Annotated in this window: 51 protein-coding genes, 1 pseudogene and 1 riboswitch (1 of these 53 running past the window's edge); of the genes and pseudogenes, 12 read left to right on the top strand and 40 right to left on the bottom strand. The window is 42.7% G+C overall.

Features of this window, described 5'->3' with window-relative positions; all coding sequences use genetic code 11:
- The 23 genes from Q0L00_RS13505 to Q0L00_RS13395 form a co-directional block, all read right to left on the bottom strand.
- Positions 1–576: the beginning of a hypothetical protein gene (locus Q0L00_RS13505; protein ID WP_297337412.1), read on the bottom strand. It extends 891 nt beyond the left edge of the window; only the first 576 of its 1467 coding nucleotides appear in the window; it begins with the start codon at positions 574–576; its stop codon lies off the left edge, out of view.
- 12 nt (positions 577–588) lie between these two features.
- Positions 589–3477 carry a carboxypeptidase-like regulatory domain-containing protein gene (locus tag Q0L00_RS13500; RefSeq protein ID WP_297337411.1) on the bottom strand — a complete coding sequence of 963 codons (2889 nt, stop codon included), beginning with the start codon at positions 3475–3477 and terminating at the stop codon, positions 589–591.
- A 318-nt stretch (positions 3478–3795) separates the two neighbouring features.
- The gene (gldC, locus tag Q0L00_RS13495) at positions 3796–4134 is read right to left on the bottom strand and encodes a gliding motility protein GldC (protein ID WP_297337410.1); all 339 of its coding nucleotides are present in this window, start codon (positions 4132–4134) and stop codon (positions 3796–3798) included.
- A 59-nt stretch (positions 4135–4193) separates the two neighbouring features.
- Complete coding sequence (locus Q0L00_RS13490) at positions 4194–4853, bottom strand: 3-oxoacid CoA-transferase subunit B (RefSeq protein WP_297337409.1); 660 nt, start codon at positions 4851–4853, stop codon at positions 4194–4196.
- A 24-nt stretch (positions 4854–4877) separates the two neighbouring features.
- Entirely contained in the window at positions 4878–5573 is a 696-nt protein-coding gene (locus Q0L00_RS13485; protein WP_297337408.1) for a CoA transferase subunit A, read from the bottom strand.
- A 10-nt stretch (positions 5574–5583) separates the two neighbouring features.
- Positions 5584–6507, bottom strand: a complete 924-nt coding sequence (locus Q0L00_RS13480) for a bifunctional riboflavin kinase/FAD synthetase (protein ID WP_297337407.1) — start codon at positions 6505–6507, stop codon at positions 5584–5586.
- Complete coding sequence (truB, locus tag Q0L00_RS13475; protein ID WP_297337406.1) at positions 6494–7183, bottom strand: tRNA pseudouridine(55) synthase TruB; 690 nt, start codon at positions 7181–7183, stop codon at positions 6494–6496. Before truB ends, Q0L00_RS13480 begins: the two co-directional genes overlap by 14 nt.
- Before the next feature lie 14 nt (positions 7184–7197).
- Positions 7198–7410 carry a DUF3098 domain-containing protein gene (locus Q0L00_RS13470; RefSeq protein WP_297337405.1) on the bottom strand — a complete coding sequence of 71 codons (213 nt, stop codon included), beginning with the start codon at positions 7408–7410 and terminating at the stop codon, positions 7198–7200.
- Positions 7411–7412: 2 nt separating this feature from the next.
- On the bottom strand, positions 7413–8303 hold the full coding sequence (locus Q0L00_RS13465; protein ID WP_297337404.1) for a permease-like cell division protein FtsX: 891 nt from the start codon (positions 8301–8303) through the stop codon (positions 7413–7415).
- A gap of 51 nt (positions 8304–8354) precedes the next feature.
- Positions 8355–9014, bottom strand: a complete 660-nt coding sequence (gene pdeM, locus Q0L00_RS13460) for a ligase-associated DNA damage response endonuclease PdeM (protein WP_297337403.1) — start codon at positions 9012–9014, stop codon at positions 8355–8357.
- 144 nt (positions 9015–9158) lie between these two features.
- Positions 9159–10211 (bottom strand): homoserine O-acetyltransferase, encoded by a 1053-nt coding sequence (metX, locus tag Q0L00_RS13455; protein WP_297337402.1) that lies wholly within the window; start codon positions 10209–10211, stop codon positions 9159–9161.
- Between the two features lie 7 nt (positions 10212–10218).
- Positions 10219–11526 carry an O-acetylhomoserine aminocarboxypropyltransferase/cysteine synthase gene (locus Q0L00_RS13450; RefSeq protein ID WP_297337401.1) on the bottom strand — a complete coding sequence of 436 codons (1308 nt, stop codon included), beginning with the start codon at positions 11524–11526 and terminating at the stop codon, positions 10219–10221.
- Positions 11527–11686: 160 nt separating this feature from the next.
- A riboswitch (SAM riboswitch) is annotated at positions 11687–11795 on the bottom strand.
- A gap of 83 nt (positions 11796–11878) precedes the next feature.
- Positions 11879–12532: a carbonate dehydratase gene (gene can / locus Q0L00_RS13445; RefSeq protein WP_297337400.1), complete on the bottom strand. Its 654-nt coding sequence runs from the start codon at positions 12530–12532 to the stop codon at positions 11879–11881.
- A complete protein-coding gene (locus Q0L00_RS13440) occupies positions 12529–14073 on the bottom strand; it encodes a SulP family inorganic anion transporter (protein WP_297337399.1) in 1545 nt (514 codons plus the stop codon). Before Q0L00_RS13440 ends, can begins: the two co-directional genes overlap by 4 nt.
- A 99-nt stretch (positions 14074–14172) precedes the next feature.
- Entirely contained in the window at positions 14173–15507 is a 1335-nt protein-coding gene (gene argH / locus Q0L00_RS13435; RefSeq protein WP_297337398.1) for an argininosuccinate lyase, read from the bottom strand.
- Entirely contained in the window at positions 15504–16592 is a 1089-nt protein-coding gene (locus tag Q0L00_RS13430) for a M20 family metallo-hydrolase (protein ID WP_297337397.1), read from the bottom strand. The genes argH and Q0L00_RS13430 overlap by 4 nt, the downstream gene beginning before the upstream one ends.
- On the bottom strand, positions 16592–17392 hold the full coding sequence (gene argB / locus Q0L00_RS13425) for an acetylglutamate kinase (RefSeq protein ID WP_297337396.1): 801 nt from the start codon (positions 17390–17392) through the stop codon (positions 16592–16594). The genes Q0L00_RS13430 and argB overlap by 1 nt, the downstream gene beginning before the upstream one ends.
- A 17-nt stretch (positions 17393–17409) precedes the next feature.
- The gene (locus Q0L00_RS13420; RefSeq protein ID WP_297337395.1) at positions 17410–18357 is read right to left on the bottom strand and encodes an acetylornithine carbamoyltransferase; all 948 of its coding nucleotides are present in this window, start codon (positions 18355–18357) and stop codon (positions 17410–17412) included.
- A 19-nt stretch (positions 18358–18376) separates the two neighbouring features.
- Positions 18377–19510, bottom strand: a complete 1134-nt coding sequence (locus Q0L00_RS13415) for an aminotransferase class III-fold pyridoxal phosphate-dependent enzyme (protein WP_297337394.1) — start codon at positions 19508–19510, stop codon at positions 18377–18379.
- Positions 19511–19610: 100 nt separating this feature from the next.
- Positions 19611–20579 carry an N-acetyl-gamma-glutamyl-phosphate reductase gene (gene argC / locus Q0L00_RS13410; RefSeq protein ID WP_297337393.1) on the bottom strand — a complete coding sequence of 323 codons (969 nt, stop codon included), beginning with the start codon at positions 20577–20579 and terminating at the stop codon, positions 19611–19613.
- The gene (locus Q0L00_RS13405) at positions 20572–21768 is read right to left on the bottom strand and encodes an argininosuccinate synthase domain-containing protein (RefSeq protein ID WP_297337392.1); all 1197 of its coding nucleotides are present in this window, start codon (positions 21766–21768) and stop codon (positions 20572–20574) included. The genes argC and Q0L00_RS13405 overlap by 8 nt, the downstream gene beginning before the upstream one ends.
- 19 nt (positions 21769–21787) lie before the next feature.
- Entirely contained in the window at positions 21788–22471 is a 684-nt protein-coding gene (locus Q0L00_RS13400; RefSeq protein ID WP_297337391.1) for a GNAT family N-acetyltransferase, read from the bottom strand.
- A 381-nt stretch (positions 22472–22852) separates the two neighbouring features.
- Complete coding sequence (locus Q0L00_RS13395; protein WP_297337390.1) at positions 22853–24106, bottom strand: aminotransferase class V-fold PLP-dependent enzyme; 1254 nt, start codon at positions 24104–24106, stop codon at positions 22853–22855.
- 224 nt (positions 24107–24330) lie between these two features.
- Between Q0L00_RS13395 and Q0L00_RS13390 the strand changes: the two genes are divergently transcribed.
- Complete coding sequence (locus Q0L00_RS13390) at positions 24331–25038, top strand: DsbA family oxidoreductase (protein WP_297337389.1); 708 nt, start codon at positions 24331–24333, stop codon at positions 25036–25038.
- A gap of 69 nt (positions 25039–25107) precedes the next feature.
- Here the strand turns inward: Q0L00_RS13390 and Q0L00_RS13385 are convergent, their stop codons facing one another.
- Both Q0L00_RS13385 and Q0L00_RS13380 read right to left on the bottom strand, forming a co-directional pair.
- Positions 25108–26019, bottom strand: a complete 912-nt coding sequence (locus Q0L00_RS13385) for an SMP-30/gluconolactonase/LRE family protein (protein WP_297337388.1) — start codon at positions 26017–26019, stop codon at positions 25108–25110.
- A 5-nt stretch (positions 26020–26024) separates the two neighbouring features.
- Complete coding sequence (locus Q0L00_RS13380; RefSeq protein WP_297337387.1) at positions 26025–26924, bottom strand: hypothetical protein; 900 nt, start codon at positions 26922–26924, stop codon at positions 26025–26027.
- Positions 26925–26974: 50 nt separating this feature from the next.
- Here Q0L00_RS13380 and Q0L00_RS13375 point away from each other — a divergent pair, with 50 nt between their 5' ends.
- The 3 genes from Q0L00_RS13375 to Q0L00_RS13365 all read left to right on the top strand — a co-directional run bounded on the left by Q0L00_RS13375 (position 26975) and on the right by Q0L00_RS13365 (position 28848).
- On the top strand, positions 26975–28057 hold the full coding sequence (locus Q0L00_RS13375) for an oxygenase MpaB family protein (RefSeq protein ID WP_297337386.1): 1083 nt from the start codon (positions 26975–26977) through the stop codon (positions 28055–28057).
- Between the two features lie 109 nt (positions 28058–28166).
- A complete protein-coding gene (locus tag Q0L00_RS13370) occupies positions 28167–28472 on the top strand; it encodes a DUF2752 domain-containing protein (protein WP_297337385.1) in 306 nt (101 codons plus the stop codon).
- Positions 28465–28848 carry a TM2 domain-containing protein gene (locus Q0L00_RS13365; RefSeq protein ID WP_297337384.1) on the top strand — a complete coding sequence of 128 codons (384 nt, stop codon included), beginning with the start codon at positions 28465–28467 and terminating at the stop codon, positions 28846–28848. The genes Q0L00_RS13370 and Q0L00_RS13365 overlap by 8 nt, the downstream gene beginning before the upstream one ends.
- Positions 28849–28898: 50 nt before the next feature.
- Here the strand turns inward: Q0L00_RS13365 and Q0L00_RS13360 are convergent, their stop codons facing one another.
- On the bottom strand, positions 28899–29609 hold the full coding sequence (locus Q0L00_RS13360; protein ID WP_297337383.1) for a hypothetical protein: 711 nt from the start codon (positions 29607–29609) through the stop codon (positions 28899–28901).
- A gap of 49 nt (positions 29610–29658) precedes the next feature.
- Here Q0L00_RS13360 and Q0L00_RS13355 point away from each other — a divergent pair, with 49 nt between their 5' ends.
- Positions 29659–30183, top strand: coding sequence for a HEAT repeat domain-containing protein (locus Q0L00_RS13355; RefSeq protein WP_297337382.1), 525 nt, complete (start codon positions 29659–29661; stop codon positions 30181–30183).
- Between the two features lie 47 nt (positions 30184–30230).
- Positions 30231–30851: a hypothetical protein gene (locus tag Q0L00_RS13350; protein WP_297337381.1), complete on the top strand. Its 621-nt coding sequence runs from the start codon at positions 30231–30233 to the stop codon at positions 30849–30851.
- Here the strand turns inward: Q0L00_RS13350 and hrpB are convergent.
- The 3 genes from hrpB to Q0L00_RS13335 form a co-directional block, all read right to left on the bottom strand.
- Positions 30848–33337 carry an ATP-dependent helicase HrpB gene (hrpB, locus tag Q0L00_RS13345; RefSeq protein WP_297337380.1) on the bottom strand — a complete coding sequence of 830 codons (2490 nt, stop codon included), beginning with the start codon at positions 33335–33337 and terminating at the stop codon, positions 30848–30850. The two genes, Q0L00_RS13350 and hrpB, sit on opposite strands and share 4 nt — an antisense overlap.
- Positions 33338–33453: 116 nt before the next feature.
- Positions 33454–33966 carry a DUF2911 domain-containing protein gene (locus Q0L00_RS13340; protein WP_297337379.1) on the bottom strand — a complete coding sequence of 171 codons (513 nt, stop codon included), beginning with the start codon at positions 33964–33966 and terminating at the stop codon, positions 33454–33456.
- A gap of 76 nt (positions 33967–34042) precedes the next feature.
- On the bottom strand, positions 34043–35188 hold the full coding sequence (locus Q0L00_RS13335) for a Gfo/Idh/MocA family oxidoreductase (protein ID WP_297337378.1): 1146 nt from the start codon (positions 35186–35188) through the stop codon (positions 34043–34045).
- 201 nt (positions 35189–35389) lie between these two features.
- On the opposite strand from Q0L00_RS13335, the gene Q0L00_RS13330 reads away from it, so the two are divergent.
- Positions 35390–35848 carry a (2Fe-2S)-binding protein gene (locus tag Q0L00_RS13330; RefSeq protein WP_297337377.1) on the top strand — a complete coding sequence of 153 codons (459 nt, stop codon included), beginning with the start codon at positions 35390–35392 and terminating at the stop codon, positions 35846–35848.
- Positions 35849–35850: 2 nt separating this feature from the next.
- Positions 35851–38013 (top strand): molybdopterin cofactor-binding domain-containing protein, encoded by a 2163-nt coding sequence (locus Q0L00_RS13325; RefSeq protein ID WP_297337376.1) that lies wholly within the window; start codon positions 35851–35853, stop codon positions 38011–38013.
- Positions 38014–38088: 75 nt separating this feature from the next.
- Here the strand turns inward: Q0L00_RS13325 and Q0L00_RS13320 are convergent, their stop codons facing one another.
- Together Q0L00_RS13320 and Q0L00_RS13315 are read right to left on the bottom strand one after the other, a co-directional pair.
- A complete protein-coding gene (locus tag Q0L00_RS13320; protein ID WP_297337375.1) occupies positions 38089–40119 on the bottom strand; it encodes a glutamine--tRNA ligase/YqeY domain fusion protein in 2031 nt (676 codons plus the stop codon).
- Positions 40120–40248: 129 nt separating this feature from the next.
- Entirely contained in the window at positions 40249–40596 is a 348-nt protein-coding gene (locus tag Q0L00_RS13315; RefSeq protein WP_297337374.1) for a hypothetical protein, read from the bottom strand.
- Between the two features lie 85 nt (positions 40597–40681).
- On the opposite strand from Q0L00_RS13315, the gene Q0L00_RS13310 reads away from it, so the two are divergent.
- On the top strand, positions 40682–41830 hold the full coding sequence (locus Q0L00_RS13310; RefSeq protein ID WP_297337373.1) for a cysteine desulfurase family protein: 1149 nt from the start codon (positions 40682–40684) through the stop codon (positions 41828–41830).
- A 367-nt stretch (positions 41831–42197) separates the two neighbouring features.
- On the opposite strand, the gene Q0L00_RS13305 is transcribed toward Q0L00_RS13310, so the two are convergent.
- From Q0L00_RS13305 to Q0L00_RS13295, 3 genes are all read right to left on the bottom strand, one after another.
- Positions 42198–42788, bottom strand: a complete 591-nt coding sequence (locus tag Q0L00_RS13305) for a nucleotidyltransferase family protein (protein ID WP_297337372.1) — start codon at positions 42786–42788, stop codon at positions 42198–42200.
- 73 nt (positions 42789–42861) lie between these two features.
- Entirely contained in the window at positions 42862–43986 is a 1125-nt protein-coding gene (locus tag Q0L00_RS13300; protein WP_297337371.1) for an XdhC/CoxI family protein, read from the bottom strand.
- Between the two features lie 16 nt (positions 43987–44002).
- Complete coding sequence (locus Q0L00_RS13295; RefSeq protein ID WP_297337370.1) at positions 44003–45262, bottom strand: sterol desaturase family protein; 1260 nt, start codon at positions 45260–45262, stop codon at positions 44003–44005.
- A gap of 189 nt (positions 45263–45451) precedes the next feature.
- On the opposite strand from Q0L00_RS13295, the gene Q0L00_RS13290 reads away from it, so the two are divergent.
- On the top strand, positions 45452–45934 hold the full coding sequence (locus Q0L00_RS13290) for a hypothetical protein (RefSeq protein ID WP_297337369.1): 483 nt from the start codon (positions 45452–45454) through the stop codon (positions 45932–45934).
- Between the two features lie 66 nt (positions 45935–46000).
- On the opposite strand, the gene Q0L00_RS13285 is transcribed toward Q0L00_RS13290, so the two are convergent.
- The gene (locus Q0L00_RS13285; RefSeq protein WP_297337368.1) at positions 46001–47584 is read right to left on the bottom strand and encodes a CHRD domain-containing protein; all 1584 of its coding nucleotides are present in this window, start codon (positions 47582–47584) and stop codon (positions 46001–46003) included.
- Positions 47585–47790: 206 nt separating this feature from the next.
- Here Q0L00_RS13285 and Q0L00_RS13280 point away from each other — a divergent pair, with 206 nt between their 5' ends.
- Together Q0L00_RS13280 and Q0L00_RS13275 are read left to right on the top strand one after the other, a co-directional pair.
- Positions 47791–48249, top strand: a complete 459-nt coding sequence (locus Q0L00_RS13280) for a hypothetical protein (RefSeq protein WP_297337367.1) — start codon at positions 47791–47793, stop codon at positions 48247–48249.
- A gap of 41 nt (positions 48250–48290) precedes the next feature.
- Positions 48291–50102 (top strand): adenylate/guanylate cyclase domain-containing protein, encoded by a 1812-nt coding sequence (locus Q0L00_RS13275; protein WP_297337366.1) that lies wholly within the window; start codon positions 48291–48293, stop codon positions 50100–50102.
- 136 nt (positions 50103–50238) lie between these two features.
- On the opposite strand, the gene Q0L00_RS13270 is transcribed toward Q0L00_RS13275, so the two are convergent.
- The 5 genes and pseudogenes from Q0L00_RS13270 to Q0L00_RS13250 all read right to left on the bottom strand — a co-directional run.
- The gene (locus tag Q0L00_RS13270; protein WP_297337365.1) at positions 50239–51126 is read right to left on the bottom strand and encodes a glycosyl hydrolase family 17 protein; all 888 of its coding nucleotides are present in this window, start codon (positions 51124–51126) and stop codon (positions 50239–50241) included.
- 5 nt (positions 51127–51131) lie between these two features.
- Positions 51132–53477: an MFS transporter gene (locus Q0L00_RS13265; RefSeq protein ID WP_297337364.1), complete on the bottom strand. Its 2346-nt coding sequence runs from the start codon at positions 53475–53477 to the stop codon at positions 51132–51134.
- A gap of 62 nt (positions 53478–53539) precedes the next feature.
- Positions 53540–54802: a glycosyl hydrolase family 17 protein gene (locus tag Q0L00_RS13260; protein WP_297337363.1), complete on the bottom strand. Its 1263-nt coding sequence runs from the start codon at positions 54800–54802 to the stop codon at positions 53540–53542.
- 35 nt (positions 54803–54837) lie between these two features.
- Positions 54838–56583, bottom strand: a complete 1746-nt coding sequence (locus Q0L00_RS13255; RefSeq protein ID WP_297337362.1) for a glycoside hydrolase family 3 N-terminal domain-containing protein — start codon at positions 56581–56583, stop codon at positions 54838–54840.
- 21 nt (positions 56584–56604) lie between these two features.
- Positions 56605–57671, bottom strand: a pseudogene (locus Q0L00_RS13250) (hypothetical protein); the annotation flags it as partial.

Below are 57671 nucleotides of genomic sequence, written 5' to 3'. Positions count from 1 at the left end.
ATTAGCCAAAGCTGCTGCCGCATCACCAAGCGGGGTAGAGGTTCCTGGGTTTGAAGCAAATCGTGCATAAAGAGGATTATAAGCAAGGTTTTGAGGCACATTAGGACCTCCTGTTTGAGGAATCAAGGCCAATCCCAAAGTTAAATTGGGTACAGAGAAATTGTTCAAAACGGTCTTATCACCCGTAAATGGAGCGGGTAGCTCCCCGGATCCAATAGGGGCTGGAGCAGTAGTGCCATTGGAGGTTCGAAGGATTAATCTTCCCAATGGGATATTATTGGGACCAAAACCGAAGAACCCATTTTCAGAATTGATATCAGGAATAGTAAATTCTCCCCCGTTGATTGCTTTCATTTGTTCGGCGAGTTGGACGGCAAAGGAATTGCGTTGCCCCCTGTTGTATAAAGCTCCGTCCATAAATCCAGCTGCGATTCCGTCGCCTAATACGATCATTTTACTGAAGTCAGCAGTTCCTGAGGTGGGTTCTACCAGGGGAGTTTCAGGGAATTCATAGGTACAGGCGGTAGCCACGGTGAATAGGGCAATCCGTGAGATATAATTTTTGAGATTTTTCATAGGTTGGAAATTTTATCTAAACAACTCATCAAACGTGATCGATAAGTAATAAATAGATCCAATGGTAGGACCTCCGAAATTGAGGAAGTATCGATTATTGAGGATATTTGATCCCCCCAATTTAAAGATTGACTTCATTGAAGAAACTCGATAGCTGATCTGAGCATCTACCGTAGTCACTGCAGGCACATCTCCTCTTGCAAAAGAGGATTCCCATCGGAATGCCGATTGGGTTCGCAGCGCTACATTAAAGCCCAAATTATCGGTAACCTTTCGATTGCCAAAAGTGAGGTTTCCTTTATGTTCAGGCGTATTGAAATCATTCAAAAAACCTTCGGAAGGTGCGGTCAGCAGTTTGTTGAAATTGTAATTTCCCGAAAGGACAAAGTTTTTTGGAAGGTTGAACGTAAGTCCCAATGCTGCCCCATGGGCTCTCACGTTTGATCCGGTAAAATTGGTATAGGTTTGAAAGGTGTTCTCATTCCCCGGTGTCGTAATTGGGGTAAGTAGGGAAGGAGCATTGACCGCATTGATTGCCAGTTGGTCTCCGTTAGCAGGAACTGGGAATATGGGTCCAGGAGCCTTTCTTACTGCATTTTGGGTGATAAAATCACTGTAGATATTGTAGTAATAGGCAAAATCAACCAAAATATTGTTAGAGTTGAGCAAACTCTTATAGCCGATTTCAATGGATCGGACTTGCTCAGGTCTTAAAGCCGGAAAATCTTCTTCACTGGCTGGCTTTAATGCTGAAGTAGCCGCTGGATCAACCGGGCTCAATCCCGAACCTACTCGGGCCACATATTCTTCGACCGAGGCAAGCGTAAAGGCATTGGTGAAGATGTCGTATTTCTCTCTGTAAAAGGGTAAACCGCCGATGAGCCGTGCAGAAACCACATTCAAATCAATGTGCTGTCCTTGCGTAGTGGGCATTCGAAAACCGGTTTGATAGGATAACCTGAAATTGTGATTGTTCTGAGTGAACACACCAGAAATCCGGGGACTGAATTGCCCCTCAAAGTTTTCATTTTTATCGTATCGAAGCGAACCAGTTAATTTCAACTGCTCATTGAGTACCTTTTTTCCTGCCTGAGCAAAAGCTCCATATTCTGAGATCGTGATATCATTTCCCTCTACATCGGCGAATATGGTCCCATTGGACCGCAATTCATAGACTCGGTAGGATCCACCGACCTGAAGGTCAATAAAATCAATTTCATTTTTGAAATCATACTGACCTTCTGACATATACATTCTGGATTGATCATTGAACAGTGATCCGGCAGGAATGAACCCAGCTCTGACCTCTCTCGACGCCTGTTCAAATTCAGGGGTACCGGGCATAATCCGACCCGTATCAGCTGCGCCTCTGGCAAAACCGTGCGCATTGGCTTGCTGCTGTGGAGATCCGAATGCTCCGGGAGCCACTCCCTGTTGGGCCAGCGCAGCCATGTAAGCGATGGTATATTCCCCAAACCAATTGGTGTTACTCTTCCATTTTTCGTTGATATTCACGCCGGTCAAATCTGCGATGTAGGAGTCACCAGAATTTTCTCGGGTAGTGTATGCTCTCAAAAAGTAATTATCCCCGCGCAACTCAAGTTTATGCTGGCTAATTTCAAAATTTCTCAACGAATACCGTTGGGCTCCGGTATAGACAGAGGTTCCGGATCCATAGTTTAGCGTATAGGATAATTCGGAGCGATCGTTGATGCGATAGTGGAATCCAGTATTGAACTTATAGTTTTTAGCACCGTAGTCCACTAAATGACGTTCGTCATAGCCTGTTCTAGAAACAATCTGATCAGGAATGCTATTAATATATCCTCCTAAGCCCAATTGGTTGGCGGCAGCTTGAATTGCTCCTACATTTCTTAGTAATCCAATGTTATTGGCTACTTCGTCACCGAAGACATGAACTCGGTTAGCGCCGGGATTGAAGGGGAGTTCTCCTTGTAAGCTTGGATTTAAATCAGTCTGATCGGTGCCGTACCAATCGGTTGCTTCCATAAATGAAGCATTCAGCTTAAAAGCAAATTTATTATTAAACGCTTTGGCATATCGGATGGAACCTTCAAACATCGGCTGAGGACTGCTGGGTTCTCCATTCTGCCCTCCAAAGTGGTTGAAGCCCTGCTTATAAAAAGCACTGAATCCTTGATACTCAAACGGACTTTTGCTGTTCACGAGCAGAATTCCGTTAAATGCATTTGGGCCATAGAGTGCCGATGCGGAACCGGGGATAAATTCCACGCTTTCCACATCCAATTCAGAGGGGCCATTGAGATTACCAATCGGGAAGTTCAAGGCGGGAGCTTGGGTATCCATTCCATCTGTCAATTGGACGAAGCGGGTATTACCGGTGGAATTAAATCCCCGAGCATTCACAATTTGGAAATTGATAGAGGAGCTGGTGACATCTACTCCTTTGAGGTTAGCGATGGCTTTATAATAGGTATCTGAAGGGGTTTCCCTGATGGCCAGTACGTCCATCTTTTCGATAGAAACCGGGGACTGAAGAATGTTTTCCTCCACCCGTGAGGCAGAGATGACTACTTCCTGTCCTAGCATGGTTTGCTCGCTGAGTTCGAGGTTAAGTCCAGTGGTGTTTGGGTTTGTGATCTCCACTTCTTTGGCGGCATATCCGACCATGGAAAAAACCAAGATAAAGGGTGGAGCCTGATTGACTTTTAGGGAGAAATTTCCGTCCAGGTCCGTAATTGTTCCAATTACTTTTCCCTTCACGATAATATTCACTCCGACTAATGTTTCTTTGTTATCCGCATCGATGACTTTACCTGAGATGGTGGTAGTTTGGGCGAAAACTCCACACCATCCCAAGGAAACCAACAGCGTCAGCGTTGCTACTGTACTCCTGATTTTTTGAGTAAATGTGCTCATAGGCTAATTGAGGGTTTATAAAATTTACGTTACAGAAACTAGGGTGATCCTGTATATCCGCCGAAATTTATGCGAAAAACTGAATAAACAAGGCACTTAAAGTATTTTAAATTGGTAGAAAACGGGGATACTTTTGGTGGGACGAAGGAAACTTACCCAAGCTTCTGAAAACAATTAAAAAATCAGTAATAATTATTGATGAAAATTGATTTGGAATTAGGATTTATTAAAAAATCCTAAAAAAGATAGGTTAAATATGGTCATAAAAAAAAGGATATGATTGAGGTCATATCCTTCCCTTTTTTGTTTTAGATCAAGTCAAGATTTTGCATTTTCTTCATTGACATGCCTGACCAATCGATCGCAGAGATCTTTCATTTCTTCGGACATGTATTCATCACCTGTACTGGTCAAAATCGTTTGTGCCATTCCCCCGATCACATCAATGTAAAATCGCTTCATTTCTGCCACCGACATTTCCTCTGTCCAAAGGTCAATGCGTAGGGTACTTTGATTGAGATTATCCCAAACATTTAGACTGATGCTTTTTGTGCTTTCAAGTCCTTCACCTTCTTTGTCTGTGGCACTCCAGGTAATATTTTTGGGAAGGTTGTTTTGGTCAACCTGGACTTTAAATTGAATTTCAGATTCTTTCATTTTTGAAAATTTTCAGTGTAACCTGCGGAACTTCATCTCAGTTCCCCAAATCGAATTCTTTAGAGGGTCATTTCAGGGATTTCTCCTTCGATTAGCAATTTACCTGCGGTTTTATCGCGGATTTCTTCCACACTTACTCCCGGAGCCCGTTCTTTTAATACAAAACCCCCTCCGGATGGATTAATTTCCAACACTGCCAAATCAGTCACAATTTTTTTCACACAGCGAATTCCGGTTATCGGCAGGGTGCATTCAGGCAAAAGTTTGGAAGAACCATCTCGGGATACATGCTGCATGGCCACAATGATATTTTCGGCAGATGCCACCAAATCCATTGCACCTCCCATTCCTTTGACCATTTTTCCAGGAATTTTCCAGTTGGCAATATCTCCATTCTCGGAAACCTCCATCGCTCCCAGGATTGTTAAGTGAATATGACCGCCTCGAATCATTGCAAATGATTCCGCTGAACTGAAAAGGGCAGAGCCCTTCACTAGGGTAATGGTTTGTTTTCCAGCATTAATCAAGTCAGGGTCGATCGTTTCTTCTGTTGGAAATGGACCAATCCCCAGCAGTCCATTTTCAGATTGCAAAACAATATCCAAGTCATCTGGAATATAATTGGCAACCAAAGTGGGAATTCCAATTCCCAGATTAATGTATTGTCCGTTCTTGACTTCTTTGGCTATTCGTTGGGCTATTTGTTCCTTAGTGAGCATTTTACTTTAGTTTGGGTGAAAAAATCATGGAGTTATTGTACGCTGTTCAATCCGCTTTTGGTAATCTTTCCCCTGGAAAATCCGTTGCACATAGATGCCGGGGGTATGGATTTGATTGGGGTCCAACTCGCCAGCAGGAACTAATTCCTCTACTTCGGCGATACAAATCTTTCCGGCCGCTGCCATCATCGGGTTGAAATTTCTGGCCGTACCTTTGTAAATCAAATTCCCCGCAGTGTCACCCTTCCAAGCCTTGACCAAGGAGAAATCAGCTCTTAGCCAAGATTCCAACAAGTACTTTTTTCCTTCAAATTCCCTAACCTCTTTGCCTTCTGCCACTTCAGTACCTACTCCTGCCGGAGTAAAAAATGCGGGAATTCCGGCCCCACCTGCACGGACACGCTCAGCCAGGGTACCCTGAGGAATGAGATCAACCTCCAATTCTCCGCTAAGCAATTGACGCTCGAATTCTGCATTTTCCCCAACATAGCTGGAAATCATTTTTTTGACCATTTTCTTTTTCAAAAGTAATCCGATCCCAAAATCATCTACTCCCGCATTATTGGAGACAATGGTAAGATTATCAATGGGTTTTTCGAGTAGGGCTGTGATGCAATTTTCCGGTATTCCCGAAAGTCCAAATCCTCCCATCATTAAAAATGCACCACTGGGAATATCCAACACGGCTTGGCGAGCATCTTTTACAGTTTTATTGATCATTTTTTTGGGTTTATAGTCGTGATTTTGCTTCCTCCTGATCGATAAGCAATTGTGCTTTAAGACCAGCTAAGTTCTCAAATTTTCGCTCTTCTCTCAAATAAAATTCTAGGTAAATGGTAATCTGCTGATCATAGAGGTTTCCTTGAAAGTCAAATAAATGTGCCTCAACTGTTTTTTTACTTCCATCTACCGTTGGACGGTTTCCAATATTGAGCATCGCATTATACAATTTTCCTAAGACCAGGGCTCGGACGGCATACACTCCGTCTTTGGGAATCAATTTATAATCATTAGGGATGTGGATGTTGGCTGTAGGAAAACCAATGGACCGACCTATTTGCTGCCCTTTGATGACCAAGCCGTTTAATTCATAGGGTCGACCTAAGTATTGATTGGCTGTACTGACCTCACCCGACTCCAAAGCGCGACGGATTTTGGTACTCGAAACCCCAATTGCATCAACGTCTTGCCGGCTGATTTCTTCCAGCTCAAATCCAAACGCGGAACTGTTCTCTTGAAGGTACTCAAAGCTACCTTCCCGATTTTTACCAAAGCGATGATCATAACCGATCACCAATTTCTTGGTTCCGATTTTTTTCTTGATAACCTCTTGGATAAACTGATGAGAAGTCATTTGCGAAAATTCCTTGGTAAACGGAATGGATATCAAATGATCAATTCCAAAATCCCGAAGCAATTTTGCTTTTTCCTCAAAGGTGGACAATAGCCTTAAATTATGCTCTTTTGGGTAAAGGACAAGTCTGGGATGAGGCCAAAAAGTAAGAAGAACCGTTTCTCCGCCAATGGATTTGGCGATTTCTTTTAAGCGAAGAAGTATTTTTTGATGCCCTAAATGAACTCCATCAAAGGTTCCACTGGTCACTACCGGATTGGAGACCGAACCAAACTCCTGAAGTCCTTCATATATTTTCATGGGTATTTCTGGCTTTTAGTTCCTCGATAAGATCAGGGAGTTCTTTTGCATTGGAAAGTAAATGTTCTCCTATCCGCGTACGGCAGAGACTACTCATATAGGCACCTACTCCAAGCAGCTCTCCTAAATCCCGAGCTAGACTTCGAATGTAAGTTCCCTTCGAACAAGAAATTCGAAAGCTGATTTCATCATTTTCAAATTTCAGTAATTCAAATTCCCTTACAAAAACAGATCGCGCCTCCATTTTTACTGTTTTTCCAGCTCTTGCTGATTCATAAACCCGCTTGCCGTCCACTTTGATGGCCGAGTGCATCGGGGGAATTTGCTGAATTTGACCCGTTAGTTTTTCGATGGCTTTTTCAACTTGTTCTTGCGTAATGTGGCTGGGATCGGCGACAAATTGCACTGGTTTTTCCAAATCAAAGGATTCGGTCGTCTCGCCAATTTTAAAGGTTCCGGTATATTCTTTTTCAAGCCCCATAAAGGCATCGATTTGCTTGGTCATCCGACCGGCACAAATAATCAGAAGACCAGTAGCCAAAGGATCCAAGGTCCCTGCATGGCCTACTTTTTTTACTTTTAGTGCATTTCGAATTTTTTTAACCGCATCAAAGGAGGTCCATTCGAATGGCTTATTGACTAAAAAGAATTCACCGTAGGGTTCTTCCTGCATCATACATTAAAAACGCCTTAGGCGTTATCTTCCGTTTTAGCGAAAATCGCATAAAATTCAAAAATAAATCCGGCAAGGGTAACAATCGGTCCGATAGTAAGTCCTAATATCCCTCTGCCATGGGGTTCTGAATCTAACCAGATTAAGGTAAAGCCCAGCAAAATCAAGCCAATACCGATAAACATCAATTTGTAATTTTTTCTAGAAAATGGAAAAGAAGCTTTGCTCATGATTAGTAAAGTTCGTCAAGTGACATGTTCAAATATTTATTGACAGCACGCAAGGTACTAAGGAGTGAAAGAAATCCTCCTACAACAATCAATGAACCGAATAAAAGCAGGAGAAGTTCTTGATTTTGCAACAGCGCAAAGCCCTCAATGGCAGATTGGGTATAGGAAATCAGAATAAATAACACTCCAGAAGCAATCAGTCCAGCAAGCATTCCAAAAATCCAGGAACGAAGCAGAAATGGCTTCCGAATAAATCCTCGGGTAGCGCCAACCAACTGCATCGATCGAATTAAGAAACGTTGGGAAAACAAGGCTAAGCGGATGGTATTGTTAATCAGCATGATGACCGTGATGATCAAAATCAAAATAAAACCGCCCATGACCAAACTTACCTTCAGTAGATTCTTGTTAATTGAATCTACCAGATCTGTCATATACGATACCTCAAATACACCCGGAATAGCTTCCAATTCAAGGGCGATTTCTTCCAGTTGCTCAGCGGTCTGAAACTCTTCCGAAATGGTAATTACAAAACTATCGCGAAGGGGGTTATCCTCCAGAAATTTGGTAAAATCCTCTCCTGTACTCTCTATAAAAGTTTCTGCGGCTTCTGCATTGCTGATAAACCGAAGATTCAAGCTGTCTGCTTTCCGGAGAATGAACGATCGGCTCGACAAATTACTTTCGATCTGATCGATTTGATCCTCACTTAAATTTTTGTCCAGGAAAAGTTGAACCTCAACATTTTCACGAATCATCGAGGTCAGGGTTTTGGCCTGAATCAATATGACTCCAAAAAGCCCTACTATAAACAAGGAAAGGGTGGTACTAAAAAGTACACTTCCAAATTTAAAATGCCCCAGCCGTTTTTTCTTTCGAGGGTAGTTTGCCATAGTCTATCAAAATTCTCATCAAAGCTAACCATCCCCAAGGATTTTGCCAATCTAAAATTCGGAAAGGATTGGGATCACTTTTTTTTCCGTGATTCCGAATATCTGAGCAGTAGGTGTTCTTTCCATTAAGGCCAACCCCGTGAAATTTCCAAAGGCCGGCAAAATCAACTGATTCTTGTCCAAATAAAAACAGGGTATACGTAGGGACTGTCGGGCCAGGCCTTTTAATCCCACGCCGGGATGTAGGTGTCCACATATATTCAATTGATGGGTTGGAATGGACTCCAGCGGCTCATGGGAAAGGGAAAAATTTTTTAAATGCAGGGGCTGTTTGTGAAAAATGATGGGGGAGGAGGCATACACAGATTTGGGTAAAATATCATGATTCCCTTGGATCAAATGAAAGCGAACCGAAGAAAATTGCTGTAAAAATTCCGTTAATAATACCCATTGATCATTCCAGTCACTATGAAATAAATCCCCCAAAAAATAAAAATCTGAAGGGTTGTAGGTTTGGATCAGGTAGGCAAGTTTTTGGAGATCTCGGTGGTGAATCGGTTCGGGAATCGGAATTCCGGATTTTCTAAAATGAGCTGCTTTTCCAAAATGTAAATCAGAAATAAAAAGGCTGTTCAACTCCGAAATCCAAAGTGCCTTTTCGGTTAATAGGGTTAATTCTGTCTGTTGATGAAGAAGTTGAATACGGTTCAATTGTTTGAATAGTTTTACTTGATAACCAGTCCAAAACTAATCAGAATTATAGAATCAATAAGCTACAAGGGATGAATCTACGACACGTTGCTTCTAGCTTTGGGGTTTTATTGGGTCTACCACGGAAGGAACCTGAACGGCTCGCTAAGATTGCTCCAAATAGAAGGATTGAATTAAATAACTAAGTTGCTCAAATTCAATTAAAAAGGCATCGTGTCCGGCAGTGGAACGAATTTCTTTGTAAGTGCCCCTAGGTACTTTTGCGCTGATCATTTGGGATTCTTCCGGCAAGAATAAGAGATCGGTATTTACTCCTACAGCCAAAACTTTAGCTTGAATTTTGCCCAGTACAGATTCCAATCCACCTCTGCCACGACCCAAATCATGGCTATCCATAGCTTTGGAAAGGGTCCAATAAGACAGGGCATTGAATCGCTTTCCTAGTTTTTGGCCTTGGTACCTGAGGTAAGAAGAAGCTTTGAATCCGTCCAATTTTTCTTCCGATTCTGCCTGTTTTCGCTTTAAGTCTTCAGGATGACGGTAGCTAAGCATAGCGATCGCTCGAGCCGTTTCCAACCCTTTCAGCCCGGCATCTTTGGATTTTTCCCCCCAGGTGCAATCCGCCTCGATAGCCATTCGTTGGGTTTCGTTAAACCCAATAGTCCAGGGAGACGTCTTGGCCGTTGAAGCTAAAACAATGGCATTTTTAAGTTTTTTCCCCAGCGTAAAACTCCATTCCAAGGCCACTTGGCCTCCCAATGATCCTCCGATCAAGGTATGGATATTTTCCACCTTTAAATGCTTTCGTAAGAGCTCTAAACTAGCGGCTAAATCCCGTGGAGTGAGGTGGGGGAAATCATAAAAATAAGGTTCTCCGGTTGCTGGATTCTCAGAAAGCGGACTCGTGGAACCATAACATGATCCCGGCAGATTAGCACAAATGATGAAATAATCCGCCGGGTCATAAAACTTATCTTCTCCAATCAATCCACCCCACCATTCTGTGACTTTGGCATCCCCAGTTAAGGCATGAATTACCCAAATCACATTGCTCCGCTCACCATTTAAGTTTCCAATTGTGGTATAGGCCAATTCGAGTTGAGGAAGGGTTTCTCCTGATTCTAATGGAAGGGGATCAGGAGAAAGGAAAACTTGTTCAGACATGGAAATCGTTGCAAATTGACTTTGGAGATTCATTTAAAGATTAAGAAATATGTTGAAAAGCCTGTTCAAAATCCCCTTTGATGTCCTCGATATGCTCAATGCCAAGAGAAACACGGAGTAAGGTGGGAGTCACGCCCGCTGCCACTTGCTCAGCATCGCTCAATTGCTGATGGGTAGTTGCTGCAGGTTGAATGATCAAGGTTTTAGCATCCCCAACATTAGCCAGGTGAGAGACGAGCTTTAAGCTATTGATAAAGGCCGAGGTTTTCGCCTTATCTCCCGTTAACTCAAAACTCAAGACGCCCCCAAAACCGTTTTTAAGGTATTTTTTGGCTAGGGTGTGATACGGTGAACTAGCAAGGCCAGGATAATTTACTTTTTGTACCTGGGGATGAGTCTCTAGCCAATGGGCTAATTGAAGTGCATTGTCAACGGTTCGTTGAACGCGAAGAGAAAGTGTTTCAACTCCTTGAAGCAGCAAGAATGAATTGAAAGGACTGATTGCAGGTCCGAAATCCCGCAATCCCTCGACCCTGGCTCGAATGGCAAAAGCGATATTGGGTAGCCCTAGCGGATTTCCCTCACCGAAAACTTCCCAGAACTTTAGTCCATGATACCCTTCTGATGGTTCTGAAAACTGTGGGTATTTTCCATTACCCCAATTAAAATTACCCCCATCCACAATGATGCCACCGACCGAGGTTCCATGACCACCGATCCATTTGGTGGCAGAAGAAGTTACGATTGCCGCACCATGCTCGATGGGTCTAAATAAGTATCCGCCGGCTCCAAAGGTATTGTCAACCACTAAGGGCAAATTATATTTTTTCGCCAAAGCGGCCAAGGCATCAAAATCAGGAATATTAAACTCTGGGTTTCCGATCGTCTCCAGGTAAATTGCCTTGGTTTTTTCATCAATCAACTTTTCAAAATCTTCGGGATGGTTTCCCTTTGCAAATCGAGCGTGAATGCCGATCCGCTTAAAGGCAACTTTAAACTGATTGTAAGTCCCGCCATAGAGGTAGGGAGTGCTCACAAAATTTTCACCAGCCTGTAGGATATTATTTAAAGCCAAAAATTGAGCGGATTGACCCGATGCAGTCGCAACAGCTGCTACCCCACCTTCAAGGGCAGCGATCCGCTTTTCGAAAACATCCGTGGTCGGATTCATGATCCGGGTGTAGATGTTGCCAAACTCTTTTAATGCAAAAAGATTGGCCCCATGCTCCGCTGAGTTAAAGGTGTATGAGGTCGTCTGATAAATTGGGACTGCACGGGAATTGGTGGCCGTATCCGGTTCTTGTCCGGCGTGGAGTTGGAGGGTTTCAAATCTCAAGTTAGTTGACATAGAAATATTGGTTAAAGGGTTTGAGAAATTAATTTAAATCAATGGCAGAAGAATTCTTTTGGCAACATCTGAAAAGCATAGCAGGATATTCCGGGGATAAAATCAACCAGATATCAGATGGAGGCCAGAAAGGGGAAGGATAAATTTTCATATAGCGAAGAATTTATAGTTCCAAATAAGAAAAGCTTATTTGGCAGGAATTGGCACCTTAGATTTTCTAGGTTGCCAGAGGGTCATCGAGCCTGTCTCTCACCTCTTCTATATAAACCTCGCACTCAAAAAGTGTAAGGATGATGCAAATAACGTAAAGGTGTGCGAATTTTCAAAGCTAATTCACACACCTTATGATGAACTAGGTTAATTTTTTCAATTGTTCTTCATCATATCTGAAAATTGGATTGATATTTTCGATATCAGGCTCAATGGTCAATAGTTCTTTGACCAGCCCATTGTCCAATCCATAAACCCATCCATGAACATGGGGGCCCTTTCGCTCCAGCCAAGCTTTTTGGACTATGGAGGTTTTAAGCAAGTCCGCGCATTGCTCCTGGATGTTTAATTCTACCAATCGATTTACTTTTTCTGTATGATTCTCGATTTGATTTAATTCCTGCTCATAAGTCAAATAGACTTCTTTGATATTTCTGAGCCATTTATTGATCAAGCCTAGGTTATTGTGAGAAATTGCTGCCTCGACCCCTCCACAGCCATAATGACCACAGACAATGATATGCTCCACTTTTAGTACTTCTACTGCATACTGCAGCACGGAAAGTAAATTAAGATCCGTGTGTACAACCATGTTGGCAATATTTCGATGGACAAAAATTTCTCCTGGATCCGTTCCAGTAATTTCATTGGCTGGTACTCGACTGTCAGAGCATCCAATCCATAAAAATTTTGGCTTTTGTTGATGGGCCAATCGGGTAAAAAAATTCTTGTCTTGTTCGGACATTTCCTCCGACCAACTTTTATTCTGTAATAAGAGCTTTTCGTACTGGTTCATAGTGTTTCTTTTATTTTATAATTAAATCCTTCGACCTCGACACTGATATCTCTATCCGAGGAGGTAGCGATGAAATCGTTGAGTAATTCATGGATGTCATGATCGATAAACTTTGCTTTACTGGCATTTAAGATGACCGCACTACCATTGGGAATTTGTCTCAATTGCCGCATCAAAGGAGCCTTGTTTAGAAAAGATACGTCTTTTTGAAGCTTGACCAAATATCGACCGTTTAATTCAGTCACTAAGACCGATTTTTGATAGTTGGTTTTTATCACAAAGAAAACTCCTACCACAATCCCGATTCCTATTCCAGTCAGTAAATCGGTAAACAAAATGGCTACTACCGTCACCAAAAAAGGGATAAATTGATTCTTACCTTTTTGAAATTCATTGATGAAAATCTTCGGTTTAGCCAATTTAAATCCTACCACAAATAGGACAGCTGCCAGGCAACTCAACGGAATGAGGTTTAGAATATTGGCTATGCCCACCACTAGGACCAAAAGCAAAACACCATGCATCACTGCTGATAATTTGGTTTTGGCGCCGGATCCGACATTGGCTGTGGTCCGTACGATAACTGCGGTTACGGGAAGTCCTCCGATTAATCCCGAAATCGTATTTCCGGTTCCTTGAGCCAGAAGTTCTCGTGAAGCTGGTGAAATCCGCTTATAGGGATCCATTTTATCCCCAGCCTCTAGGCTAAGTAAGGTTTCTATACTGGCAATGATAGCAATGGTCACCGCTACTACCCAAAAGTCAGGTGTCCCTACCAAACCAAAGTCCGGGAAGGTGACCAATTTGCCCAAGCCAGAAATGGATTCAACTTCTGGGATGGATACCAAATGCTCACCGCTCAGTTTCCATTCAGGCTTGATTATTCCATATAGTTGATTGATTAAAATGCCTGAAATCACCGCCCAAAGTGCTCCGGGAACCAAACCTAGGATTCGATGATTTTTGATTTTGGGTCGTTCAAAAAAAAGAATCAATGCTAAAGCGATCAAAACTATGGGAATGGCCCCTGGACTGAAGTATTGGATCGCATACCAAATCTCTGAAAAGGTGTTTTGATTGTCCATTTGATTAAATGCCATGTCCCCCATTTGGTCTTTATCCCATCCCAAAGCATGAGGAATCTGCTTGAGGATAAGAATCAATCCAATGGCAGTCAGCATTCCTTTAATTACCGAGTTTGGGAAATAGTAACCCAGGACTCCAGCTTTCAAATACCCAAGAATAAGCTGAATTATACCCGCTGCTACAACTGCGGCAAGAAATAATTCAAAAGTCCCTAAGGTAGAAATGGCATCCAAGACAATTACGGTCAAACCTGCTGCCGGTCCACTCACACTCACATGTGAACCGGAAAGTGAGCCTACCACGATGCCGCCAATTATACCCGCAATTAAGCCTGACATCGGCGGAGCACCACTGGCCACTGCTATTCCTAGGCATAAAGGCAAGGCGACTAAAAATACTACTAAACTCGCTTTGAGGTCATATTTGATATTGTCTCCGAGAAGGGTGGTTTTCATAGATTAGCTTTGGGTTTGATCAAGTATAATAAAACACTTTATCAAAAATAAGCTATTCTTATGAAAGGAAACCAATTATCCTGTAAATGGTGAAAGTATCTATTCGAGCAAGCGCTCAACTGCCTCATTCATGGGTTGAAATTCGAATTGATGCATAAGGGATGTAAACTTTTTCTGGATTTCCTCCAAGCAAAGATTTCCAATGCTTCCTTCATGAACGTGGTGAAGGCTGTTCTGATCGGGGTTGAACGCACCATTTTCAATGGCAAAGCCCACTTTTTTATAGGCATCCCTAAACGGCATTCCTTCGATGACCAGTTTATTTACCTCTTCAACGGAGAAAAGATGCTTGTAAAACGGATCGGATAAAATTCCTTTTTTCACTCGAATGGATTGGAGCATAAACCCACTCATGGTAAGACAATCGCTTAAGCTTTCTATGGCAGGAAAAATTTCTTCTTTCAGCAGTTGTAAATCCCGATGATATCCCGTACTGCTGTTGGTCAGTAGCAAGGTGACTGTCGTGGGAACTGCTTGAATCTGATTACTCTTGGCACGAATCAACTCAAAAACATCAGGATTTTTTTTGTGCGGCATGATGCTTGACCCTGTGGTCAATTCGTCCGGAAAGCTAATAAAACCAAAATGTTGATTCATAAATTGAATACAATCAGTCGACAAACGATTAAGTGTGGCGGCTAAACCAGCCATTGCAAATGCCACTGTTCGTTCTGTTTTTCCTCGACTATTTTGAGCATTGATCACATTGTGGTGCAAATCTCCAAAACCCAATAATTTCGTGGTCAAGGTTCGATCCAAGGGAAAACTCGAACCATAACCGGCTGCCGAACCCAATGGGTTTTTATTGCTGAGGTCAAATGCAACCTTAAGCAAAGCCAAATCTTCTGCTAATCCCTCGGCAATCGATCCAAACCACAAACCAAAACTTGAAGGCATGGCTAATTGAGTGTGGGTATATCCGGGCATCAAGTCGTTTTTGTGCCGCTCAGCCAAATCAATCAGTAACTCAAAAAGCGCCTGGGTTTGATGGACCAATTCCCGAATTGCTGTCCGATAATACAACTTTAAATCCACTAAGACTTGATCATTTCGGCTGCGGCCAGAATGTAATTTCTTTCCTACCTCTCCATATCGCTGGGTGAGCAGAAACTCGACTTGAGAATGCACATCCTCTACGCCAGGCTGTATCTGGAATTGACCTTTTTCGATTTCCAAATAGATTTCTTTCAAGCCTTTTTGGAGCAGTTCATTTTCCTTTTGGGTTAACAGACCGATTTGAACCAGCATTTTGGCATGTGCCATCGAACCCAACACATCAAAAGGAGCTAGGATCTGATCAAATTCGGGGTCTTTTCCAATCGTGAATTTTTCTACTTCCTGACTGCTGTCAGTTGCTTTTTGCCAGATTTTCATAGGGTGTTTGTGTGGGTGAATTGTTTGGAATAAGCTTCCAAAATTGAAATATATCCATGGATTCCGGCTTTAATTTCTTCCAGGTATATAAACTCATCTGCACTATGAGATCGACCCGAAAAACCAGGACCGATTTTTACGGATGGATAGGGGATCAAAGCTTGATCGGAAAGGGTAGGGCTGCCAAAAGTTTCAATCCCCAACTCCTTTGAAACCCATAAAATGGGATGGTTTTGGGGAAGATGCGAAGGCTGCAGACGCATGGACCGAGGAATCAGGTTTGCCGAAAGTTGAGAGGAAAGCTCCTCAAAAGCTTCTTCTAAGGTATAGGCATCGGTTATTCTTACGTCCAGGGTAAATTCACATAAATCCGGAATCACATTATGCTGATTACCCGCACGGATGACCGTGACACTTACTTTGCTTTCCCCTAGAAAAGCAGATTTTTTCTTAAAATTGAAGTTTTTAAGGATTTCCAGATCCTGCAAGGACTGATAGATGGCATTGACTCCTTCCTCACGGGCAGCGTGTCCAGCCACTCCTTTGACCTTCGCATCAATGACCATAAGGCCTTTTTCAGCGACTGCCAGTCGCATTTGGGTAGGTTCCCCTACTATGGCCAAATCAGCCTTGGGAAGCAGGTCAATCAGAGAGCTGATGCCCTGAGCCCCTGATATTTCTTCTTCAGCCGAGACAATCAAAAGAAGATTAAAAGGAAGATCGTGGTCCTTAACAGATAAAAAAGCTGCAATCAAGCTTACCAGACAGCCTCCGGCATCGTTGGAACCTAACCCAAACAATTTTCCATCTTCGAGAATCGGAGCAAAAGGGTCTTTGGTATAGCCGGAATTTGGTTTTACCGTGTCGTGATGGGAGTTGAGCCATACAGTCGGTTTGTTTGCATCGAATGGCTGAGCAAAAGCCCAAATATTATGGTGTTTCCGCTGAAATTCGATGTTGTTTTCCCTAAAAAACTGCGCCAATAAAGCCGCGGTACCTTCTTCCTGTCTGGAAAAAGAAGGAATGGCAATCAAGCTTTTTAAGAGATGAATAGCCGTTTCGGTAAGTGATTCTAGGTGCGACATTAGAATAGATCGTATCGATTCCTCTCCAGGATGGTTCCGGAAAGTTTTCCTTTTATAGAAAGCAAAAGATTTTCTGCCTTTCCAATCCATACGTGGTTGACGCCTTTTTGCAAGGCTTCAAAGGCATTGTCCAGTTTGGGAATCATGCCCGAATGGATTACATTTTCTTGTTTGAGTTCGGCATAAATGTCTTCGTTGATCAAGGGAATGATCGATTGTTCGTTTTTCTCGTCCAACAACACGCCACTTTTATTAAAGCAGTAATACAGATTGACTTGGTGTTCTTTTGCCAAACTAGTGGCTAGGGCCGAGGCGATGCTGTCGGCATTGGTGTTGAGTAACTGCCCTTGTTGATCATGCGTGATCGCACTCAAGACAGGGACCAAATCAAAGCTTAATAAATGCTTAATTAATTGGGTGTCTACCTCCTCAATATCACCTACATAACCATAATCAATACCCTTGACTGGGCGCTTGATAGAGCGAATGATATTGCCATCTGCTCCAGTCATTCCAATTGCATTCACGCGAAGCGCTTGAAGTTTGGCTACCATATTTTTATTGATCAGCCCAGCATAAACCATCGTCACTACATCTAGTGTGTCTTTGTCCGTAATCCTGCGACCATCGATCATTTCAGGCATCACACCCAGTGACTCACCAAAGCGGGAAGCCATAATTCCTCCGCCATGAACCAAGATTTTCTTTCCAGGAAATTTGGAAAATTGATCCAAAAATTCTTCCAGTTTATCTGGAAAGTCAATGACGTTTCCCCCAATTTTAATGATGTTGATTTTCATAGGTTTGAGCGTTAAAATCAAGAATCAAGAAAATGACTGATTACGGATTGGGCTGCATAAATTCGGTTTTCAGCTTGTTTTTGGACCAGGGCCCGGTCTCCATCCAAAATTTCATCGGATAGTTCCAGATTTCTTCTGACCGGTAGACAGTGCATCACTTTGGCATGGGGAGCTTTAGAAAGGCTCTGCTCGGTCAGCATCCAGGAGGGATCTGTCGAAAGGATTTTTCCATAATCATTGAAGGATGACCAGTTTTTGACATACACAAAATCCGCATCTTCAAGTGCTTTGGACTGATTGGTTTCAATTGTTGCCCCTTTGGTAAATAGGGGGTCCAGTTCATAGCCTTCCGGATGGGTGATCGTCAGGGAATGGCCCATTCCCAGTGTCCATTCGGCAAAGCTGTTGGCTACTGCATGGGGAATAGCTTTGATATGTGGTGCCCAGGTCAATACCACTTTCGGGTTTTCATTCTTCTTACAATACTCTTGAATGGTAATTTGGTCGGCAAGACTTTGAAGCGGATGCCGTATGGCTGACTCCAAACTGATTACAGGCTTACCCGAATACCTCACAAATTGGCCAAAAACAAAATCGTTGATATCTTCCTCCCGGTTGGTGAGGGAAGGAAAAGCCCGAATGGCAAGGATATCAAAGTAAGAACCCAAAACTGCGGCGGCATCTTTGATGTGTTCAACGGTTCCCTTGTTCATGATTTCTCCCTCGCGCATTTCCAAGGCCCAGCCTTCTTTATCCATATTCAGGACGATGGGTTCTACTCCAAGATTTGATGCGGCAAGTTGGGTACTGACACGGGTTCGGAGGGAGGGATTCAAAAAAATGCAGCCAATCCGTTTTCCATCTCCTTTATGCTGATCTTTTCGTGGCTCTTTTTTGTACGCCAATGCCAAATCAATCAGCTTTTGACTCAGTTCTTTATTTTCAAATTTGGTGAAATGATTCATGCTACGATTAAGAATAGAATTAGGTCTTTAAAATTTCTTTCAATGCTGATATGAACGAATTTAATTGATTCCAGTCGACACACAAGGGAGGTAAAAGTCGAATAGTCTCCTTTTTGGAGGCGGATCCAGTGAAAATATGGTATTTTTTCACCAATTCAGCTCGAACCGGTCCCGCTTCCCGGTCCAAATCAAGCCCAATCATCAAACCTTTTCCTCGAATTTGGGTGATTTGAGGGATTTTTGACAACTCTTCGATTAACTGATCTCCCAATTCTGCCGCTTTTTGTTGAAGTTTTTCAGCTTCCAAAACTTCCAACACCGCCAGTCCGGCGGCACAAGCCAGGTGATTTCCACCAAAAGTCGTTCCCAGTAAGCCATAACTGGCCTCAAAATCCGGGCAAATCAAAATCCCTCCCATGGGAAAACCATTGCCCATTCCTTTGGCCATGGAAATGATATCAGGCCGAAGTCCATCTACCCATTGATGGGCAAAAAATCTTCCTGTTCGACCAAATCCGGATTGAACCTCATCCAAAATCAACTTGGCATGATAGCGTTTGGCCAATTTTTCCAATCCTAGTAGAAATTCCGCACTGGGAACCTGAATTCCACCGACTCCCTGAATTCCTTCGATGATGATCCCTCCAATTTCCTGAGTTTCCAAAACAGTTTCGACTGCTTCCAAATCTCCAAAAGGAAGTATATGAAAATCAGTTCGTGCATTACAGGGAGCTACGATCTTGGGATTGTCCGTTAGGGCTACCGCAGCGGATGTCCGTCCGTGAAAAGCTCCTGAAAAAGCAATCATTCCTGATTTTCCTGTTGCAAACGAGGCTAATTTGATGGCATTTTCATTTGCTTCTGCCCCCGAATTGCATAGAAACAATTGATAATCATGAAGACAGGAAAGTTCGCCTAACTTCGCGGCAAATGCGTGTTGAATGGGGATTCGAACCGAATTGGAATAAAAAGCGATTTGATCCAATTGTTCTTTGATTCGTTGCACATAATGCGGATGGGTATGGCCGATCGAAATAACCGCATGACCTCCATAGAGATCCAAATATTTCTCTCCCTGTTCATCCCAAAGTGTACAAGCCTCAGCCCGGGTGATGGTCACCGGAATAAGGGGGTAAACGTCAAATAATTTCATGCGTCTATCATTGATTTAAAGGTCAGATGGAATCTTGCAGGTTGATCATCCCACCGGGGTGTGATGTCCACCTCATGCTCGATTTCAATTTTTGAATCGGTTAAAATGCAATAGATTTAAGATTTAATCCTGTCTTTTCATCCAGTCCAAAAGCCAAGTTAAAGTTTTGGACGGCTTGTCCCGATGCCCCTTTCAAAAGATTGTCAATCGCCGAATAAATGATCAGTTGACCGGCTTGCTTTTGGAGAAAGATTACGCATTTATTGGTATTGACTACTTGTTTCAAATCTATGTCCTGAGTGGAAACCCAAGTGAATGGTGAATCTTGATAAAATTCTTGGTAAACCTGTATTGCCTCCTCCAATTCCCCCTGGAATGGAAAATAGCTGGTGATCCATATTCCCCGAGGAAAATTTCCCCGATAGGGCACAAAGAGGATTTGGGAATCAAAGTTCGGTTTCAGTTGAACCAAGGTCTGGTTGATTTCTGTAAGGTGCTGATGGGTAAATAGCTTGTATACGGAGAGATTATTGTTCCGATAGCTGAAATGAGCCGTTTCTGCTAATTTTTTACCGGCACCTGTACTTCCTGTAATTCCGGTGACATGAATGGATTCGTTCACATAGCCTTTGGCAACCGCAGGAGCTAATCCCAGCTGAATAGCTGTAGCAAAACAACCTGGATTGGCGATTCGCTTGGCGGTTTTGATTTTTTGGGAATTGACCTCTGGAAGCCCATACACAAATCCATGGGATTCATCGCGAAAATCGGTAGACAAATCAATAATCACGCAATCCTCAGAAAAATGATTGGTCGTTAAAAACCCTTTGGTTTCACCATGTGGTAATCCCAAAAAAACTGCGTCTATTCCCTCTGTTTCCACCTCATCGGTAAACTCAAGATCGCAATCTCCAATTAAATCCGGGTGAACTTCCCAAATTTTCTTTCCTTTTTGACTGTTGGAATGAATGTAAACCAACTCCACTTGAGGATGGAAAACCAACAGCCTAGCCAATTCTCCTCCCGTATAGCCTGCGCCTCCGATGATCGCTGTTCGGATTTTATGCATCGTCACTGTGGTTTACTTGGTGAAAAATAGCCGTTTGATTTCCCAAAATTCGGGTAAACCCTTTAACATCTTCCCCGGTGTAACCTTTGTTCATTTCTCCATAGCTTCCAAATTTGTTGGACATCAAATCATGGGTAGAATGAATTCCTAAAAGGCTAAATCGATAGGGGTGAAGCATCACGCGCACCTGACCAGAAACAAATTCCTGGGTGCTTTCCATAAAAGATTCCAGGTTTCGCATGACCGGATCCAAATAATGGCCCTCATGAAGGTGGTTTCCATAGAATTCTGCTAGCTGGTTTTTCCAGAATAACTGCCACTTAGTCAAGGTATGCTTCTCCAAAAGCTGATGGGCTTTAATGATAATCAAGGGAGCTGCAGCTTCAAATCCTACACGGCCCTTGATCCCGATGATGGTGTCTCCAACGTGAATATCCCGTCCGATTCCATACGGTGCGGCAATTTTTTGCACCTCCAAAATGGCGTCAACTGGGTTTGAAAATTCTTGGTCATTCACTCCTTTCAGCTCCCCTTGAACGAAAGTCAACTGAAGTTCTGTGGGCTGAGATGCTGAAACTTGAGTTGGCCAAGCTTCTTCAGGTAGGTATTCGGATGAAGTCAGCGTTTCTTTTCCTCCCACCGAGGTTCCCCAAATTCCTTTGTTGATGGAATAAGCTGCTTTTTCAAAATTCATGGATACTCCATGTTTTTTCAAATAATCGATTTCTTCTTGACGAGAAAGTTTCAGGTCTCGGATGGGGGTTATAATTTCAATATCCGGAATGATGGTCTGAAAAATCATATCGAAGCGGACTTGATCATTTCCAGCACCTGTCGAACCATGAGCAACAGCTTTCGCTCCGATCGATTTGGCATAATCGGCCAGTGATTTGGCTTGCAGGATCCGCTCGGCAGAAACAGAAAGGGGATAGGTTTGATTTTTCAATACATTTCCAAAAACCAAGAATTTAATGACTTCCTGATAGTAGGTATCCACCACCTGTAAAATTTTGAACGAAGCAATCCCTAGACTCATTGCCCGATTCTCTACCTCCTTTAATTCCTGCTGTGAAAATCCACCGGTATTTACCAAAACGGCGTGAACCTCATAATTCAAGTCCTTGGAAAGGTGCAAGGCACAAAATGTGGTATCCAATCCGCCGCTATAGGCCAAAACAACTTTTTTCATCTTTACTGGTTTTTATCGGTTAAAAGAAAATACTGGAAATCGAGTCTTTCGATTTATTCAATTTAAGCATGACGTATTTTTTGAGTCTGACCCAGCGGTCAAACAGCTTGATTTCTTTTTTGAAATCCTCCCGCAAAGCCAAATCTTCAATTTGTTTCTTTTTGGCATGAGGATCATATAGCATGGCCGTGCATAGGCAGTTTTGCCTATTTTTAGCCATTAAAATTTCAAAATTCACGCAGCTTTGGCAGCCTTTCCAGAATTCATTGTCATCGGTGAGGTCTGAATAAGAAACAGGGATATAACCCAATTCGGAATTGATTTTCATGACAGCAGCTCCAGTGGTGAGCCCGAAGATTTTGGAATCCGGATATTTGAGTCGGCTGAGCTTGAAAATCTCACGTTTGATTTTTCTGGCCAATCCGTACTTTCGGAATTGAGGAGCCACGATCAATCCTGAATTGGCAACATACTTTCCATGTCCCCATGCTTCGATGTAGCAAAATCCAGCCCACTCTCCCGATTCAGTGAGGGCAATCACTGCTTTGCCTTCTTGCATTTTGGTCTCCACGTAAGCAGGCGAACGCTTGGCTATACCCGTACCTCGGGCTTTGGCAGAATTGGCCATTTCCTCGGTAATAATTTCTGCGTATGAGGTATGAGAGGAGTTGGCAACAAGAATTTTAAAGGAAATATCTTCCATCTATGGTGAAAGTATTTTTACCCTAGTAAGGGTAGGATTAGAAACTGATTAAATTGGGAATTATTTCGAAACAGTCTTCTGCGAAGGAAAACATTAAAGCATACAGGGTCAAACCCTGAAAAAGAACATCTGCCTCCTCAATGGAGAAAAAAGTGGCATAGCTACTGTCGACAGGACGACTGCATTCTGAGAATAGAATTTTGGCGCTATGGTTTTATTGTTTTTCATTTTGCACTACAAAGTTGAATCCTTTGAAAAGGAATTGCAAGAAAATTTTTCAAAAAATTAAAAATTATTGAAATTCCTTAAAGTTAAATCAATAATTCAGCCTTAAATTCCCATTAATACATTAAAACCAAAGAAAATTTGGTAAAAAATCAATCAACTTTTATTCCCCGAAAGGATTTTAAGCGCATGAACCAATTGATCGAGTTCTGTGGTGTGGGTATATAGGTTGGGAGTTATCCGACAGCCTTTTACTCCCGCACCATCAATGGCAACGGTGAAAATTTGGTATTCTTTAACTAATCTTTGGGCCAAATCAGCTGGTGAACTGGACTCTATGCCAACATTGGCAATAGCACAGGACCGGCTGGGATCTTTTGGGGTATTTAAAACGATTCCGGGAAGGTCTCTGAGTTGATCGGACCAATATTTTTGTAAAAAACGAAGTCGGTCTTCTTTTCGTTTTCCCCCGATTTTTTCATGAAAATCAAGTGCATGCATTACCGCAAGATCGGTTGCAACGGGATGTGTTCCGGTATGATTGAGATTGTAAATCCCCTTTTTGTCTAATTCATAAGGTGCTAAGAGCGGTTTGATTTGATCTGCTTTTCCTTCCTTGACAAACAATAATCCAGCACCCAGCGGGACGCTCAGCCATTTATGTAAACTTGAGCCGTAATAATCACAATTGAGATCCGATATCGAAAATTGAAAATGCCCGACCGCATGCGCGCCATCCACCATGACCTCGACCCCGTGGCGATGCGCCATGTCTGAGATTTTACCAACAGGAAGGATTTGTCCGGTAATATTAACGACATGGGGAACCATCAACAGTTTGGTTTTTTCAGTGATGGCATTTTCATAAACAGAAACAATTTCCTGGTCATTTTCAGGATGAAGTGGAATATCGATTCGGACTTGCTTTACTCCATGCCTTCTGCTAATCAACTCAAACATAGTGAGCATGCTCCCATAATCTTGGTTTGCCATGATTGCCTGGTCTCCTTTTTTCCAAGGGAATCCTGAAATAATCAAATCCAATGACTCGGTGGTATTGCGGGTAATGGCAATTTCTTCAGGTTTGGCTCCCACTAGTTTTGCCAAGGCATGTGCACTTTTTTCTTTGTTTTCCCACTGCACGGTTCGCATGTAATATGAACCCTGATAATTAACCCTTCGGATATCTTCCAGGTATTTCTCTAACGTTTCTTCCGGAAGAAAACAGTAATAGCCATTTTCCAAATTAATGTAGTCCGGCTTCAGTTTGTAGCCGGCACGAATTTGATCCCAACTATCGGTGGAATTGAAATCCAACTCAGCGCTACTTTTTGCCTCGGATGTCCCGATTATGGAACTCGAAGAAAATCCCAGTGCGGTCAGCGTTTTTAAAAATGTGCGCTTATTCATTGGAATCTCATTTACAAAATGTAAGAAATTAGCCAAACCACGAGTAAAAAAAGGGCTAGGTAGGTAATCCAAGGGGAACGTTTCGGGAACTCGAATTGGCAAATGGGACAGATTTCTGCCTTTTGATCAATTTCCATGGCGCAGGAGGGACATTCTTTAGTTTTCAATTAAGCTGAACTCTTTTGGTGAAAATCTGATTGGTGTCATAAGTAAATCAAAAGTCTATGAAAATCGAAATTTGGTCCGATGTAGTTTGTCCTTTTTGTTACATCGGAAAGCGAAAATTGGAAAAAGCCCTTGACAAATTCCCCAACAAATCTCAGGTTGAAATCGAATGGAAGAGCTTTCAGCTTAACCCTGACCTAAAAACAAATCCCGATATCAGTACCCTAGAGCATCTCTCTCAATCCAAGGGCTGGTCATTGGAACAAACTCGCCAAATCTCATCTCAGGTCAGTGAAATGGCTAAGGAGCAAGGATTACATTTTGATTTTGAGCGTGCTGTTGTCGCCAATACCAAAAATGCCCACCGGCTTATTCATTTTGCAAAAACCGTGGAAAAAGCAGGAGCGATGAAGGAGCGTTTGTTGAGCGCGTATTTTTCAGAAGGCAAAAATGTAGATGATTTGGATACCTTGCTTCAATTGGCTGATGAAGTGGGTTTAGTGCCAGATCAAGTGAAAGTCATGCTTCAAGGTAACCAGTATGAAGATGCTGTAGATCAGGATATTTATGAATCTAGATTGATTGGAGTGAAAGGAGTTCCTTTTTTTGTACTAGATCGAAAATATGGAATTTCTGGTGCGCAACCGGATGAAGTTTTTGACCAAACGCTGGCAAAAGCATGGGCTGAGTTTGAGACAAAAACACCCTCCTTGGACATTTCCACCAACTCAGACGGGGAAAGCTGTGAAGTGGGAGGAAATTGTTGATGCTACATTTGAAGCGAAAAGACCGAAGAATTGAGAAAGGAACTTCCTCTGACTTCGGTCTTTTTGGTTTTACCAAACTCCTCTAGTTCTCATTTTTATCGTATAAACGGCATCCATGGCCGTAATGAATAAAGTTTTTCGATCCAATGCCCCGAAAGTCACATTAGCTGTCCAGTCTGCAGGTACTGGAATATGGGCAATTTTATCCCCACGAGAATTAAAGACAGTCACCCCATCTCCGGTCAGATAGACATTTCCACGATTATCAATGGTCATTCCATCTGATCCCATTGGGCAGAACAGCTCTTTATTGATCAAATAGCCATCTTCGCGGATTTCATATTTATACGTTTTCCCTGCCCCGATATCGGCTACATACAGGTATTTACCGTCAGGTGTACCGATGATGCCATTGGGCTTTTCCAGATCTTCTGCTACTCGAAAAAGCTCCGTTCGATTTTCCGATAAGAAATAGACATGCTCCCCATCTTGTTCCAATTCCTTACTTCGAATCCCTTCCCAGTACGGTCTGGGATACAAGGGATCTGTAAAGTACATGCCACCTTTAGGCCTCACCCACACGTCATTAGGTCCATTGAGTTTTTTTCCTTTAAAACCTGAGACCAACACTTCCTCTTCTCCATTCTGATCAATAGCCCAAAGCTGATTTTGTTCATCGGCACAGGAAATGAGTGTCCCATCGAGCATGAAAAACATGCCATTGGATCGTCCTGCATTTTCTTTAAAAACTGTCACTTCATTGGAGATGGCATTCCATTTATGAATTCGATTGGAGGGTTGATCAGTAAAATAAACGTCTCCAACCCGACTGACTGCTGGTCCTTCGGTAAATTTAAAACCCTCTTGGACTTTGATTAATTCAGCTCCTTTTTCGATGATTTTCTTTTTGTCTTCAATTTGTGCCATAAGTAAGAAGGGGCTAGTTGCCAACAGCAGGGCAAGCGAGATTTTGAGTTTCATAAAGGTTAGTTTTTTCTTTCCATTGCAAAAACCAGCACCTGCTGATCTTTGCTATACGTGATTCTACTGATATTCTGATGAGTTTCTGAAGAAATACTGCCCATCAATTCCCAGGTTTTTTCATTGTATTTCCGAAGGTAAAAAGAATTTCCACGTGCCATCAGGAGTGTCTTTTTATCCAACCAAATGAAATCTTGTGATCCGGGTAAGCCCAAACCTAAGGTGTAATTTTCATTTTGGACGAAATCATACGATTTCAGTTCAAAGGCATCCCCATCGGGAAATTCAAGTGCTGTATCCTGATCAAAATAAGTGATTTGATCAGTTTTTGGCCGTTTTTGAATTGATCGACCCACATGTTGATCCAAGGTCAACAAATCATTTCTTCCTTTGGCATAAACCAATGTATTGGGTTGGCCCAGTACAAACATCGCCGCTTTATTCTCATACCAATCATAATAGCCTACCGGCTCGATATCATCATAAAGTAGCTCCGGTTCTCCAAAATTGGTAGGGTAAAGCCAAAGTCTTTGTTTTCCATCTGGTTCCATGACCACCGCAGAAATATATTGCCCGCAATCGGTAATAGTTGGGGAAAATTCACTTCGATCGGAAGTTTTACTCAGATTGGTGAATTTCCCGTTTTTAAAATTGTAAACAATGATATCGTGATTTCCATTGGTATCTGCTGCTGAGAAAACTAGTTGACTCTCATTGATGAAAGAAGGTTGATTGTCATATTCGGCACGGTTAGTCAATGCTTTTTCAGAACCTTTGACCAACTGCATCCGAGAACCTTTTCCTTGAACCTCAACGGTCCACAAATCATAGGTAGTTTGAGCCAGAAGCAGGGAATGGGAAATAAAATAGGCAAGGAGTGAAAGGGTAATTCTATTCTTTTGCATACAAATCTTAAGCTTCGGCAACCAAATTACAAAATGCAAGTTAGAATGCTGTGGATAAATTAAGGCTTTATACAAATTCGACCTTTAATCGGTTGAGAAATCAGGTGGACCCCCTGGCAGATGAGGCGGTCTTGTCCTTACTGGCGTACAAAACGGGCATTGAAGTCATCAATAATTGGGAGAAAATTCCGGATTCTTTGCCAGCGGATTTTCCGCCCGCTCTTTTGGCTTATTTTCAGTTTTACCTCCACTGCTATGGAAATGTACCTGAGGGAACCCTAAAATTTGGGCAGGAATTCTTTTCAAAGGAAGGAGATATTTACCTGGGTTTATTGGGGTTTTATTCGCTTCCCTATTGTTATGCTTTTGGGGATGGGGCAGAGGTGCTGGTGCGATCAGAACGGATCGTGAATCAAATCGGACAGCGGCTTTCTGAAACCGGGACTTTTGTGCTGGATATTTTCAAACCGGAAGGATTTACCAACGATCGAAGTCCTTTTTTAACTTGTGCTAAAGTGAGGCTAATTCATGCTTTCAGCCGCTATTTTATTCAACGGTTTGCCAAAGACTGGAATCCTGATTTTGGAAAGCCCATCAATCAGGAAGACCTAATTGGGACGAATTTGGCCTTTAGTTTTATCGTTTTAAGAGGAATGATCAAACTCGGGAAAGCCATCAATTCAGAACAAATGAAGCAGTTATTGGCCTATTGGAAATGGATAGGAACCCTTTTGGGTGTCTCTACTGAGTACTGGCCCCAAACCGCTAAAGAAGCGTTTGAATTAGATCGTTTAATTCGTAGCAGGCACCTTCGAAAATCACAGGCAGGTATCCGGCTAATTTCAGCTTTAAAAGATTATTATCAGCGGATGATTCCTGAGCCGCTCCTCAGTAATCAAATTGATGATATTTTTTACTTCTTTATGGGCAAAGACGTCGCAGTTGCTTTGGATATTCCACTGACCAGAGCGATCCCCAGGGAAATCCTGAATCTGATTTTTAAATTTTCGGGTTGGAAAACTTATGGAAATTCAAAAAGCCATCAATCCATCCAAAAAATGATGGAAAATCAGCAACTCGAACAATTTGGAACTCGAATGAAAATAAATTTACCTAGCCTTGACCGTTCATAAACGGACATTATTTTGTTCGTTAACTTAACAGGCCTAAAACCCGAATTGGCATTTAAAGCAAAATTTCGCACTATTTGACTGCTGGCATCCTTTTCGTACTTTTCCCGGCATGAAAGCAATCAAGACCTGGATCGGTAAGCTGCCACTCGAACTTCTCTTTTGGATAGGAAGCCTCATCGGCGTTTTACTGATTGATCCAGAGTCTGAATCACACCTAAGTCTTTGCCCATTGAATCAGCTGGGTGTAGACTGGTGTCCCGGTTGTGGTTTGGGAAGAGCCATGAGTTTGCTGGCCCGAGGAGCGTTTCAAGCCTCCTGGGAAATGCATCCACTTGCCTTCTTGGCCTTTCTGGTGATTCTTTCTCGAATTTGGAATTTAATCAGCAACCTAAAAACAACACACAATTATGGCTAATGTATTGAGACATCTTCCGGAATTGGAAGGCATGGAACTGGGCTACATCCAGGGACTAATGAAAAACATGGATGAAGATCAGGCTTCCTTATTTGCACAAGTTTATCGCGCAAGAAGAAAAGATGCACAAATGATATTGATCTTGACTTTGATCGGATTCTTTGGGTTTGCTGGTTTGCACCGCTTCATTTTGGGACAAATTGGTCTGGGGATTCTTTACATTCTTACCTTTGGGCTTTGCTTCATCGGTACGATTGTGGACTTAGTCAATTATAAAAGTCTAGCCTATGAATACAATATCAAAATGGCCCATGAAACCATGGCCATGTTGAGCAATAACATGCCCAGTACCAACGGGCAAAATTCAGAAGTATAATTCATCTAAAAAACCACCTCTAAAAAGCTCCGATATCCGGGGCTTTTTTTTTACCAATCCTCATCCCATTCCTTTTTTTGAGATTCATTCCCTATCCATTCTGTTAAAAAATCGTCCTTAGAATTTGAAATGAGCCAATGGGATTGAAAAAGGATGTGAGGCAATTGCTGAATCTCCTCAAATGAGGCCAGATTGAAATGAACAGGTAGGGGTAGAAGTTTTTCTGACTGCTGGTCAACAGGAGGTGTCACCTGAGAACCAAAGAAATAAGGCCAAAGTGTTTTCGAGCAGGCTATTCCCCAACGATCGATAGGGTAGGCAGCATGATATTCATTTAAGCGCTCATTGATTTGATTGAAAAACCGCTCGGTTTCCTCTAAGCGAATCCGGGAACCCGCCCGTGATTTTCCCTTGGTTTTAAGGTGTTTGATCTGAGATTTTCCCTGCTTTTTCCGAACCATATAAGCTCGGATTACTTTATGGTTAATAAGATTTTCTCCGTGAAAATACCCGCAAACCGCCTGACCCGATCGGATGGCTACCACTGCTAAGTGAAAATCTGTTATGGGTTCTAGCTTCTGGTTTTCAGACCATTGATACTGCCAGGGTAAGAATAATTTTCCATACTGAATCCCTTTGGATTCAATGACCAATTGGTGCTTTCCTGATCTATAGCTGAATTCAAATCCCTGATTCTTCAGGTGATCAAGGAGCTGAAGAGTTTGAGTTAAATTCAGGGGTTGAGTGTTGGGGATTTTCATGCAAAGCCGATTTTTATGGCCTATATTTGTGCAAAATAACCAAAAAATCATGGATCAGGATCTTGAGCGACTTTTCGAAAAAATGTGCGACCCCAATGAGTCGGATGCCTACCTTTTTGCCGACAAGTTAGGGTTAAAAGCTGATGAAGAAGCCAAAAACCGCTTAATCGAATGGGTCCGTGGAGACGATTGGGAAATCGCCTATTTAGCCTGTCGCGCGCTATCCAAAACCCATTGGCAAGAGGAAGCCTTAGACGTGATTTTTAAGGTCATTTTTGATCGGAAAAATAAAGAGCGGCAAGGGGCTTTTGTCCAAATTTTGGAGGAATTTGATCTCAGTCAACGCTTTGTGGATATTTTTAGGGTTTATTTATTTGGGAATTTTAAAGCCAGTACCTTGGCAAAAGACTACTTAGATCAGGTGGAATTTGAAATTTCTCCCAGGACCATCCGAAAATCCGAAAAACATTGGAATCATTACCTTCACAATCCCGAGGAGCCCGAAAGTGTGGCCATCAAAAAAGCTGAGGTGGAACCCATGTTTTTGGAAATGAAAGAATTATTTACTGAATAAGACTGAATCAGTTCCAACATTTCTGTGCATTTGGGAGTTTTTACCAGGTGGATAAAAATGAAGTCATAGCTTGCCATCTCGATTTTTTTCAAGATTTTGGGTTTCTGTTTCAAGCTTCAGAGGGTATTTTTTACAAGCAAACCAGTTTTGGAAGGCAAGTGATTTTTATTCATTATACCCAATACGATAAATTGGCATACTTGGAGTATAATCTGGCAGTAAGAATCGATCAGGTGGAAGAAATGATCCATCCCTTTTTACCCACATTACGAGATTACGCTGATCGATCCTTGACTTTAGTTCAGTCAATTCATCACCTAGAGGAGAACCTGCCCACTAGATTTCAGCTGGGGCCATCGCTGTCACTTTCAGAAGTGCTGCCAAGTGTTGAGGATTTTTTTGTTAAAAAGGGGTTTGCTTGGCTGGATAAATTCTCAAACCCCCAAACGCTTCAACATGAATTTTACAGCCTGAGGAAAGAAGGTTTTAAAAGCCAAAATTACACCTACCATGTTTTTCGGTCCACTGCGCTTACCAAGTTATTTGCTTTTGAAAATTACGGTGAATTGCGAACTTTCTTTCTTTCCCATCTGGAACATCGGGGAATTACTCCAATTACGCTCTCGTCTTATTTACAGTTTTTAAACCACTTGGATCAGCTCGATTAATGACGCCTTGGTTTTACCCCTCGAACAGCTTCCGCACTAATTGGATCCTCCGGCCACTCGTGTTTGGGATAGCGACGCTTCAGTTCCTTCTTCACTTCAAAATAACCATTAGCCCAAAAACTCTTCAAATCCTGAGTCAATTGAACGGGTTTGAAACCTGGAGAGAGCAGTTCGATCAAGACTGAAATCTGACCCTTATTGATCCGCGGGGTTTCAAGCATGCCAAATAATTCTTGTAGTCTAACTGAAAGTCTGGGAGTTAGTCCATCTGCTTGATAGTGGATTTTGAGTTGACTTCCTGAAGGAACTGTTAATCGAGTGGGTGCTAGTTTTTCCAATGAATTTTGCAATTCAAAATCCATGGAATGGAGCAATAGTTGACTTAGGTTTAATTTTTTAAGGTCTTCATTTTTGGTGATGCCGTTGAGGTAGGGTTCAAGCCATTTTTCGGCTTCCTCACATAACTTTGGAACCGACCAATCGGGCCAGGACTGATCGGAATTCCATTTATTTAACGATTGGACTCGAAATATCAGCTGCATCGTCTCCTCATTCCAATCCAAAAGTTGTTCACCATCTTCTTTGATCGCTTCAATAATGGCTTTATTGGCTAACTTTTCATCAAAAGTTTTCAACGGGCGAATACCCAAAATGATGGCCCCAATTCGAATTTCCGAATGGGCAATCAATCCCCCTTTTTTTCGATCCCATTCGAATACCTCTCGGGTTTTCAGCATGGGAGCTAGATCCTTGGGGTTAAGCGGTGAAGCCAGCCAAATTTTGCCCATTCCCTCTCGTGCATCCACATGGGCTACGGCCAGCCATGCCTCATGCGCCAAATCATCCCTGTGTCCGATTTGGGCGATTTTACCATTAGAAAGTTGAAATTGCGCATTATTTCCCGGCCGTGCCGCGGCAATTCGTTCGGGATAAGCATAGGCCAAAAGCAATCCGGTAGCCCATGGATCAACCGGAGAATTTTCAGCTTCTATTTGAAAAAGCCTTCGGTATTGCTGGGCAACCTTTTCGATTTTTTTAATGCTGGAGAAGCTGACGCCTCGCTCCCGAAATCGTCTCAGTGCATCGATTCGCAGATTGATATCTACCCCTTGATCTGCCGAAAGCGGGTCTCGTTCTTCCAAAATAGCCGCTATATCGGTAGCCAGTGGCAGCTGATTCATCTTTTTGGAATAAATCAACAAGTGTGCAATCCGGGGATGAACTGGAAGTTGATGAATTTCTTTGCCATGATCGGTGAGCTTTCCCAGTTGGAGCGCATCGATGGATTCCAAAAACTTTTCTGAAAGTGCCAGAGTTCCCGCCGGGGGTGGAGTCAACCAGGTCATGGAACGAATGTCCTGTTTTCCCCAAGCTTTCATATCCAACACCAATCCGGTCAAATCAGCTTCCAAAAGCTCTGGAGTCCGGTATTCGGCAAGTTGCGCTTGGGTGGCCTTGGACCAAAGGCGATAGGAATGACCTGCACTCAAACGTCCGGCACGTCCACTTCGTTGATCAGCAGAATCTTTGCTAATCCGATGCAAAACTAACTTGGAAAGGCCTGAACGCGGGTCAAAACGATTGGATTTGACAAAACCTGAGTCCACGACTACTCGAATTCCTTCAATGGTAAGCGAAGTTTCTGCGATATCGGTAGAAAGTACAATTTTTCGTTTTCCATCCGGATGCGGCATAATAGCTCGTTGCTGAGCCATGGGCGAAAGTTGACCATAAAGGGGAATAATGGCATCCTGGGGCAAGGCGCGCTTTAATATTTCCTCTGCCTTTCTGATCTCTCCCTGTCCGGGAAGAAAAACCAAAAAATCACCGGGGTGATTTTGAGTTAAGGGGATAATCTGCCGAGCAGTATCCTGACCAATGGCATACTCATCCACTTCATGGAGGTAATGCACATCCACAGGAAACTGCCTGCCTTGACTTTGGATGATTTGACAGTCCAAAAGACCGGCAAGTTGTGCTGCATCAATGGTAGCAGACATCAACAGGATCCGCAAATCAGGCCGGAGGATCTGCTGGATTTCCCGTGTTAGAGCGAGTGCAACTTCAGAGAAGAGGTTTCGCTCATGAAACTCGTCAAAAATCACCAATCCCACGTTTTCCAACCCATTGTCAGCATGCATCATTCGGGTAAGAATACCTTCGGTGATGACTTCCAGACGAGTGGTTTCTGAAATGGCTGATTCAAAACGAATACGAAAACCGACGGATTTTCCCACTTTTTCCCCCAGCATAGCTGCCATACGCTGAGCGATGCTTTTGGTGGCGAGCCTTCGGGGCTCAAGCATGAGAATTTTTTTTCCTTTGAGCCAAGGAGCTTGAAGCAAAGCCAAGGGCAAAAGCGTGCTTTTTCCGGCCCCTGGAGGAGCTTGGATGATTAACGAATGGTGGGAAGAAAAGTGATTCTGAACTTCTGGAATTATTTCTTGAACGGGAAGATCAAAAGCGTTGGGATCAAAATTTTGCATCAGGACGCAAAATTAACCGAAATGATGAAAAGGTGGACCAGACTTTTCTTAAAAACACAAACAGCCACTTCTGAAGGATCAAAAGTGGCTGCCTAGGAGGTGGGTTAAGTAAAATTTTACTGAGCAGGAGCTAGTTTAGCTGATGCTTTTCCATATTCCCAACGAATTTCAAAGCTGTCGGAATTGACTTCATAGACCAGGCTTTCCTCTAGGGTGGAAGTTTGCTCTGAAGGCACGGTTACCCGTAAAGCATCCTGCTTGGAATCATAAGAATAAGCTCCCCATTGTTTTGCTACCTTATTGAAAATGAACGTAGATTCATATTCACCCGGAATCACAAAGAAACTGTAGGTTCCTGCGGGTAGCTTTTCGCCTTGAACCCTAATGGCTTTGGAGGTGGTAAATGTGGTTGCTTCATCTGCACCCGCTCTCCAAACTTCTCCCATGGGGACCAAATCACCCCATATCACCCGGCCTTTGACAGCAGGAGAGGAGTAATTGATCGTAATCTCTGAACCAGCAGCGGTCCCAGTGGCTGTTCTTGCTGGACTGACTTTTTCCTGGGCATTTGCCGCGAAAACCGATGCTACCGCAAGGGCTAACGCAAATACACTTTTTCTAAAATTCATAGTTTTTGTTTTTAGTAAATAAGGGGGTTAATTACGTTTTCTAAGAGCAAATACTGACAAATGCACCCAAAAGTTGTCAGATTTTTACCCATGCTTGTTTTTTGTTGCTTTCGATGATTCGCTCTCCTATGATTAGCTCACGCAAGCCATCAGCAAATGTGGGGAAGTTGGCCTTTTCGGGTTGTTTTCCTTCTCTGATTGCCGCATAAACTTCTTTAAACATTTGTTTTGATGTATCGGGAAAACCTTCGTTGTGTCCACCCGGAAAAGAAACCAAGGCTGAGGCTTCAGGATGAACCAGTGCGGGGTCTTTCATCAACTGGCTGTTTGCTGTTTCCCGTTTACCGATCCATAGTTCATTGGGACGCTCAGAGTTGAACTCAAAATTGGATTTTGATCCAGCAATCTCAATATTCAATCGGTTTTTTCGACCTGCATTTACCTGAGAAACTGTAATGGACCCTTTGGAACCATTATCAAATCGTAGTAAGACCGTGGCATGATCTTCGGTATTGATTGGAACTTCCTGGTAATCATCCATCGAAAGCATTTTTCCAGAGTAGGTTTCGATATCTTTTAAAGGTTTTAGGCGGGTTTTGTGAACTGTGGAAAAATCTGCTAAAACCTCAGTGATTTTGAGTCCAGTCACATATTCGGTGATGTCTAATAAATGCGACCCAATATCTGCTATGGCCCGGGAATCTCCGGACTTGTCTGGCTCCAATCTCCAGTTGTAGTCAGTCTGCAAAAAGAGCCAATCCTGTAAATAGGATCCCATTACGGCATAAACCTCTCCCAATTCACCTCGTTCACGCATGGTTTTCATTTGTCTCACCATGGGATAATAGCGGAGATTAAAATGAACTGCATTGACTAAACCTTTTTGCGCCGCTAACCTTACAAGTTCCTCTGCCTCATCAATTTTTACTGCCAGAGGTTTTTCACAGACCACATGTTTGCCTGCTTCCAACACTGCCTTTGCTTGTCGGAAATGCAAAAAATTTGGAGTACAAATATGAACCACATCTATGCGTTCATCTTTTAACATAGCCTCAAAAGTATAGGCATTTTCAATTCCCAAAAGTGCAGCTTTTTGATCTGCAAGTTCTTGATTTACCTCCACTAAACTTGTGACTTCGATTGTTGGAATTCTTCTCAAAGCTTCTAGGTGAGCCGGACCGATAAAACCAGTCCCCACGATTGCCGCGTTGATTTTTTTCATAATAGGTTTTTAGGATTTTTTATTGAATTGAAGTAGAAATATAACCCAATCTTCTTTTTTAAAAAACTCAAAAAGGGACAGGAGTGACAATTTGTTCAAATCAGCTGAATGCTGATCATGTAAATTTTCTGGAGATCGAACTATAAAATTTTTGCCATGACTTGATTTTCTGTAAATTAGAAGGGAAACAAAAATTAAATCATGGCCACCTATAATCTAAAAGTAAACGGAAAAAGCCACCAAGTTGAAGTTGAGGATGACACCCCACTTTTGTGGGTACTCAGAGACCATATCGGATTGGTAGGAACTAAATTCTCTTGTGGAATTGCTCAATGTGGTGCCTGTACGGTACACATTAACGGTAATGCTACATTTTCTTGCGTGACTCCGATTTCAAGTGTAGGAAATTCGGAAGTTATCACCATCGAGGGCTTATCCGAAAATGGGGATCATCCTGTTCAAAAAGCCTGGGAGGAAGTGGATGTTGCTCAGTGCGGTTATTGTCAGGCAGGGCAAATTATGCAAGCTGCGGCATTTCTCAACAACAATCCCAGCCCAAGCATGGAAGAAATAGATAACGCCATGAACCGTAACCTATGCCGTTGCGGTACATATCACAAAATCCGTGAAGCGGTAGCCTTAGCAGCCAAAAACAACTAATCATGAGATCACTTACAAAAACAACTCGAAGGGACTTTCTCAAAATTGCAGGTACCTCTGCCGGTGGATTGTTTATCGGATTCAATATGTTTGGTTGCGACTCGCCCAAAGTGGAAGTGCTTAGCACCGAAGAAGTGCTGGCTCAAGCCAAGAACTTCAATAGCTATTTGTCCATTTCACCAACAGGTGATGTGGTAATTTATTCCCCCAATCCTGAATTAGGTCAAAATATCAAAACTTCTTTCCCCATGGTCGTAGCCGAAGAGCTCGATGCAGACTGGGAGAAAGTTCGTGTTCTTCAGGCCCATTTGGATACCGAAAAATACGACCGGCAGCTGACCGGAGGTTCCGGTGCTATGCCGCATAGTTGGGAACGATTGAGAAAAGCTGGGGCCACCGCTAAATTTGTGCTGGTTGCAGCAGCGGCCAAAGTATGGAATGTCCCAGCTGAAGAAATTACGGTTGACCAGGGAATCATATCCCATAAAGGATCCGGCAAAAGCGGTCATTTTGGTGAATTTGTAGCTGAAGCAGCTTCCATTTCCGCTCCTGAAGACGTCAAATTGAAGGAGAAAAAGGACTTTAAAATCATTGGTACTGCCGTAAAAAATGTAGATGCCAAAGACATGTACACCGGAAAGCCACTTTTTGGCTTGGACTTCCAACGGGAAGGAATGCTTCATGCCATGGTTCAGCGCGCTCCTTTTGGAATGAAAATCAAATCGGTGGATGAAAATGCAGCCCGAGGAGTGAGCGGAGTCAAAGATGTGGTCGTATTCGGGAATAGCGTGGCTGTGGTCAGTGACAAAACCTGGCCCTTACTGAAGGCAAAAAAGCTCTTGAAAATCAGTTATGAACCCGATGGAAAGGTGGAAAGCTCCTCAGATCACGATGAAATTTTCAGGGAGTTGATCGCCAATGGCAAAGCTGAAGAAAGGCGCAGAGACGGGAATGTAGATCAGGCCTTTAGTCAGGCTGCTCAAGTAGTCACTGCAGAATATCAGTGCCCTTTTTTAGCGCATTCTCCCATGGAGCCGGAGAACTTTTTTGCCCATGTCAAAGGAGATAAATGTGAATTAATCGGACCTACCCAAACCCCCGATAGAGCCCGTCAAACTGCCGCTGGAATTCTGGGAATTCCTGCTGAAAATGTCAGCGTTGAAATTACCCGACTTGGTGGTGGTTTTGGTCGGAGGTTACGGGCGGATTTTGTAGAAGAAGCCGTTCATATTTCCAAAGCCATGAATGCTCCTGTAAAAGTCATTTGGGATCGGGAAGACGAACTCACCGGTGGAGCCTATCGGCCAGCGGTCCGCTACCGATTTGAAGCGGCTTTGGATCAATCCGGTACGATGATCGGCTATAAACTGCGAGGGGTAGGAATGAATGCCGGAAATAGTACCCGAGAACATAATTTTCCATCCGGCGCAGTAGATAACCTTCTAATCGAAAGTGTAAATTATGAGTCCAGTATTACGACCAATGCCTGGAGAGCTCCGATTACTAATTTCCTTGCCTATGCTGAACAGAGTTTTCTCGACGAAGTAGCCTTGGCGGCAGGAAAAGATCCTGTAGATTTTCGTTTGGAATTACTCAACCGCGCCAAATCTAATCCAGTAGGAGAGTTGGGATATGATGTAGACAGAATGATTGGAGTGGTGAAAGCAGCGGCTGAAAAATCGAATTGGGGAAAAAGTCCAACCGTCAAACAAGGCTTCAGTGTGTATTATTCCCATCGATCCTATGTTGCCCAAGTAGCAGATATTGAAATGGAAAACGGTACACCGACCTTGAAGAAAATCACTGCTGTGACAGATTGTGGAATGGTCATCAATCCCACCGGAGCCAATCATCAAGTACGTGGGGGAATTGTTGATGGTATGGGGCATGCCATGTTTACCAACTTGACCTTTGACAACGGTGTCCCCAAACAAAAGAATTTTGATTCCTATCGGCTGATCCGGATGAAGGAGGTTCCTGAAATTGAAACGCACTTCTTAGATACGGGTTTTGATCCTACTGGTTTGGGTGAGCCTGCTTTACCTCCAACAGGAGGAGCGATTGCCAATGCAATATTTGCTGCCACAGGCCGTCGATTGCGAAGTCAGCCATTTATTGAACAAAATGAATTTTCGGATATCAAGTTGGATATTCGACGCGCATAGTTTTTCCATAGTTTTAATAATGAAAAAGCCACCCTGAGGTTCAGAGTGGCTTTTTTCTTTCAAAGAATTTATCGTTTAGGTCAGTTCTTCAGCCGCAGACCTCAAAATTTCATTCTCATCATTCAATCCAGACTGAATAAAGGCCTCCATGGTCTCATTTCGCTGTTGTCCCTTCTTCAGCATAACTCCCAAAGCAAGGGTCACTCCAATTCGAGTGCCTACTTTTTTGGCGGCGGTATTGAAAAGTGGCTCCAACTCATCATAGCTTACCTCCTTTGCCAATTCCTGAATCGACTGAATCGCATTTTCCAATTTCTCCCCAGAGAGGTTGGTTAGCTTTTTACTGATTTGTTGAATCTCGTTCAAGGCTTTCCTTTTGGGTTGCTGCGGGACAGTTGATTGAGGTTTAGGCTGAACAGTGGTTTCAGTATTTTGCTTAGCCCAAGTATCTTTTAATCCTACGGTTTTGTTGAAAACCAAGTGCCCGGGTTGAGAATCCGGATCAAGGGTAAAATAACCCAAGCGTTGGAATTGGAATTTTTCATCCATCGTGGCATGGGACAAATAGGGCTCCAGGTAAGCTTCCTTGATGATTTTGAGAGAATCTGGATTGATAAAGTCAAGGAAGTTTTTGTCTTCATGCGAGTCAGGAGATTCGTCTAAAAACAAGCGGTCGTACTCTCGAACTTCTGCTTTGACCGCATGCGAAATGGAAACCCAATGCAAGGTTCCTTTGACTTTCCGCTGACTGGCCTCCGAGCCGCTTCCAGATTTTGAATCCGGATCATAGGTAGCTTGGATTTCAATAATTTCACCCTGTTCATCTTTTAGCACCGACTCGGCTTTGATAATGTAGGCACTTTTTAAGCGGACTTCGTTTCCAATGGAAAGACGGAAAAACTTTTTCCCTCCGTCCTCTTTGAAATCTTCCCGCTCGATGTACAATTCTCTGGAAAAGGGAACTTCATGAGTTCCAGAATTGGGGTCCTCCGGATTGTTTTCAAGGTAGAGCGTCTCGGTTTGATCGATGGGGTAGTTGGTAATGACCAATTTCACGGGGTTCAACACTCCCATTACCCGAGTAGCCGTTTGGTTCAAATCCTCCCGAATGCAATATTCCAGAAGCGAAACCTCAGTGACATTATCTCGCTTAGATATCCCCGCGATTTCACTAAAATTCCGAATGGCACTTGGAGTATAGCCTCTTCGACGCAGGCCTGAAATGGTTGGCATACGAGGATCATCCCATCCATTGACGATTTTCTTCTGTACCAATTCGAGAAGTTTTCGTTTACTCATGACCGTAAAACTCAGATTTCTCCGGGCAAATTCGCGTTGCTTGGGTCGAAGTAAGCTTGAATCATAAATCTGATCCAAATACCAATCGTACAGCTCCCGATGGGCTTTAAACTCCAAGGTGCATAGCGAATGGGAAACCTGCTCCACATAATCAGATTGCCCATGGGCCCAGTCATACATGGGATAAATGCACCATTTTGAACCAGTTCGGTGGTGGGCTTTATTAATGATGCGATACAGGATGGGGTCCCGCATGTGCATGTTTGGAGAAGCCATATCGATTTTGGCACGAAGCAAATAGGAGCCAGCGGGAAATTCTCCATTCTTCATTCGCTCGAAAAGATCCAAACTTTCCTCAATGGGCCTGTTCCGAAAAGGACTGGGTGTTCCTACGCTGGTTGGCGTTCCTTTTTGTGCTGCGATTTCTTCGGAAGTTTGTTCATCTACATAAGCCTTTCCTTCCCTGATCAATTGAACGGCCCAATCATAAAGTTGCTGAAAATAGTCAGAAGAATAGCGTTCCTCAGCCCATGTAAAACCCAACCAAGCAATATCTCGCTTGATTGCATCCACATATTCCTGCTCCTCTTTGGCCGGATTGGTATCATCGAATCGTAAATTTACCGGAGCCTGGTATTTTTCGCCTAGTCCAAAATTTAGACAAATCGATGCTGCGTGACCAATATGCAGATAGCCGTTGGGCTCGGGAGGAAAACGAAAGCGAAGTTTTTCTTTAGGAAAACCATTGGCAAGATCTTCTTCAATGATATGTTCGATGAAATTAAGTGATTCGGTAGAGTCTTTCACGAGATTAGCGTTGATTTTTAACAGGCTCAAAGCCTCAAATTCAAAATCAAAATTACTTCAATTGCTTCGATTTCCAATGATTTTAGCGCAGGGAAAACATCGTTCTAAACTTAAGCCCAAAAAGCCCATTCAAATTTCATCCATTTCTCGACTTGGCCAATACGGTCCGGTTAGGATAATTGTTTTGGCTTTCCTGTCAAGCTCAAAGGTAATTTTCATTTCTTCTTTTTCTTGCTCATGAATATTCAAGCAGGCATTAAAAAAAATCAGGTCAAAATGGAGATGAAAAAAACCAGATGTTTGGGATAGAAATGTAGGAAGGCGATCTAAAACCACATTTTCAGCCACGGCTCCGTCTTTTTTGAAATAATAGGAAAGGAAAATACCCAGTTCATTTTTCTTTGTTTTCAGCACATCAAAAAGAGAGGTGTCGGATATTTGGGAAGTCTGCAGATCAAAGGTCCAGGTTTCTTGCATAGCCAAATTTCCAATTTTTAGGATCAAGGCCAAAAAACATTTTCATCTTTTCGAAGCTAGAGGAAGGAATTCTTATTTTCACCCCATGAATTATCCCATTTACCTGGATTATAATGCGACCACCCCTTGTGCGCCGGAAGTAATCGAAGCGATGATTCCTTATTTCGGAATGCACTTTGGTAACTCAGCAAGTAAAGCTCATCCTTATGGTTGGTTAGCAGAAAACGCCGTAGAAATGGCCCGTGAGCAACTGGCACAATTAATTGGAGCAAAGCCAAAAGAAATCATTTTTACCTCCGGGGCTACCGAATCCATAAATTTGGGGATCAAAGGAACCTTTGAAGCTTTTTTAGGTGAAAAGCAACATTACATCACCTGCAAAACTGAGCATAAAGCCGTATTAGATACCTTTTCGGAAATTCAAAAAAAGGGCGCCGAAGTCACCTATTTACCGGTTAATTCCCAAGGCGAAATCAGTTTGGAGGAATTGGAAAATGCCATCCTTCCCCATACCAAAATGATCTGTCTGATGTGGGCAAATAATGAGACAGGCCTGATTCATCGAATCCCTAAGATCGCTGAAATGGCTGAATCCAAACAGATTATTCTTTGTACTGATGCCGTGCAAGCCGCTGGAAAAATCCCGGTTTCCACTAAGGGAGTTCATCTCATGGCCCTCTCGGCACATAAACTTTATGGTCCTAAAGGGGTCGGTGCACTCTATGTCCGGCACAATCACGAATTACCCAAACCACTGGCCCAACTTCATGGTGGAGGTCACGAAAAAGGATTCCGAAGTGGAACGTTAAATGTCCCTGGAATTGTAGGTTTTGGAAAGGCAGCAGAACTACGCTCCCGGGAAATGGAGGCCGAAAGCCAACGACTCGAAAAGTTGCGTGATACCTTGGAAAGGATGATTTTGGCCATACCGGATACATTTTTGAATAGTAGTCAATTTAACCGTTTGCCTCATGTAACCAATATTGCCTTTGCAGGATTGGAAGGAGAGGAGCTGCTTAAACAAATCAACCAAAAAGTGGCGGTCAGTTCGGGTTCTGCTTGTAGTTCAATTTCTCCTAAACCCAGTCATGTCTTGCAAGAAATGGGATTAAATGCAGATTTAGGGAGGGCTTCGATTCGGTTTAGCCTAGGGAGATCGACAAGCAATGATGAAATTCAACAGGCTGCGGAATGGATTGAATCTGTAGTGACAAGGTTGCGTAAACTCAAGTAGAAGCTCCATCCTGTCGGGTATCTTTCCATGTACCAAGTTGTCTCAAATTTCCTATTGGGGAGTATATTTTTCCGATGGAATTCAAACTCATGGATCCTGTTCATGGACCAGGTCTTGGGTAGGGCAGGGTCCTTTTGAGAGTTAAGGGTCCTTTTGAGAGTTAGTTGTCTTGGCAGGTAGAATAAGGGGGAATTTATCCAAGGAAGAAGAAAAAAAGCTGCTGGAGGTAAGTGAAAGCCTCAAACAGAGTTGAGGAATCCATTTTACTTGATTCAAACCAAAGCATGAGGGTGAGTAGGGATCCACAGTGATCAAAGGATTGGATTTGGAGGAGTTGGTTAGTGAGATCGAATACCTTGTTTTGGTATCAAGCATTCCCGATTTTCAATTGATTCAAATCCGCTTCCGTATCCAAATCCACCGCGCCGAGTGGAAAGTCTACTTCATACACATCCAAACGATTTTTTAAAATAAGGCTCTTTGCTCCTTCAGATACCTTTAACGCAAGCATTTGCTCAAAATAGATTTGATCAAAAATTGCAGGAACTCCAACCGTTTTGGAATAGGCACAGGCCACCATTCCTTTTCTGGATTGCTCCTTTTCGAAAATCAGTTGATTGAGTAATTCAGCCGTTACATAAGGCTGATCACAAAGCATAAGAATTACCTGATCGGGATTTTCATGTTGGATCAAATACTGAAGGCCATGCTGCATACTGGAAGCCATTCCTTGTGTCCAATTTTCATTTATCACATACCGAGTTAGGCTTGAATTAAATCCTGACTTGATCAATTCAGGATTCCAACCCAGCACGACAACCCAGGAGTCTGCAGAACTATTTTGAGCCTCATCTATGGCTTTTTGAATTAAGGTTTTTCCCTGGAATTCAATTAATTGCTTTGGTCTACCTAAACGGGAAGATGAACCTGCTGCCAAAATGATAATTCCTGTATTCATTTCATTTGAGGTGAGTTAAACGTTCGGTTGAAATTTGCTAGCAGTCTCCTCCATGCTAATCCCCTGATTTAGGCTAGATTTTTTCTCCTAGTTCATGAATTGGACCCACTTTATCCCGGAGAAAAATGGGTTGCTTCTTGTTTAACACTGCCTTGATTTCTGCAAAAATGGAGAGTGCGATTTCTTGGGAAGTTTCTGCCCCAATTTCCAATCCAATTGGCGCATAAATAGACGCTGATGATACCTGAATGCCCTTGGATTCAAGTCGCTCAATAAGCTTTTCGGTTTTTTTCTTGGGCCCTAAAATTCCGATATAGGGGATCATCCAGGTCAGCAATCTTTGCAATACAATGACTTCATATTCAAAATTATGGGTCATCAATAAGGCTACCGTGTGTATATCGGTTTCGATTTGATCAAGGACTTCCTCTGCAGGACCGTGAATGATTTTTTTTGCTTGAGGAAACCGGGTAGGGGTAGCCAGGTTTTTTCTGCCATCAATCAGGATTAATTCCATCCCCAAGATTTGAGCAAGTTCAGCTACCGGTAGGGTATCATTTCCCGCTCCGAAAAGTAAAACTCGGATAGCGGGCTTGATTTGCTCAAAAAATACAGAAATCCCTCCTTGATCCTGATAGGTAATTATTTGATTATGAGCTTGTTCAATGAATTGAATTTCATGCTTAAGTTGTAACCAAAGAGGAGGATCCACTTTTTCGGGCGACCCAAATTCTTGATTTCCTTTCTTTAGGAAGACCGTTCCAATTTGTTCTGATTTAGATCTGGGAATGGAAAAAAGCGTAAGGAGAAGACAAGTCTGCCGGTCCTTTACTGCCTCAATGATCAATTCAATGGGGTTTTTTGGATTGGCATATTCAATGGGTTCAATCAACACATGGATGATTCCATTACAGCCCAGTCCAACCCCGAATTTCTGATCATCCTCATCGGTGGTATCGTAGGTGACAAGCATGGATTTTTGCTGAAAGATCACGGTTTGAGCCTTTCGTAGCGCATCCCCTTCCAAGCAACCTCCACTGATCGCTCCAGTTAAATTCCCCTCATTTGTCACGAGCATTCTGGCCCCTGGCCGACGATAGGCAGAGCCCTCTACTTTGACCACTGTGGCTAAGGCCACTGGCAAATTTTCAGCTTTGCAACTTTGATAGGCTTGGATAATCTGTAGTAGTTCTTTCATGCGCTAATAGGTGATTTTAATTGGCAAGCTGCCATTTTTCTTTCCGGTATGAAAACCAAATGGAACATAAGGCCGACAAAGTCAGGTAGACCACAAAAATAGACACCGATCCTGGCAAAAAATTACTCAATCCAAACCAATCTCCGGTGGTTACAAGAAAGAATCCCGCGTAAAAAAATTTTAGTAATTCCCAGGCCCAAGCATAGGGGTTTCGATCCATTAATTCGGTGTAGGCATAAATGGTCAAAAAGATAAATCCACCAAAATAAAAAATCCCTGGTGAGGCGATTTCAGCTAAGTTTCCAAACAAATAGCTGAGCAGCAACAGTAGCGCAATTAATTGACTGAAGCTCCAAATCAACATGCCTTTGGTTAGCTCAGGATTGTATTTTTCAAAATGGTACACATCCTCAATTTTACTGATGGGGTATTTTTCTGCTACATCAGCAGGTCGCCATCCCAAAGGTTTAAACCAAATGGTAACTTTATCCGACCAGCTTTTTGCTCTCCAAGCATCCTTTAGCAGCTGCCAAAAATGCATAAAATTGATTTTAATAGGATTCCAAGTCCGGACCGGTCGGGTAACCCCATAAACGGCTGGAACACTTTCTTTTTCCTGTTGAAAAGTCCCAAACCATTTGTCCCAAAAGATAAAAATCTGCCCGTAGTTTTTGTCCAAATATTCTGGATTGATGGCATGATGAACCCGGTGGTGGGATGGAGTGACGATGATTTTTTCCAAAAATCCCAGTTGTCCAATGTGACGGGTATGGTACCAAAATTGAGCAAATAAATGTAAGGGGCCTACTACTGCGATCACCTCAGTAGGCACTCCCAAAACCGCTGCCGGCAATAAAAACACGGCGAAAATCTTGACGATGGAAGCAATGCTTTGACGAAGTGCACAGGCCAAATTGAACTCCTCCGAACTGTGATGGATTATGTGATTATTCCAAAAAATATTGTATTCATGGGCAATCCGATGGGTCCAATAACCGGCAAAATCCAAGGCAAAAAAGGCGATAAGGTAAACCAACCAAGTGCTTTGGATATCAATTAGGCTCACGCGGTCATAAAACCATTGATAAGATAAAATAACAATACTCAAGCCTAACACATCCTTGGTCACATTGGTCATGCCGGAACTCAAACTCGAAATCATGTCCTTGAGTGGAACCGTGTCATTTCCCTTCCAAAGGCCCCAGAATTTTTCAAGCAGGACCAATAGAAAAAAGGCCGGCATGGCGATCAATAGTATTTTCCCGTAAGCTTCCATTTTGGGTTCATTTGTTAATAAACTTAGGGATTTGAGCTAGCATCTTCAATAGATTTTGATCAATGGGTTTAATAAATTGATTTAGCGCAATTTTCCCTGAATAGCTTAATTTTGTGGCGCAATAGAAAATTCTTTGATTGAGAATTCTAATGCCATTTCGTTTTTTGCTCATTCAACCGTTAAAAATTCATGCAGTTCCCCAGCTTGGCTCAACTTAAAAAGGAATTAAGCCTTTTACCTGAAAAGGAATTAATCCATCTCATTGCTGATTTGGCCAAATTCAGTCGAGAGAACAAGGCCTTTCTTTTTTTTAAACTCCAGGAGAAGGAAAATCCTGGTCTTTTTCTGGAAATGGTCAAAGAGGAATTGGATACTGAATTTCAAAAAAGTAATGTCAACCAGGCTTATTACGCAAAAAAATCGGCTCAAGCCATCCGACGAAAATTGAATAAAATGCTCAAATTGAGCAAAAAAAAGGAAGATCAAATCGAGGCAATACTATACTTCTGTGAGCAACTCAAAGAGTATGGCTACTTGCAGTTTAAGTACCCAGTGATTGATAATTTATACCAAATACAGCTAGAGAAAGCCAAAAAGCTGATCTTGGGTTTGCATGAAGATTTACAATATGATTTTGAAATCAGACTTCAGGGGTTGGAGAAACTGGATTAATCCTTTTTAGAAATAAAAAAAGCCCGGTCCAATGGACCGAGCCTTCCCAAACTAACTAACCATCTATTAATTCACATTACTTCCGATGTTTCCTTGGGCGGCTAGTATTGCTAATTGCTCCATGGACAGGTGTACATTGACATAGCCGTCAAATTCCAATATTTCGCTGTAGGTAATCACTGAATCATCATCCAATGCTCTAATATGGGTCATACTCATGCCGGTGGTCCCATCTATCGGATTGAAGGTAACCGCAATATCCCCTCCTTCTTCAGCGCTGTTTTCGTGGATATGGGCAGGATGTGAAGCTCCATCCACTGTGTTTTCCAATTCGATAATTGCCAAGGTACTTCCGTCTTTTCGTTCCCTAAAGGTTGCCGTTCCGCTTACTCCGGGAATATCCACTTCCATTAAATTGTAGGTGGTTGATTCACCGGTTAATTCATTGGATCCAATATCTCCTTGAGCCACGATAGTTCCCAATTCCTCCATAGACAAATGGACATTGATGTAGCCATTAAAATCCAATACCTCATTGTATGTCAGCGGTGTTTCATCATCCAACATGGATACATTTGTTTTACTGATTCCGGTAGCTCCATCCACGGAGTTGAAGGTGAATGCGATAGCACCGCTTTCCACGGCGGAATTAAAATGGATGTGAGCGGGATGCATTCCATCTTCTGGGGTATTCATTAATCGAATTTCTGCAAGGGCTTCCCCGTTTACTCGCTCAAAAAAAGTAGCTGTTCCTGAAATACCATCTACATCTCTTTCTCCTAGGGTATATTCCTTTGATTCTCCAGTAAGTTCATTTTGCCCAATATCACCTTGAGCCACAATCGTTCCTAATTCTTCAGCAGAAAGGTGCACATTGATATAGCCATCAAAATCCAGCAATTGATCGTAGCTGATGGAAGAATCATCGTCAAGCATCGCGATGTTGGTCATGCTTCTACCTGTACTTCCATCAACTGGGTTGAACGAAACGGCAATGTCTCCACCTTCAGCAGCGGTATTAAAGTGAATATGGGCTGGGTGCATTCCATCTTCTGGAGTATTCATCAACCTGATGTCTACCAGCGTTTCCCCATTTACCCGCTCTCTAAATGTTGCTGTTCCACTAATTCCAGCTACATCAACTTCTCCCAAATCATAGGTTTTGCTCTCTCCGGTCAGTACATTTTCCCCGATGTCTCCTTGAGCAAGTAGCGTTCCCAGGTCATTCATGGAATTATGAACATTGATGTACCCGTCATAGGCGATCAACTCAGAGTAGGAGGCAGGTGTGCCGTCATCCCATGAATCCACCGTAATGGAACTCATTCCGGTATTTCCATCCACCACACCAAGAGTCAAGACAATATCTCCACCCTCGGCGGCCGTATTCATGTGAATATGTGCCGGGTGCATCCCCCCTGAGGAGGTATTTGACAACATCAGATTGATTGTGGTCGTATTGTCATCATTTTCAATAAACTCTGCTGTTCCTGAGATGGAAGGGTCAGAGACCGAGCCCAGCTGGAAAGTCGTTTCATTTCCGGTTGGCATCGGTGCAGGCATCATGGGTTCTTCGTTGTTGTCACAAGCGAAAAACAATCCAGAGAAGAGCAGAAGCAATCCTCCAAAAATTTGTTTGTTGTACTTCATAATAGTTAGTGTTTTAGATAATAACAGTTAGGTTGACATTGATCACTTTGATCCCTATGCCATAGAATTACGCAGTGAACAGGAAGCTTGGATTGACTGATTTTTAAAAAAAAGAGGAGGAAGCCGTAAAAAAATTTAATTCCGCATTTTTATGTAGTTGATATTATATTTTTTGTATTTTAACACAGTAATAACTAAAAATAAGTATGCCTAGAAATGTAATGATCAACCTGTCGATCCAAATCGAGGATCTTTTCAATGGAGGTATTTTAGATAACCTGTGCGAAGTTAAAGATGACAACGGGGGTTCGTATCCGGGTGGATCAAATAGGGGAAAGCCAGCCGAATTCACCTCAAAGGTATACGGTGCAAATAAAGTGACTTGGAAATTTGATTTTGAAGGAATCAACAGTGAGTTTTTCAGAGTCATCGAAGCTGAAATTATTGCCCCAAATGGTCCTCAGATTTTTTCAGTTTATCCGCTCAGAAGTAACGGAAATAACATTTCAGGAAAGCTTAATGAGTCAATTGGTCAGGACGTGGAAGTCAAGTATGACATTTCATTTAGAGTAAAAAGAATTCAAACCCATGTGGAAAAAACATTCATCATTGATCCAAAATTAAAAATCAATCCTTCGCCATTTGTCGAGGAAGAACATCAATGAAAATACGGGGCCTGGTAGGGATAATAGGAGTTTTTTTGCTCATGATTAAACTTGAGCATGCTGTGGCTCAAGATCAGAAAAAAGCCGATAGCCTCCTTTTGGAACTTGAAAAGTATCCCAAAAGGGGGCAGACAGATACTCTTCGCCTTTACCTGTTGTCCAATATTTCATTTAATCATAATGACCCCGACAGTGCGCTTTTTTATGCCCAAATGCTTACTGAAGAAGCTTTGGAGCAGAATCTTTCCAAATGGATATTTTCAGGGTATTTTAATCAAGGTTCGGTTCAGCGTCTTTTGGGAAATTTGGATTTGGCTTCTCAGAATTTTTTCAAAAGTCTGGAATATACCCAAGACTTCAGTAATTTCAATCAGAAGGGAAAAGCCTACCTGGCCATAGCTGACGTGTATTCGATCTCTGGCGTACACCAAAATTCTGTCGATTACTACCGAAATGCCATCGATATATTTCTGCAAACGGGCGATGAAACCTCTCTGGCTACGGCTTATTTGAATATCGGAGATGAGTTCTTTAGCGAAGATCAATACGACTCAGCTATTTATTACTTTGAAAAATCCGAAGTCATTTTCGAAAAAATAAACTACCTCACCGGAAAAGCTTATAACCTGGGAAATTTGGGGATGGTTTATGCTAAACTAGGCCAAAACCCACAAGCCGAAGTAAATTTCAACCAAGCAGTGGAATTACTTCAATCCATGGAAGACTATTATCCCATTTCAGTGTATAATGGATATATGGCCGAAATTTACGCGGCCCAGCAAAACTATCCTGCAGCGATTCGCTATGCTTCAAGAAGCCATTCCATTGCTGAAAAATTTGGATTTAAAGAACAGATCAGAGATGCCAGTGAGAAACTTGCCGAATACTTTGAGAAAACGGGGAATTTGGCTGATGCCTACCGGTTTTTTAAAAAATACGCAGCCTATAAGGACAGCCTAAATAATTTGAAAGCGATTCAAGAATTGGCGGATCTTCGAACAAACCTGGAGGTGTCTCAGAAGCAGGCTGAAGTGGAGCTTTTAGAGAAAGAATCGGAACTTAATTTATTAAAAACCAAGCGACAAGAAGTGTTACTTTACAGTACGGGAGGTTTGTTCCTTTTCGCAGGAATTATTGCTGTAGGAGTTTTTAAAAAATATAGGTATGAGCGTAAAACCAAACAAATCATTGAAACTGAAAAAGATCGCTCAGAAAAATTGCTACTCAATATTCTTCCAGCCAATATTGCCACCGAGCTTAAGGAAAATGGAAAAGTAAAAGCTCGAAAATATGAGGCTGTCACCGTCATGTTTACCGATTTTAAAAACTTCACCAAGGCCTCGGAGGATTTGGATCCTGAATTGATCGTACAAAGCATCGATTATTATTTTAGTAAGTTTGATGAAATCGTAGAAAAGCACGGCCTGGAAAAAATCAAAACCATCGGAGATGCTTACATGTGTGCAGGGGGGATCCCTATTCCCAATACCACCCATGTGATGGATGCCATCCATGCAGCCAAGGAAATGTGCAATTTAGTTCGCTCAAACCCCCTTTCCCAGGTACATCGGTTTGAAATGCGAATCGGTATTCATACTGGACCGGTGGTTGCTGGGATCGTTGGAATCAAAAAATGGCAATATGATATCTGGGGGGATACGGTTAACATTGCATCCCGGTTAGAATCTAGTTCTGAACCCGGCAGGATAAATATTTCAGAACACACGTATGGATTAATTGGAGATCAGGTAGCTTGTCAATACCGAGGAAAAATAGACATCAAAAATCATGGAGCCATTGAAATGTACTTTTTGAAAGAAAACAACCCTGATGCCTTATTGACCACCCTTTAAGTCGATTTTTTGACTGGTTGACTTGTTCCGATGAGCAAAGACTAACGATTTAACCTAAAAAAAGCCCTTCGATTCCAGTTAAAATTAACCGAATCAAAGGGTTAAGAGCACCTGTTTTTAACCAGCTCCGTTTTCTTTATCCATATTTTAGCCGTTCATTCTTATCCCAAATTCCCCAATAAGCCCCGACATCACCTTCTGCGCCCACTTTCCAGGATTCATCAAAAGAAGAGAAATAAAAGATATCCACTGAATCTATTTTGGACCAAGTTTGGGTATTGATGAAGTATTTTAGAAAGTTTTCCGCCGATGGAACAGCCCCATATAGCGGTGAGCCTTGACTGGGCCATCCAGTCTCGGTAATAATGACTTTTTTGCCCTGTCCAGCTTTAAGGGCCCGATTATACATATCCTTGATATACAGTAGCGAATAATCCAAGGCACAGCCCTCCCAGTACGGGTAGCAATTGGCCAAAATTACATCACAGGCCTCCGTGATCCTGGGTTTTCGTTCAAACTCATAGTAGGCATCGACATAACCTACCACGGTTTTGGGCAACTCTTTTTTCACCCGATACATAAAATCGAGCAATTCCTCCTCTGAGAGGTCTTTACGGTACATCACCTCATTACCTACCGCCGCAATATCCACATATCCCTCATTTGCCAACTTGATCAGGCCTTGAATTTCTTCTTGATTGATTTGGTTATCTTTTCCCAACCAGGCACCAACCAGGGTTTTCATGCCTAATTCTTTGGCAAGGATAGGAATCAATTCATTTCCTTGGGTACAAGAAAAGGATCGCACCCATTGGGTATGGGGTTGAATGATTTTTAGCCTGCGACGTACCTGTTCTTCGGTCAGGGTATCTCCGGGCTGTTGTCCTTCCAGGTAAGGGCTGAAACAGATACCATGCATGCCTTCCCGAAGCAATTCATGGAATGAGTTGGTCAATTCTTGAATGGATAATCCTTGAAGATTTTTCCCGGCAAGTGCCAAAACTTGGTCAGCGTTAAATGACATAGGAATTAGTATTTTAAGTTTTCGTTTTTATCCCAGATGCCCCAGCTTTGTCCCACCTCACCCTCGTGATGTACTTTCCAAGGCTCATCGAAGGAAGAGAAGGTAAACATCGCAATTCCATTTTCTTGGGCCCATTGATTGGAAGCAATGATGTATTTCATGGCATTTTCAGTTGAAGGAGTTGCCGCATGCATCGATTCGCCCGAATCCGGCCAGCCCGTCTCCGTTACGATTACCGTTTTTCCTTTGGCTGCATTTTTTGCCATTTCAACCATTTTTTCTAGGTAAACAGGAGCCTGATCGATATTAGAGCCTTCCCAGAAGGGATAGCAGTTGGCCAAAACCAAATCACAGGCCTCGACTAGTTCAGGTCGCTGAGCGAGTTGGAAATAGGTGTCGATATAACTCACTGGCACCTCAGGAATTGATTTTTTCACTTCATTTAAGTAGTCCAAAACCTCCTTTTCGGTCAGTTCATTTCGAAGTAGCACTTCATTGCCTACCACAGCCATATCAACCCAGCCTTCTTTGGCCAATTGAACCAAAGAGCTGATTTCTGCTTTGTTTTTGGATGGATCCGTGCCCAGCCAAGCACCCACCATGGTTTTTAAGCCTTTTTCCCTTGCTATTTTGGGGATGAGTTCATTGCCGTCGGTACAGGAAAAGGAGCGTACCCACTGGGTGTAGGGAGCAATGATTTCCATTCTTCGTCTGATTTGCTCCTCAGTTAAGATATCTCCTATATTTTGACCTTGGAGGTAGGGACTAAAGCAAAGTCCGTGAAATCCACGGGTTAGCGTTTGGTCAAACATGCCTTTGATTTGGGAAATCGACTTACCCTCGAATTTACTTTGGTAAGTGGCAACTGTCCTTTTATCGACTTCAGAAAGCCAAATCGGTTTTCCTTCCTGATAGGAGGTATAAGTGATTTGAGGTGCTGCTTTTTTGGCCTTTCTTTTCTCCAGTTCTGCCCGAATCTCATTTGCCCGCGCCTCATCCACATCGTAGTCATGCATCAGGTACATGGCAGCTAGGGTACCGAGCATGGGAAGTCCTGAGAAAAATAACCTCAAGCCATCTACGGCACCTTCGGGCTGAATGGCAGCATTGCCATCAAATCCTACTACCGATAAAATTACTCCGCTTAGTCCACCGGCAATAGCGAACCCAAACTTGACCATATACCAATATATTGCACCGAAGACACCTTCACGCCGCACTCCATAGTTCAATTCGTCCAAATCGATCACATCGGCAGTCATGGACATCATTAATACAAAAAGACTCCCAATTCCAAACGAATGAAAAGGAAGAGAGAAAATGAACATCCACGGTTTTCCCGGAACAAAAAGAAACCATAACGAGGCATAACCGACTAAGGCAATGCCTTGAGAAACCATAAATGCATTCTTTTTACCGATTTTTTTGGACATCGAAGCCACAATTGGAATCACAATAAAGGTAGTGACCAAGGCCCCAACACTTCCAAAAATAGGTGTCCAGTAACCTGCTGCGCCCGCATCGCCATTAAACAAGTGCCAAACCACGATAAAAAAGACAAAGCCGGCTACGGTATTAAAGGCATTGAAAATAAAAAAAGTTGAAATACAGAGTTTTCGAAATGGAGTGGAAGAAAAAGCTTCTTTGAACCCTTTGATGATTTGAGCAACACTGGCACCGATGGAATGAAAGGTCAGTGGAGAAAAGTTTTCATTTTTGGTGGACTTACTTGAAATAAAAATCGCGGGAATCATGGCGCAAAAGGCAAAAATCACGCCTACCCAAACGGCTAATTCTCTAGTGGCAGCCTCAGGGCTTGGAAACCAGCTGGGATCATACATAATGACCCAAAACCAAGGGGCGATTACCCATGCCCACTGACCAATCCATTGAGCAATGGCCATGATTTGTGTTCGCTCATGAAAGTCCTCACTCATCTCATAACCCATCGCCACATACGGAACACTGAAAATGGTCAATCCGATATAGAAGGCAAACGAACCGAATAGAAAATAGATAAAATTATAGTTCACACTGTTTTCTCCATAAAGTTGCCACATGACCGAGAACGTAATTCCCATGACCATAGCACCCAGAAAAACATATTGCCGCCTTCTTCCCCAAACCGATTTGGTGTTATCGGAGATAAAGCCCATAATGGGATCGGTGACTGCATCAAGGACCCGGGGAAGAAAATAGACCATTCCCCACATCCACCCTGGGAATCCTAGATTCTGCACCAGCACCACCATAAATATCCCAAGGGAAGCGGGGAACATCTGATTGGCTAGCATCCCGACTCCGAAGGCTATTTTCTGTCCCATGGGGACTGTATTTGACCTAGTTGACATGGTTAATGGGGGTTAAAGATTAGACGCCTGAGAAATTTTTACCATCTGAGAGTTACTTGAATTTAGTGTGCAGGAGGGGCCAAAACATCTTGAAGTAGACGCTCTTTATTTCCGTTATACGTTTTGACAATAGGATTTCCGTCTCGGGTAAGGCCTTTGAAAATTCCCTGGTCGACCAAATCCCAAAGCGCATATTTCGCTTCTCCTTTCAATCCGAAAAGGCCAAAATGATTTTCTGAACCGATTGGGTTACCCGCATCCTTCCACTGCTCGTTGAATGCTTCGAAATAGAAAAGAGAAATCCCTTTTTGGTTGGTCCATTTTCGCATGTGTTGATAATACAGCGCTTGCTTATATTCGTCTGCAGCTTTGGAACCCTGGGGTCCATAAAAGCCGTCGGATAGACTAGCCCAGCCGGTTTCTCCGATATGAATGGGTTTATCCACACCGATGCTTTTCATGTAATTTGCCACCGAATCGTATTGAGAGATGGCAAAATCCCGTGCCCGGAGCATGGCTTGATCAACTTTTTCAATCGGGGAAAGCTTCGATTCTTCTAGGGGAACTCTCCAAAAATCAGGATTGTAGTGGCTATTGTGATAAGGGTAAGTATGAATAGAAATGTAATCAACCGCTTGGGCTAGCTTCTTAAGATCTTCGGTGTGATAACTTGGATCCCCTCCGCCCCAAGAGGAAAAATCATCTGAACTGGTGATCCAAAGGTCTTTTGGAAGGTCTCCGGCTGCTTTCAAGGCTTGCAGGTGATTTACCCATTTGAGAATCACATCCGGCTGGACAAAATAACTGGTAGCCCATTTGACCATGGCTTCATTTCCTACAGCTAGGATTTTGACGATCTCTGGATAGCTGTTGGCCAAAGCCACGGCACGAGCTATTTCTTGGGCATTCTGTTCACTTTCTACCCCATGGTCTGGCTCCAAATCCGTCCAGGCATTTTTACAATCCATCCAGGCACCAAGCATGACATACATCTCAAAATCTTCCTCTTCCTTACTCAATTCTTGAATGGCTTTTAAAAGCGTAGCCGCATGAGCGAGCTGTACATTGTAGGTTCTCACGAGTTTAATTCCCATGGCCGATAAGATTTTTAAATCTTCCTTGAGCTGATCGACAGACGGCTGTATATCCCGAGATCGTTCTCGATAGCCTTCAAATGAGATAGCCAAATAGGCAGGGTTTCCTAAGATTTCTTTTGCGGTCACTTCTGTTGATTTTTCGATTTGAAGTTCTGTTGATTTTTCGTTGCAAGAAAAGCTAGCCATCAAGACAAGTGCGGCCAGGGCTTTTGTATGGATCGTTCTCATGCTTAAAGTGTGGATTAGCGACGGTTTATAGAGCATTAAGTAGACTTTTGGTAAGACAACCCGTATCCGATTGGAAAAAGGGGATTAACCGATTTGTCCCAAAAATTAGGACCATACTTTCCCTGATAATCTTGCTCAGATTTTGGCCAGGAATGTGGAAGTGTTCCTTTGAAATCGGCCAAGCCAAAGAGTAATTCAGCGATTCCATCTCCTTCAGAACCGGGAAGCCAAGCGGCAACAAAGGCATCGCTTTGCTCAATCTGTTGGGTGGTCACCAGGGGTCTGCCGGAAATCAACACCACGACGGTTTTGATTCCTTTTTCGGTATAGGTTTTATGATAATTTTGCTGTTCTTGGGTCAAACTGAGTTGAAATAAGTCCATCTCGCCACCCACATCTCCAAAAAATTCTGCATACGGATTTTCACCGATTACGATAATCGCCACATCCACGTTATCCATTGCTGCTTTTCCATTCGGATCATAGCGAACTTGGTGATGCGCGAATTTTTTGATTCCGTCCAAAATAGTAGTTGCACCCGCATAGTTTTTGGAAGTTCCTTGCCAGGTTAAGGTCCAGCCTCCTGATTGTAATCCACTATTGTTCCCAAAGGGACCTACGACAACGATTCTAGAAGACGGATTTAGGGGCAAAGTCTGATTTTCATTTTTCAGTAGAACCAAAGATTCCCGAACAGCCTGTCGGGCTATTTTTCGATGCTCTGGAATTCCGATTTTAGAAATTAGACCCTTATCCGGAAAGGGATTTTCGAATAAACCGAATCGGAATTTCTGCCTCAGAATCCTCCGAACCGCATCATTGATTCGATCTTCTGAGACAGTTCCATTCAATACAGCCAATCGGACCCCTTCTTGAAACTCTTCCAGGTCCCCATCAACAGCCATGACCATGTCTATGCCTGCCTTGATGATGTCGTTTTGTCCAAATCGGGAATAGGCCTTCCAATCTGAAACTACCATGCCTTGAAAATCAAGTTCCCCTTTCAGCATATCGGTAATCATCGCCTGGTGAGCATGCATAGAAATCCCGTCCAGAGTATTAAATGAAGCCATGATGGATCCAACACCTGATTGTACTGCGGCTTGATAGGGAGGAAGAAGCCGTTGGATGACTTCGGCTCTGCTCAGTGTGGTGCTGCCCCCTTCCAGTCCGAAATCAGTTGCCCCGTCTCCGATAAAATGCTTTGCAGTGGCCATCACTCCAATCTTTCCATTGTAGCCTTGATGACCTTTGACTGAAGCTCTTGTTAACCGAGTAGTCAGTTCTGTATTTTCTGAGAAGGCTTCATAGACCCGACCCCACTTTTCATTCATGGGTATGGCCACGCAGGGCGAAAAAACCCAGTTGAATCCAGTGGCTTGGGCTTCCACAGCCGTAATAGCTGCCGCTTTTTCTACTAAGTCCGAATTTGCTGCTGCCCCTAAGCCGATATTATGGGGAAAAATCGTTGCGCCTTCAAACGTGTTTTGTCCATGAACTGCATCCACTCCGATAAGCAAGGGGATTTTTAATCGGGTAGATAGCGCTAGTTTTTGAAGTGCTCTGAATTTGGCTTGCCACCCTTCTGCGTCTTCTCCCGGGTTTGGTCCTTCGGTATGGATTACCGATCCGATCAAATGGGTTTTAATGGCAGCAGGCATACCTTCATCAAAATGTCGGACCTGACTCATTTGCCCTATTTTTTCAGACAGCGTCATTTGAGTAAGCAGTGCTTCAACGTGTTGGGCTAGCTGTTGATTAGGTGTCCTTTTCTTTTTCATTGGAATCTTTAGAAAGTAGGTTTATTTGAGCATTGCCTCATTTACATGCACCAATAGTTTTTTGACAGCTCCATTCCGCCTAAAAATTTGTTCACTTAAGTTTTCATCTAGACTTAAGGTTTCTACTTGGATCGGTTTAATTCCCTCGTCCAAAATTGCTTCAATGGAATTTTGAGTACTGAGTTTGTACTCGATGGGAACTTGGCAAAAGGTAAAGCAAAGTGAATTTTCTGAAATGGGAGTTTTTACGAAGTTTCCTTGGACATCCACATACTCAAAAATTTGAACTTCAGTCAAAAACTCTGATTTTTTGAGCATAAATGGATGAAAAACAAGTTTTCCCTCCTCGATGGAGACACCCAACTCACCCAATCTGCAGAGAATATCCTCCTTGACCTGACCAGTCATCCCAGGTTGTTGGGCCCCTTTACCCGCTGGCGTATGAGAGTAGGGGTCAGTCGGAAAAGCCCCGTAAACTTTAGGAGACTTATGCACGCCAATGCCTTCATTGATTTGATAATAATGCCCAATCAACCGATCGAGTATGGCTTGGGAGGCATTCTCCTCAAAGGCTTTTTTACAGCACTCGTAAACAGCCAGTTGGAGCTTAGAAACCATGTGCCAATAAATTGATCCCAAGCCTTCATATCCGTAGAAAGTACCCGAACGACCCGTAAAAGCCTTATGATTAAACACCGCTTCGAAAACCTGGAATACTTCCTTTTTATCGGCAGGATTTACCGAGAATTGATCCGGGTCCAAAGCATTTAAAGCTTCTGACAAGTCACGCGCATTTTTGAAACTCCCGTTGAAATGATAATCTCCTTGAACATCCTGCTCAAGGATGCTTGTGTTATTTTTTTCAAGCAATTGGGTTAAAAGTGGAGATTGGGTCACCGCTGTTTTAGGGATGGTGTTTTTCTCCAAAAAGCCCAATAACTCTTTATTGGGATATAACAGATAACTATTTTGATCTTCCCGGTACAAGGCACTATTTCTCAAGCTATCGAGTGTAAAAAGCGTTTCCTGATCACTTAAACCGCAATTATGCAATAGGAATAGTAAAGTTTCCCAAAATCTTTGAAAGG

This window comes from Algoriphagus sp., assembly GCF_024305035.1.
Taxonomy (GTDB): domain Bacteria; phylum Bacteroidota; class Bacteroidia; order Cytophagales; family Cyclobacteriaceae; genus Algoriphagus.
This window is presented reverse-complemented; position numbering and strand designations above follow the sequence as displayed.

Excerpts from the sequence above, each read along its gene's own strand:
- Q0L00_RS13500 (WP_297337411.1), bottom strand. The coding sequence starts at position 3,477 with ATGAGCACATTTACTCAAAAAATCAGGAGTACAGTAGCAACGCTGACG.
- gldC (WP_297337410.1), bottom strand. The coding sequence starts at position 4,134 with ATGAAAGAATCTGAAATTCAATTTAAAGTCCAGGTTGACCAAAACAAC.
- Q0L00_RS13490 (WP_297337409.1), bottom strand. The coding sequence starts at position 4,853 with ATGCTCACTAAGGAACAAATAGCCCAACGAATAGCCAAAGAAGTCAAG.
- Q0L00_RS13485 (WP_297337408.1), bottom strand. The coding sequence starts at position 5,573 with ATGATCAATAAAACTGTAAAAGATGCTCGCCAAGCCGTGTTGGATATT.
- Q0L00_RS13480 (WP_297337407.1), bottom strand. The coding sequence starts at position 6,507 with ATGAAAATATATGAAGGACTTCAGGAGTTTGGTTCGGTCTCCAATCCG.
- truB (WP_297337406.1), bottom strand. The coding sequence starts at position 7,183 with ATGATGCAGGAAGAACCCTACGGTGAATTCTTTTTAGTCAATAAGCCA.
- Q0L00_RS13470 (WP_297337405.1), bottom strand. The coding sequence starts at position 7,410 with ATGAGCAAAGCTTCTTTTCCATTTTCTAGAAAAAATTACAAATTGATG.
- Q0L00_RS13465 (WP_297337404.1), bottom strand. The coding sequence starts at position 8,303 with ATGGCAAACTACCCTCGAAAGAAAAAACGGCTGGGGCATTTTAAATTT.
- metX (WP_297337402.1), bottom strand. The coding sequence starts at position 10,211 with ATGAATCTCCAAAGTCAATTTGCAACGATTTCCATGTCTGAACAAGTT.
- Q0L00_RS13450 (WP_297337401.1), bottom strand. The coding sequence starts at position 11,526 with ATGTCAACTAACTTGAGATTTGAAACCCTCCAACTCCACGCCGGACAA.
- can (WP_297337400.1), bottom strand. The coding sequence starts at position 12,532 with ATGAACCAGTACGAAAAGCTCTTATTACAGAATAAAAGTTGGTCGGAG.
- Q0L00_RS13440 (WP_297337399.1), bottom strand. The coding sequence starts at position 14,073 with ATGAAAACCACCCTTCTCGGAGACAATATCAAATATGACCTCAAAGCG.
- argH (WP_297337398.1), bottom strand. The coding sequence starts at position 15,507 with ATGAAAATCTGGCAAAAAGCAACTGACAGCAGTCAGGAAGTAGAAAAA.
- Q0L00_RS13430 (WP_297337397.1), bottom strand. The coding sequence starts at position 16,592 with ATGTCGCACCTAGAATCACTTACCGAAACGGCTATTCATCTCTTAAAA.
- argB (WP_297337396.1), bottom strand. The coding sequence starts at position 17,392 with ATGAAAATCAACATCATTAAAATTGGGGGAAACGTCATTGACTTTCCA.
- Q0L00_RS13420 (WP_297337395.1), bottom strand. The coding sequence starts at position 18,357 with ATGAATCATTTCACCAAATTTGAAAATAAAGAACTGAGTCAAAAGCTG.
- Q0L00_RS13415 (WP_297337394.1), bottom strand. The coding sequence starts at position 19,510 with ATGAAATTATTTGACGTTTACCCCCTTATTCCGGTGACCATCACCCGG.
- argC (WP_297337393.1), bottom strand. The coding sequence starts at position 20,579 with ATGCATAAAATCCGAACAGCGATCATCGGAGGCGCAGGCTATACGGGA.
- Q0L00_RS13405 (WP_297337392.1), bottom strand. The coding sequence starts at position 21,768 with ATGAAAAAAGTTGTTTTGGCCTATAGCGGCGGATTGGATACCACATTT.
- Q0L00_RS13400 (WP_297337391.1), bottom strand. The coding sequence starts at position 22,471 with ATGGAAGATATTTCCTTTAAAATTCTTGTTGCCAACTCCTCTCATACC.
- Q0L00_RS13395 (WP_297337390.1), bottom strand. The coding sequence starts at position 24,106 with ATGAATAAGCGCACATTTTTAAAAACGCTGACCGCACTGGGATTTTCT.
- Q0L00_RS13390 (WP_297337389.1), top strand. The coding sequence starts at position 24,331 with ATGAAAATCGAAATTTGGTCCGATGTAGTTTGTCCTTTTTGTTACATC.
- Q0L00_RS13385 (WP_297337388.1), bottom strand. The coding sequence starts at position 26,019 with ATGAAACTCAAAATCTCGCTTGCCCTGCTGTTGGCAACTAGCCCCTTC.
- Q0L00_RS13380 (WP_297337387.1), bottom strand. The coding sequence starts at position 26,924 with ATGCAAAAGAATAGAATTACCCTTTCACTCCTTGCCTATTTTATTTCC.
- Q0L00_RS13370 (WP_297337385.1), top strand. The coding sequence starts at position 28,167 with ATGAAAGCAATCAAGACCTGGATCGGTAAGCTGCCACTCGAACTTCTC.
- Q0L00_RS13365 (WP_297337384.1), top strand. The coding sequence starts at position 28,465 with ATGGCTAATGTATTGAGACATCTTCCGGAATTGGAAGGCATGGAACTG.
- Q0L00_RS13360 (WP_297337383.1), bottom strand. The coding sequence starts at position 29,609 with ATGAAAATCCCCAACACTCAACCCCTGAATTTAACTCAAACTCTTCAG.
- Q0L00_RS13355 (WP_297337382.1), top strand. The coding sequence starts at position 29,659 with ATGGATCAGGATCTTGAGCGACTTTTCGAAAAAATGTGCGACCCCAAT.
- hrpB (WP_297337380.1), bottom strand. The coding sequence starts at position 33,337 with ATGCAAAATTTTGATCCCAACGCTTTTGATCTTCCCGTTCAAGAAATA.
- Q0L00_RS13340 (WP_297337379.1), bottom strand. The coding sequence starts at position 33,966 with ATGAATTTTAGAAAAAGTGTATTTGCGTTAGCCCTTGCGGTAGCATCG.
- Q0L00_RS13335 (WP_297337378.1), bottom strand. The coding sequence starts at position 35,188 with ATGAAAAAAATCAACGCGGCAATCGTGGGGACTGGTTTTATCGGTCCG.
- Q0L00_RS13330 (WP_297337377.1), top strand. The coding sequence starts at position 35,390 with ATGGCCACCTATAATCTAAAAGTAAACGGAAAAAGCCACCAAGTTGAA.
- Q0L00_RS13325 (WP_297337376.1), top strand. The coding sequence starts at position 35,851 with ATGAGATCACTTACAAAAACAACTCGAAGGGACTTTCTCAAAATTGCA.
- Q0L00_RS13315 (WP_297337374.1), bottom strand. The coding sequence starts at position 40,596 with ATGCAAGAAACCTGGACCTTTGATCTGCAGACTTCCCAAATATCCGAC.
- Q0L00_RS13310 (WP_297337373.1), top strand. The coding sequence starts at position 40,682 with ATGAATTATCCCATTTACCTGGATTATAATGCGACCACCCCTTGTGCG.
- Q0L00_RS13305 (WP_297337372.1), bottom strand. The coding sequence starts at position 42,788 with ATGAATACAGGAATTATCATTTTGGCAGCAGGTTCATCTTCCCGTTTA.
- Q0L00_RS13300 (WP_297337371.1), bottom strand. The coding sequence starts at position 43,986 with ATGAAAGAACTACTACAGATTATCCAAGCCTATCAAAGTTGCAAAGCT.
- Q0L00_RS13295 (WP_297337370.1), bottom strand. The coding sequence starts at position 45,262 with ATGGAAGCTTACGGGAAAATACTATTGATCGCCATGCCGGCCTTTTTT.
- Q0L00_RS13290 (WP_297337369.1), top strand. The coding sequence starts at position 45,452 with ATGCAGTTCCCCAGCTTGGCTCAACTTAAAAAGGAATTAAGCCTTTTA.
- Q0L00_RS13285 (WP_297337368.1), bottom strand. The coding sequence starts at position 47,584 with ATGAAGTACAACAAACAAATTTTTGGAGGATTGCTTCTGCTCTTCTCT.
- Q0L00_RS13280 (WP_297337367.1), top strand. The coding sequence starts at position 47,791 with ATGCCTAGAAATGTAATGATCAACCTGTCGATCCAAATCGAGGATCTT.
- Q0L00_RS13275 (WP_297337366.1), top strand. The coding sequence starts at position 48,291 with ATGATTAAACTTGAGCATGCTGTGGCTCAAGATCAGAAAAAAGCCGAT.
- Q0L00_RS13270 (WP_297337365.1), bottom strand. The coding sequence starts at position 51,126 with ATGTCATTTAACGCTGACCAAGTTTTGGCACTTGCCGGGAAAAATCTT.
- Q0L00_RS13265 (WP_297337364.1), bottom strand. The coding sequence starts at position 53,477 with ATGTCAACTAGGTCAAATACAGTCCCCATGGGACAGAAAATAGCCTTC.
- Q0L00_RS13260 (WP_297337363.1), bottom strand. The coding sequence starts at position 54,802 with ATGAGAACGATCCATACAAAAGCCCTGGCCGCACTTGTCTTGATGGCT.
- Q0L00_RS13255 (WP_297337362.1), bottom strand. The coding sequence starts at position 56,583 with ATGAAAAAGAAAAGGACACCTAATCAACAGCTAGCCCAACACGTTGAA.